The organism is Xanthomonas sp. D-109, from assembly GCF_017746095.1.
Classification (GTDB): domain Bacteria; phylum Pseudomonadota; class Gammaproteobacteria; order Xanthomonadales; family Xanthomonadaceae; genus Xanthomonas_A; species Xanthomonas_A sacchari.
In genome coordinates, this window is record NZ_JAGHWV010000003.1 from 239,150 (window position 1) to 296,123 (window position 56,974).

At 67.7% G+C, this 56,974-nt stretch carries 46 protein-coding genes, 1 pseudogene and 2 CRISPR repeat arrays (1 of these 49 only partly in view); of the genes and pseudogenes, 22 read left to right on the forward strand and 25 right to left on the reverse strand.

Translation table 11 applies throughout. From position 1 onward, the window contains the following. Positions 1–30: 30 nt before the first annotated feature. A complete protein-coding gene (lepB, locus tag J7357_RS05525) occupies positions 31–660 on the reverse strand; it encodes a signal peptidase I (protein ID WP_209245299.1) in 630 nt (209 codons plus the stop codon). A gap of 297 nt (positions 661–957) precedes the next feature. Between lepB and cas1f the strand changes: the two genes are divergently transcribed. The 10 genes from cas1f to J7357_RS05575 all read left to right on the forward strand — a co-directional run bounded on the left by cas1f (position 958) and on the right by J7357_RS05575 (position 18,475). Then, on the forward strand, positions 958–1,944 hold the full coding sequence (cas1f, locus tag J7357_RS05530) for a type I-F CRISPR-associated endonuclease Cas1f (RefSeq protein ID WP_209245300.1): 987 nt from the start codon (positions 958–960) through the stop codon (positions 1,942–1,944). Then, positions 1,941–5,357 (forward strand): type I-F CRISPR-associated helicase Cas3f, encoded by a 3,417-nt coding sequence (gene cas3f, locus J7357_RS05535; RefSeq protein WP_209245301.1) that lies wholly within the window; start codon positions 1,941–1,943, stop codon positions 5,355–5,357. The genes cas1f and cas3f overlap by 4 nt, the downstream gene beginning before the upstream one ends. A gap of 91 nt (positions 5,358–5,448) precedes the next feature. After that, positions 5,449–6,813 (forward strand): type I-F CRISPR-associated protein Csy1, encoded by a 1,365-nt coding sequence (gene csy1, locus J7357_RS05540; protein WP_209245302.1) that lies wholly within the window; start codon positions 5,449–5,451, stop codon positions 6,811–6,813. Continuing rightward, positions 6,810–7,799 carry a type I-F CRISPR-associated protein Csy2 gene (gene csy2, locus J7357_RS05545; protein WP_209245303.1) on the forward strand — a complete coding sequence of 330 codons (990 nt, stop codon included), beginning with the start codon at positions 6,810–6,812 and terminating at the stop codon, positions 7,797–7,799. The genes csy1 and csy2 overlap by 4 nt, the downstream gene beginning before the upstream one ends. Positions 7,800–7,826: 27 nt before the next feature. Next, positions 7,827–8,876 (forward strand): type I-F CRISPR-associated protein Csy3, encoded by a 1,050-nt coding sequence (gene csy3 / locus J7357_RS05550; RefSeq protein ID WP_209245304.1) that lies wholly within the window; start codon positions 7,827–7,829, stop codon positions 8,874–8,876. A gap of 9 nt (positions 8,877–8,885) precedes the next feature. Then, positions 8,886–9,452, forward strand: a complete 567-nt coding sequence (gene cas6f / locus J7357_RS05555) for a type I-F CRISPR-associated endoribonuclease Cas6/Csy4 (RefSeq protein ID WP_209245305.1) — start codon at positions 8,886–8,888, stop codon at positions 9,450–9,452. A 129-nt stretch (positions 9,453–9,581) separates the two neighbouring features. Continuing rightward, positions 9,582–12,488: a CRISPR direct-repeat array (repeat unit 28 nt; unit sequence GTTCACTGCCGTGTAGGCAGCTCAGAAA). Positions 12,489–12,712: 224 nt separating this feature from the next. Next, the gene (locus J7357_RS05560; protein WP_209245306.1) at positions 12,713–13,642 is read left to right on the forward strand and encodes a hypothetical protein; all 930 of its coding nucleotides are present in this window, start codon (positions 12,713–12,715) and stop codon (positions 13,640–13,642) included. An 8-nt stretch (positions 13,643–13,650) separates the two neighbouring features. Further along, positions 13,651–14,076, forward strand: coding sequence for a hypothetical protein (locus tag J7357_RS05565; protein WP_209245307.1), 426 nt, complete (start codon positions 13,651–13,653; stop codon positions 14,074–14,076). Beyond that, positions 14,039–14,332 carry a type I-F CRISPR-associated endoribonuclease Cas6/Csy4 gene (cas6f, locus tag J7357_RS05570; protein WP_209245384.1) on the forward strand — a complete coding sequence of 98 codons (294 nt, stop codon included), beginning with the start codon at positions 14,039–14,041 and terminating at the stop codon, positions 14,330–14,332. The genes J7357_RS05565 and cas6f (J7357_RS05570) overlap by 38 nt, the downstream gene beginning before the upstream one ends. Before the next feature lie 130 nt (positions 14,333–14,462). After that, a CRISPR array of direct repeats spans positions 14,463–17,546; the repeat unit is 28 nt; unit sequence GTTCACTGCCGTGTAGGCAGCTCAGAAA. Between the two features lie 329 nt (positions 17,547–17,875). After that, positions 17,876–18,475, forward strand: coding sequence for a hypothetical protein (locus J7357_RS05575; RefSeq protein WP_209245308.1), 600 nt, complete (start codon positions 17,876–17,878; stop codon positions 18,473–18,475). Between the two features lie 85 nt (positions 18,476–18,560). Here the strand turns inward: J7357_RS05575 and dcp are convergent, their stop codons facing one another. The 3 genes and pseudogenes from dcp to J7357_RS21530 all read right to left on the reverse strand — a co-directional run. Continuing rightward, entirely contained in the window at positions 18,561–20,720 is a 2,160-nt protein-coding gene (gene dcp, locus J7357_RS05580) for a peptidyl-dipeptidase Dcp (protein WP_209245309.1), read from the reverse strand. 217 nt (positions 20,721–20,937) lie between these two features. Then, positions 20,938–21,903 carry an isoaspartyl peptidase/L-asparaginase gene (locus J7357_RS21315; RefSeq protein WP_244667312.1) on the reverse strand — a complete coding sequence of 322 codons (966 nt, stop codon included), beginning with the start codon at positions 21,901–21,903 and terminating at the stop codon, positions 20,938–20,940. Between the two features lie 216 nt (positions 21,904–22,119). Further along, a pseudogene (locus J7357_RS21530) lies at positions 22,120–23,130 on the reverse strand (cyanophycinase); the annotation flags it as partial. Between J7357_RS21530 and J7357_RS05590 the strand changes: the two are divergent. The 3 genes from J7357_RS05590 (at position 23,041) to J7357_RS05600 (ending at position 27,789) form a co-directional block, all read left to right on the forward strand. Then, on the forward strand, positions 23,041–23,613 hold the full coding sequence (locus tag J7357_RS05590; protein ID WP_209245311.1) for a sigma-70 family RNA polymerase sigma factor: 573 nt from the start codon (positions 23,041–23,043) through the stop codon (positions 23,611–23,613). The pseudogene J7357_RS21530 and the gene J7357_RS05590 overlap by 90 nt on opposite strands. After that, positions 23,594–24,640 carry a FecR domain-containing protein gene (locus J7357_RS05595; protein WP_209245312.1) on the forward strand — a complete coding sequence of 349 codons (1,047 nt, stop codon included), beginning with the start codon at positions 23,594–23,596 and terminating at the stop codon, positions 24,638–24,640. The genes J7357_RS05590 and J7357_RS05595 overlap by 20 nt, the downstream gene beginning before the upstream one ends. Before the next feature lie 113 nt (positions 24,641–24,753). Further along, complete coding sequence (locus J7357_RS05600) at positions 24,754–27,789, forward strand: TonB-dependent receptor (RefSeq protein WP_244667292.1); 3,036 nt, start codon at positions 24,754–24,756, stop codon at positions 27,787–27,789. 266 nt (positions 27,790–28,055) lie between these two features. Here J7357_RS05600 and J7357_RS05605 read toward each other — a convergent pair whose 3' ends face one another. Both J7357_RS05605 and arfB read right to left on the reverse strand, forming a co-directional pair. Further along, on the reverse strand, positions 28,056–28,610 hold the full coding sequence (locus J7357_RS05605; protein WP_244667313.1) for a lysophospholipid acyltransferase family protein: 555 nt from the start codon (positions 28,608–28,610) through the stop codon (positions 28,056–28,058). Between the two features lie 51 nt (positions 28,611–28,661). Beyond that, positions 28,662–29,093, reverse strand: coding sequence for an alternative ribosome rescue aminoacyl-tRNA hydrolase ArfB (gene arfB / locus J7357_RS05610; protein ID WP_017907723.1), 432 nt, complete (start codon positions 29,091–29,093; stop codon positions 28,662–28,664). Between the two features lie 161 nt (positions 29,094–29,254). Between arfB and J7357_RS05615 the strand changes: the two genes are divergently transcribed. Beyond that, a complete protein-coding gene (locus J7357_RS05615) occupies positions 29,255–29,779 on the forward strand; it encodes a DUF2059 domain-containing protein (RefSeq protein ID WP_209245315.1) in 525 nt (174 codons plus the stop codon). 98 nt (positions 29,780–29,877) lie between these two features. Here J7357_RS05615 and J7357_RS05620 read toward each other — a convergent pair whose 3' ends face one another. The 7 genes from J7357_RS05620 to oleD all read right to left on the reverse strand — a co-directional run bounded on the left by J7357_RS05620 (position 29,878) and on the right by oleD (position 37,176). After that, a complete protein-coding gene (locus J7357_RS05620; protein WP_343237392.1) occupies positions 29,878–30,669 on the reverse strand; it encodes a pseudouridine synthase in 792 nt (263 codons plus the stop codon). A 159-nt stretch (positions 30,670–30,828) separates the two neighbouring features. Beyond that, entirely contained in the window at positions 30,829–31,446 is a 618-nt protein-coding gene (locus J7357_RS05625) for an O-methyltransferase (RefSeq protein ID WP_209245317.1), read from the reverse strand. Next, on the reverse strand, positions 31,431–33,089 hold the full coding sequence (gene ubiB / locus J7357_RS05630; protein WP_010340081.1) for a ubiquinone biosynthesis regulatory protein kinase UbiB: 1,659 nt from the start codon (positions 33,087–33,089) through the stop codon (positions 31,431–31,433). Before ubiB ends, J7357_RS05625 begins: the two co-directional genes overlap by 16 nt. Continuing rightward, positions 33,086–33,727: an SCP2 sterol-binding domain-containing protein gene (locus tag J7357_RS05635; RefSeq protein ID WP_209245318.1), complete on the reverse strand. Its 642-nt coding sequence runs from the start codon at positions 33,725–33,727 to the stop codon at positions 33,086–33,088. The genes ubiB and J7357_RS05635 overlap by 4 nt, the downstream gene beginning before the upstream one ends. 79 nt (positions 33,728–33,806) lie before the next feature. After that, entirely contained in the window at positions 33,807–35,762 is a 1,956-nt protein-coding gene (locus J7357_RS05640) for a S9 family peptidase (protein ID WP_209245319.1), read from the reverse strand. 181 nt (positions 35,763–35,943) lie between these two features. Beyond that, positions 35,944–36,102: a DUF1328 domain-containing protein gene (locus J7357_RS05645; protein WP_003468167.1), complete on the reverse strand. Its 159-nt coding sequence runs from the start codon at positions 36,100–36,102 to the stop codon at positions 35,944–35,946. 63 nt (positions 36,103–36,165) lie between these two features. After that, positions 36,166–37,176 (reverse strand): 2-alkyl-3-oxoalkanoate reductase, encoded by a 1,011-nt coding sequence (oleD, locus tag J7357_RS05650; RefSeq protein ID WP_209245320.1) that lies wholly within the window; start codon positions 37,174–37,176, stop codon positions 36,166–36,168. A gap of 195 nt (positions 37,177–37,371) precedes the next feature. Between oleD and J7357_RS05655 the strand changes: the two genes are divergently transcribed. Further along, positions 37,372–38,496 (forward strand): serine hydrolase, encoded by a 1,125-nt coding sequence (locus J7357_RS05655; protein WP_209245321.1) that lies wholly within the window; start codon positions 37,372–37,374, stop codon positions 38,494–38,496. Here the strand turns inward: J7357_RS05655 and J7357_RS05660 are convergent. Together J7357_RS05660 and oleC are read right to left on the reverse strand one after the other, a co-directional pair. Next, on the reverse strand, positions 38,480–40,042 hold the full coding sequence (locus J7357_RS05660) for a winged helix-turn-helix domain-containing protein (protein WP_209245322.1): 1,563 nt from the start codon (positions 40,040–40,042) through the stop codon (positions 38,480–38,482). The genes J7357_RS05655 and J7357_RS05660 overlap by 17 nt on opposite strands. Positions 40,043–40,051: 9 nt before the next feature. Further along, positions 40,052–41,713: an olefin beta-lactone synthetase gene (gene oleC, locus J7357_RS05665; RefSeq protein WP_209245323.1), complete on the reverse strand. Its 1,662-nt coding sequence runs from the start codon at positions 41,711–41,713 to the stop codon at positions 40,052–40,054. 149 nt (positions 41,714–41,862) lie between these two features. Between oleC and J7357_RS05670 the strand changes: the two genes are divergently transcribed. Continuing rightward, positions 41,863–42,237, forward strand: a complete 375-nt coding sequence (locus J7357_RS05670; RefSeq protein WP_010340074.1) for a YkgJ family cysteine cluster protein — start codon at positions 41,863–41,865, stop codon at positions 42,235–42,237. A gap of 117 nt (positions 42,238–42,354) precedes the next feature. Here J7357_RS05670 and J7357_RS05675 read toward each other — a convergent pair whose 3' ends face one another. The 6 genes from J7357_RS05675 to J7357_RS05700 all read right to left on the reverse strand — a co-directional run bounded on the left by J7357_RS05675 (position 42,355) and on the right by J7357_RS05700 (position 49,814). After that, positions 42,355–42,834 carry a hypothetical protein gene (locus J7357_RS05675; protein WP_209245324.1) on the reverse strand — a complete coding sequence of 160 codons (480 nt, stop codon included), beginning with the start codon at positions 42,832–42,834 and terminating at the stop codon, positions 42,355–42,357. 255 nt (positions 42,835–43,089) lie between these two features. After that, entirely contained in the window at positions 43,090–43,995 is a 906-nt protein-coding gene (locus tag J7357_RS05680; protein WP_209245325.1) for an alpha/beta fold hydrolase, read from the reverse strand. Positions 43,996–44,083: 88 nt separating this feature from the next. Next, a complete protein-coding gene (locus J7357_RS05685; RefSeq protein ID WP_209245326.1) occupies positions 44,084–45,256 on the reverse strand; it encodes a Fic family protein in 1,173 nt (390 codons plus the stop codon). Between the two features lie 122 nt (positions 45,257–45,378). Beyond that, positions 45,379–46,395, reverse strand: coding sequence for a 3-oxoacyl-ACP synthase III (locus J7357_RS05690; protein WP_209245385.1), 1,017 nt, complete (start codon positions 46,393–46,395; stop codon positions 45,379–45,381). A gap of 102 nt (positions 46,396–46,497) precedes the next feature. Then, positions 46,498–46,815 (reverse strand): DUF4156 domain-containing protein, encoded by a 318-nt coding sequence (locus tag J7357_RS05695; RefSeq protein WP_019800624.1) that lies wholly within the window; start codon positions 46,813–46,815, stop codon positions 46,498–46,500. Positions 46,816–46,940: 125 nt separating this feature from the next. Further along, positions 46,941–49,814, reverse strand: coding sequence for a pitrilysin family protein (locus J7357_RS05700; protein WP_209245327.1), 2,874 nt, complete (start codon positions 49,812–49,814; stop codon positions 46,941–46,943). A 413-nt stretch (positions 49,815–50,227) separates the two neighbouring features. Here J7357_RS05700 and J7357_RS05705 point away from each other — a divergent pair, with 413 nt between their 5' ends. The 4 genes from J7357_RS05705 to J7357_RS05720 are packed head-to-tail and all read left to right on the forward strand — an operon-like array spanning position 50,228 to position 52,730. Beyond that, on the forward strand, positions 50,228–50,704 hold the full coding sequence (locus tag J7357_RS05705; protein ID WP_209245328.1) for a hypothetical protein: 477 nt from the start codon (positions 50,228–50,230) through the stop codon (positions 50,702–50,704). A gap of 41 nt (positions 50,705–50,745) precedes the next feature. Then, positions 50,746–51,225 carry a tRNA (uridine(34)/cytosine(34)/5-carboxymethylaminomethyluridine(34)-2'-O)-methyltransferase TrmL gene (gene trmL, locus J7357_RS05710; RefSeq protein ID WP_209245329.1) on the forward strand — a complete coding sequence of 160 codons (480 nt, stop codon included), beginning with the start codon at positions 50,746–50,748 and terminating at the stop codon, positions 51,223–51,225. Between the two features lie 4 nt (positions 51,226–51,229). Beyond that, complete coding sequence (locus tag J7357_RS05715) at positions 51,230–52,267, forward strand: AraC family transcriptional regulator (protein WP_209245330.1); 1,038 nt, start codon at positions 51,230–51,232, stop codon at positions 52,265–52,267. 55 nt (positions 52,268–52,322) lie between these two features. Continuing rightward, positions 52,323–52,730: a DUF2000 family protein gene (locus J7357_RS05720; RefSeq protein ID WP_209245331.1), complete on the forward strand. Its 408-nt coding sequence runs from the start codon at positions 52,323–52,325 to the stop codon at positions 52,728–52,730. 5 nt (positions 52,731–52,735) lie between these two features. Here J7357_RS05720 and J7357_RS05725 read toward each other — a convergent pair whose 3' ends face one another. Then, positions 52,736–53,425: a DUF1349 domain-containing protein gene (locus J7357_RS05725; RefSeq protein WP_209245332.1), complete on the reverse strand. Its 690-nt coding sequence runs from the start codon at positions 53,423–53,425 to the stop codon at positions 52,736–52,738. Positions 53,426–53,571: 146 nt separating this feature from the next. On the opposite strand from J7357_RS05725, the gene J7357_RS05730 reads away from it, so the two are divergent. After that, positions 53,572–54,114 carry a TetR family transcriptional regulator gene (locus tag J7357_RS05730; RefSeq protein ID WP_209245333.1) on the forward strand — a complete coding sequence of 181 codons (543 nt, stop codon included), beginning with the start codon at positions 53,572–53,574 and terminating at the stop codon, positions 54,112–54,114. A gap of 241 nt (positions 54,115–54,355) precedes the next feature. After that, positions 54,356–54,928, forward strand: coding sequence for an Ax21 family protein (locus J7357_RS05735; protein WP_209245334.1), 573 nt, complete (start codon positions 54,356–54,358; stop codon positions 54,926–54,928). A 176-nt stretch (positions 54,929–55,104) separates the two neighbouring features. Here the strand turns inward: J7357_RS05735 and J7357_RS05740 are convergent, their stop codons facing one another. The 3 genes from J7357_RS05740 to J7357_RS05750 form a co-directional block, all read right to left on the reverse strand. Beyond that, entirely contained in the window at positions 55,105–56,130 is a 1,026-nt protein-coding gene (locus tag J7357_RS05740) for an NAD(P)H-dependent glycerol-3-phosphate dehydrogenase (protein WP_017912148.1), read from the reverse strand. An 18-nt stretch (positions 56,131–56,148) separates the two neighbouring features. Further along, positions 56,149–56,667 carry a protein-export chaperone SecB gene (gene secB, locus J7357_RS05745; RefSeq protein WP_010340061.1) on the reverse strand — a complete coding sequence of 173 codons (519 nt, stop codon included), beginning with the start codon at positions 56,665–56,667 and terminating at the stop codon, positions 56,149–56,151. Positions 56,668–56,755: 88 nt separating this feature from the next. Next, positions 56,756–56,974: the 3' portion of a rhodanese-like domain-containing protein gene (locus J7357_RS05750; protein WP_017907746.1), read on the reverse strand. 216 nt of this gene lie beyond the right edge of the window; the window shows 219 of its 435 coding nt (coding positions 217–435); the start codon falls outside the window, past its right edge; it ends in the stop codon at positions 56,756–56,758.

Consider the following 56,974-nt stretch of genomic DNA (forward strand, 5'->3'; position numbering starts at 1 on the left):
GGAGCACGCTCCCTCGTCGTTAGCCGCGCCCTACAGCCGCGCCCACTCGAATCCCTCGCCGTGGCGGTAGAACACCGCCAGCGCCTTGCCGTAGACGCTGTCGGCATCGACGAAGCCGAAGTAGCGGCCATCGAAACTGTCGCCGCGATGGTCGCCCATGACCAGCAGTTTGCCGGGCGGTACGCGCACGCCGTGCAGGTCCGGGCCGCCGCCTGCGTCCAGGTCGAGCCGCGCGATGCGCGCACCGAACCGTTCCTCATCGCCTGCTGCGCCCACCTGCAGCGGCTGGCCGTTGATGGAGAGATGGCCATCGCGCACATCCACACGGTCGCCCGCCACCGCCACCACGCGCTTGATCAAGCGCGTGCCGTCGTGCGGCGAATCGAACACCGCCACGTCGCCGCGCTGCGGCCGACCGCGTTCGAACACGCGGTACTCGGTGAACGGCACGCGCAGCCCGTAGGCGCTCATGTCGACGGCAACGCGATCGCCGGGCTGCAGCGTCGGCTGCATCGAGCCGGAGGGCACCACGTAGTGATTGGCGAAGGACGACCGCGCGGCGGTGAGCAGCAACAGCATCACCGCCATCGGCACCAGTTCCTTGCGGGTCCAGCGCGCGGCGCGCTGCAGGCGGGTGGCATGTGGATCGGCGTGGGTCATGGGGGCACCTGGGATGAGCGCGGGCGGCACGGGATGTGTCATCGCGACAGTGCGCGCTCGGCGGCTCGGGGGGCCAGTGACGAAAGGCATGGCATTGCCGCCTTGGTGGCGTCACGTACTGAGAGGCCATCGCGGGCGAAGAGCATCCGGGAACGCCATGACGAATTCCAGCTGTGGCGTCGGACTTTGATTTGTCCACCGGAAGGAGCGCCGGACAACCGCATTCGCCGCTAGTATGCGGAGGACGGGCCTGCTTATCGGACATACCAATCCGCTCCAGGACCCGCAGGGGACGACATGGACGATCTCTCGCCGTCGGATTTGAAAACGATCCTGCATTCAAAGCGCGCCAATCTCTACTACCTGCAGCACTGCCGTGTGCTGGTGAATGGCGGCCGCGTCGAGTACGTCACCGATGCCGGCAAGCGTTCGCTGTACTGGAACATCCCGATCGCCAACACCACCACAGTGTTGTTAGGAACCGGCACATCAATCACCCAGGCGGCGATGCGTGAACTGGCCAAGGCCGGGGTGTTGGTGGGGTTCTGCGGCGGTGGCGGCACTCCCTTGTTTTCTGCCAACGAAATGGACGTCGAGGTCGTCTGGTTCTCGCCGCAGAGCGAGTACCGCCCGACGGAGTATCTGCAGGCGTGGGTCGGATTCTGGTTCGACGATGATCTACGCCTCAGCGCAGCCAAGGCGTTCCAGCGTGCACGTGCACAGCGGATCGGCGAACAATGGCAGCAGCGTGCGTTGAAAGACGCCGGATTTGCCCCCGAGCCGGCGCGGTTGCAGGCACTGTTGGCGCGCTCGATCAGTGCCATCGACCTGGCACAGGACAACACGGCCCTGCTCACCGAGGAAGCGCGGTTGACCAAAGCCTTGTTCAAGCTGGCCGTCGATACCGTCGGCTACGGCGATTTCACCCGCGCCAAGCGCGGAACCGGCACCGATGCGGCCAATCGCTTCCTCGATCACGGCAACTACCTGGCGTATGGACTGGCGGCGAGCGCGACCTGGGTCCTGGGTCTGCCGCACGGTCTCGCCGTGCTCCACGGCAAGACACGACGCGGCGGCTTGGTGTTCGATGCTGCCGATCTGGTCAAGGATGCCAGCATCTTGCCGCAGGCCTTCCTCTCTGCCATGCGCGGCGACGACGAGCAGGCATTCCGGCAACACTGCATCGAAGCGCTCGCGCGCAGCGAGTCGCTGGACTTCATGATCGACACACTGAAGAACGTGGCACTGGCAACCCAGGCGCTGCAACGCGGGCAGGCGCAATGAACGTCCTGCTGGTCTCCCAGTGCGACAAGCGCGCCCTCAAGGAAAGCCGCCGCATCCTGGACCAGTTCGCCGAACGGCGCGGCGACCGCACCTGGCAGACGCCGATCACCCGCGCCGGCCTGGATACCTTGCGCAAGCTGCTGCGCCGCACCGCGCGCAAGAACACCGCGGTGGCCTGCCACTGGATTCGCGGCCTGGACCATAGCGAACTGCTGTGGGTGGTCGGCGACGCCAGCCGTTTCAATCTCTACGGCGCAGTGCCCACCAACCGTACCGAGCGCAACATCCTGCGCCGCGAAGACGAAAACGACTGGCACTGCGCCGAGGACATCCGTTTACTGGCGCAACTGGCGGCGCTGTTGCACGACCTGGGCAAGGCCAGCATCGCGTTCCAGGCGCGGCTGCGCGGCGCACTGCAAGAGCGCAACCTGTATCGCCACGAATGGGTGTCGCTGCGGCTGTTCCAGGCCTTCGTCGGCGAGGACGACGATGCCGGCTGGTTGCGGCGCCTGGCCGATGCCGAAGTCGACCACGCGCCTATCTGGACAGCCGAAGGACGCTACCGGCGCGACGGGCTGGATGAGGCTCCTGGCTACCCGTTCCGCGAGCTGCCGCCCCTGGCTGCCGCCGTCGCTTGGCTGATCCTGACCCATCACCGCCTGCCGCTTGAGCCCTACGAGGAGGATGGTATCCAGAGCTGGCTTGGCAGACGCGTGCGCCATGCCACACCAAGCTGGCTGGACGAGCCGCTGTCGCTGGTCGAGCATCACTGGAACGAGGTCCGCGGCCACGCCGATCGCGACCATGTGGCAACGTACTGGACGCTGGCCGGTCCGCTGCCGGTCGCCACACCGGCGTGGCGCGCGCAGGCGGCGCGCCTGGCCGGGCGCCTGGATGCTCTGCGCTTGCGGCGTCCCGACGGCTGGCTCGACAACCCCTACGTCATGCACCTGGCGCGACTCAGCCTGATGCTCGCCGACCACAGTTATTCCCGCCTGGGCTTGGACCGCAATGACCAGCCCGTTTCCGAACGGACGCGACATCTGCAGCAAGACGCCATGCTGGCTGCCAACACCACCCGCAACCGGGCCGGCACCATCGTGTGCAATCAGTCCCTGGACGAGCATCTGCTGGGCGTCGCCCATACGGCGGGGTTGATCGCGCATGCATTGCCCGGCGTAGAACGGCATCTGCCGCGGCTGGCGCAGCATCGCGGCCTGCGCAAGCGAAGCGCCGATCCCCGCTTCGCCTGGCAGGACAAGGCGGCCGATCATGCAACGGCGCTGCGCGAGCCTGCACGCGCGCATGGCGCCTTCATCGTCAACATGGCCTCCACCGGTTGCGGCAAGACCCTGGCCAACGCGCGCATTCTCTATGCACTGGCAGACCCGCAACTGGGCTTGCGGCTGACCTACGCGCTCGGCCTGCGTACGCTCACCCGGCAGACCGCCGACAGCTATCGCACCGACCTGCATCTGAGCGACGACGAATTGGCGATGCTGATCGGCGGCACCGCCAGCACGCCGTTGTTCGATCATCACGCACGGCAGGCCGCGGCCACCGGCTCTGCCTCGGCGCAGTCGTTGCTGGAGGAAGACAGCCACCTCGTCTACGAAGGCGCGGTAACCCAGCACCCGCTGCTGTCCCGGGCACTGCACGACCCGAAGATGCGCAAGCTGCTGTCCGCGCCGATGCTGGTCTGCACCGTCGACCACATGGTGCCGGCCACCGAATCGCTGCGTGGTGGCCGCCAGATCGCGCCGATGCTGCGATTGATGAGCGCCGACCTGATCCTCGACGAACTGGACGACTACGACATCGACGACCTGCCTGCGCTCGGGCGGCTCGTGCACTGGGCCGGCATGCTCGGCAGCCGCGTGCTGCTGTCGTCGGCCACGCTACCGCCGGCCCTGGTCGAAGGCATGTACGCCGCCTACCGCGCCGGGCGTGCGCACTTCCGGCGCAACCGCGGCGCGGATGGGGGCAGCGCCAATGCGCCGATCGAGGTCCATTGCCTGTGGGCCGACGAGTTCGGCACACACGGTGGCGCCTGCGCCGATGCGGCCGCCTTTGCCGCCCAGCATGCCCAGTTCGTCGCCAAGCGCGCGGGCAAGTTGCGCCAAGCGGCGCCGTTGCGCCGCGGCGAACTGATCGCACTGCGGATCCAGGGCCGGCAACCCGAGCAGATCGCCGCCGAGTTCGCCCAGCACGTGCGCGAGGCGATCCTGCAACTGCACGGCGCGCATGCGCAGTCCGACCCGGTCAGCGGCAAGCGCGTCAGCTTCGGTTTGGTGCGAATGGCCAACATCGACCCGCTGATCGACGTGGCGCGTGCGCTGTCCCGGCTCGGCGCTCCGCCTGGTGTCAGGCTGCATCTGTGCATCTACCACGCGCGCTTTCCGCTGCTGCAGCGCTCGGCGATCGAGCACCTGCTCGATACCGCGTTCGACCGGCGTCAGCCGGACGCGGCGTATCGCGCACCCGCGATACGCAGGGCGATCGACGCACACCCGGAGCCGGAGCAGGTGTTCGTGGTCCTCGCCTCGCCGGTGTGCGAGGTAGGCCGCGACTGGGATGCGGACTGGGCCGTGACCGAGCCATCCTCGCTGCGCTCGCTGATCCAGTTGGGCGGTCGCGTGCAACGCCATCGGCGCATGCCCGGCACGGTGCCGAACCTGCTGATCTTCGATACCAACCTGCGCCACTTCCGCGGCAACGGCAGCGACACCTTGGCCTACGTGCACCCCGGGTTCGAGCAGCAGGACGCCAGCGGCCATCCGAGCGACCGCTTCCGCCTGCAGACCCACCGGCTCGGCAAGCTGCTGCGCGAGGACGAGTACCGCGTGCTGACCGCGCTGCCGCGCATCCAGGTGCCGGAGCCCCCCTTGCTTCCGCGCGAACGCCTTTGCGATCTGGAGCATGCGCGGCTACTCGAGGCGATGCAGTGCAAACCGCACTCCCCGACGCAGAAGTCGCGGCGCAGTGCGGCGCCGTTCGCGCTCAATGCCGCCTCCGCCTGGCAGACCCCGCAAGCCATGCTCACCGGCGTCCTGCCGCAACAGCAGCCGTTCCGCCACGACACCATGGGGACGGTCACCCTGGTGCTGCTGCCGGACGAGGACGAGGAACATCTGGTTCTGCACCGCATCGAGCGCGACGAAGTGCGGCGCGGCGCCCCGCTGTACACGGCCGTGGAACAGAGCGAGTACGTGCGCATCTCATTCGAACAGGGGCCAGGCGTCAGCCCGTGGGGCGCGTTCGATCTGATGGCTCTGCTCGCCGAGCAGGCCGGGCAACTCGACCTGGCGCTGCGGGACTGCGCGGAGCGGTTGATGACGGTGAATGTGCGGGAGCGGCAAAAGGGGAAGCAATGGGGATGGCACCCATTGCTGGGCTTCAAGTCTGTGGAATGAGCTTCGCTCTTTGGAGGTGCCTTCAGAACAGCAACAGCATGTTGTCTTGAGCAGTTGTAGAAAACCACCCAAGCAACTGAAAGGACTCGCAATGACAGAAGAATCGGAACATGCAAGACGCTCCGAACGCTTCCGCTCGGCCATCGCCGCCTTCATCGACGGGCGGCGCGAGGCCAAGCTGAAGGGCAAGGAGGACGGTGCCGCAACGGCATCCAAGTACGACTACGAAACCTGGCTGGCGGACGCGGCACGGCGGGTCGGCCAGATCCAGGCGGTGACCCATGTGCTCAAGGCCACCCACCCCGACGCGCGTGGCAGCAGCCTGCATGTCGATCCCACGGCCTTACCGGCGCACTCCGAGGTCGGCAGCCACCTGCTCGGCCCCAGCTTTGCCGAGGACGTGGTCGGTAACGCCGCGGCGCTGGACGTATTCAAGCTACTCAAACTGGAGGTCGATGGCCGGCGCCTGCGCGACTGGATGCAGGACGGCGACGACGACCTGCGCGCAGCGCTGCATGCCGATGCCGAGGTCGCCAGCCGCTGGATGGGCGCCTTCCGCAATCTGGTCCGCCACGACGCGCAGCCGTCCTCGCACGAAGCCGCCAAGCAGGTCTACTGGCTGGTCGGCGAGGAACCGGAGGACGACAGCCACTACCAGTTGTTGCAGCCGTTGTTCTCCAGCAGCCTGGCCCACGCCGTGCATGACGACATCCGCGAGGCGCGCTTCGGCGAGCGCAACACGCAGGCACGGCAGGCCTTCCGCGCCAAACAAGCATTCGACGGCGACTATCGGGACTACCGCAACCTCGTGGCCCGCAAGCTGGGCGGCACCAAACCGCAGAACATCAGCCAGCTCAACAGCGAGCGCGGCGGCATCAACTACCTGCTGGCCTCGTTGCCGCCGCGGTGGAACCGCGAGCGCCCGCGCACCTTGCTGCGGCTGGACTCGGCGATGGAACGGTTCGCCTATTTCGAGGACGTACCGAAGTTGATCAAGGCGCTGGCCGCTTTCCTGGCTACCGAACCTCCCCAGACCATGGCGACCCGGAAGATCCGCGAGGAAATGGAATATGCCCTGGTCGACAAGCTGGTGTTGTTCGCCGCCGAGACCACGGTGCGGTTCGAACCGGGCTGGAGCCGCCATCCGGACTGCGTGCTGCCGCAGTGCCAACAACTCTGGCTGGATCCGGAGCGCGTGGCGCTGCCAGTCCGGGTGGACCCCGAACATCCCGAATGGGAACAGCAGGATCTCGCCTTCATCAAGGCCTATGACGTTGCCGATTGGCCGAACGAAGTCGCCGGGCAGTTCGCCGCCTGGATCAAGGACCGCCTGCGCGACGCCGGCATCGTCGGCCTGGGCGACGACCAATGGCGACATTGGGTAGGGGTGGCCATCGTCGACGCCGCCTGGCCGGTGCCGATGCAACGGCGCGCGCCGGCGGGAGGCACGGCATGAGCGGCTGCCCTCCCTTCGACCACCTGCTGGTGGTCCCACACCTGCACGTGCAGAACGCCAATGCCGTGTCCAGCCCGCTCACCCACGGCTTCCCGTCGATCACCGCCTTCCTCGGGCTGATGTGGGCGCTGGAACGCAAGGCACGCAAAGCCGGATTGGATCTGGCCTTCAACGCCGTCGGCGTGATCTGCCACGACCACCAGGAACAGGTCACCGAGGGCGGCTTCGTCAAGGCGTTCCGGCTGACCCGCAACCCGGTGGACAAGGACGGCAAGACCGCGGCCATCGTCGAGGAAGGCCGTATCCACCTGGAGCTGAGCCTGGTCTTCGCGGTGCATAGCGACCGCTGGTTGCGCGACCCCGCGAGCCACGCGGCGGATCTGGCCGTGGTGACCGACCTGCTCGCCGGCATGCGCATCGCCGGCGGTAGCCTGCTGCCGATGCAGCAACGTGCACGCCCCCGCCACCAGCCGCAGGTGATCCCCTTCACCGGTACGGCCGCCGACCAGCAGGCGCTGTTCCGCAACCTGCAGCTGCGGCTGCTGCCGGGCTTTGCCCTGGTGGCACGCGACGACCTGCTCGATGCCCGACGGGCCGAGCTGCAGCAGCACGCAGCCGATGCGACCAACCTGGATGCGTGGCTCTCGCTGTCGCGCATCAACTGGCGCTACGTGGATGCGGCCGATGGCAAGGGCGAGTGGCAAAACGACCGCAGCGGCCGCGGCTGGATCGTGCCGATCCCGGTCGGCTACGGCGCGCTCGGCGAGGTGCACGCGCCCGGCAGCGTCGCCAATGCCCGCGACGCCCAGACGCCGTTCCGCTTCGTCGAAAGCCTGTACTCGGTGGGCGAGTGGATCAGCCCGCACCGGCTGCCGACGCCGCAACACCTGCTCTGGTATGCCGACAGCCAACCCGACGCCGGACTGTACCGCTGCCGCAACGACTACCGCCCCGCCGTCGTCCCGACGGCCGACGATTTCGATTGATCGCCCATCACGACAAGGAATTCCACCATGACCAACGACACCCTCAAGACCGCCTCCGTCCTCGCCTTCGAGCGCAAGCTGGACCCCTCCGATGCCTTGTTCTTTGCCGGTGCCTGGTCCGCACGCGATGCGGCCGGCGACTGGCAACCGGTCCGCGTCCGCGAGAAATCGGTGCGCGGCACCATCTCCAATCGGCTCAAGGATAAGAGCAAGGAACAATCCGACCCCACCAAGCTGGATGCCGCCATCCAGAACCCCAACCTGCAGACCGTGGACGTGGCCGCGCTGCCGCTGGACGCCGATACCCTGAAAGTCCAGTTCACCTTGCGCGTGCTCGGCGGTACCGGCGCGCCGTCCGCCTGCAACGATGCCGATTACCGCGCCAAACTCCGCGCCACCGTCGAGGCTTACCGCCACCAGCACGGTTTCGGCGAACTGGCGCGCCGTTACGCGGCCAATCTCGCCAACGGCCGCTTCCTGTGGCGCAACCGCGTCGGCGCCGAGCAGGTGGAGATCCACGTCGCCCACCTGCGCAACGGCGCGCCAAGCGCACAGTGGACCTTCCAGGCGCACGACCATGGCCTGCGCGACCTGGCCGCGCCGGCCGACGCGGCCGGCGATCTCGATGCCCTCGCCTCCACCATCGCCGATGGCCTGGCCGGCACCGCGCATGTGCTGCTGCAGGTCACCGCCTTCGTTCGGATCGGCGCCGGCCAGGAAGTGTTTCCCTCGCAGGAACTGATCCTGGAGCGCGGCCGCGGCGACAAGAGCAAGACCCTCTACGCCGTCGGCGAAGGCGACAAGGCCGTGGCCGCCATCCACTCGCAAAAGATCGGCAATGCCCTGCGCACCATCGACACCTGGTACCCCGGCGTCGAGGAGAACGGCGCGATCGCCGTTGAGCCGTATGGCTCGGTCACCACTCAGGGCAAGGCCTACCGGCAGCCCAAGGACAAGCAGGATTTCTACACCCTGCTCGATGCCTGGGTAATCAAGGACAAGGTCCCGAGCGTGGAGCAACAGCACTTCGTCGTCGCCACGCTGATCCGCGGCGGCGTGTTCGGCGACTCGAACTGAGGCGCGGCCATGCAGCACTATCTCGACCTCCGCCTACGGCCCGATCCGGATCTGGCGCCGCACCAACTGCTGGGCGCGCTGTATGCACGCCTGCACCGCGGCCTGGTGGACCTGGGCAGCAACGGCATCGGCGTCAGCTTCCCGGGCTATGACGACGCGCTGCCAACCCTGGGGACGCAACTGCGCCTGCACGGCAACGACAGCGCCCTACACAGCCTGATGGCGGCCGCCTGGCTGCGGGGCATGCACGATCATTTGCACATTGCCGACATTGCCGAGGTGCCCGCCACTGCACAGCATCGGCAGGTGACGCGCGTCCAGGCCAAGAGCAGCCCCGAACGCCTGCGCCGTCGCGCCATGCGCCGGCACGGCTTGAGCGCCGATGCGGCAGCCGAACGTATCCCGGACACCGCGGCCGAACGATTGCGGCTGCCGTTCGTGGTGCTGGGCAGCCGCAGCACCGGCCAGGCCGCGTTCCCTTTGTTCGTGCGGCATGGGCCCCTGCTGCAGGAACCGGTGGCTGGTACGTTCAACAGCTATGGGCTCAGCCATGGGGCCACCATTCCCTGGTTCTGACCCTTTTTCCAAGGCACGTCGAGTGCCCTATTAAATCAAGCACTTGGCAGTCGGCTCCAGCAAAGGGGCCGGCTGCTTTTCTTTGCAGATTTCCTTCTTCTGTCAAAGACTTGGAGAATGGCGAGGCTAGTTCACTGCCGTATAGGCAGCTCAGAAATTGTCGGTGTGAATGTAACCTCGCATCTTGCAGTTCACTGCCGTATAGGCAGCTCAGAAAACCCTGTCTTGCCCATGGTCGTTCCGCACTGTGTTCACTGCCGTATAGGCAGCTCAGAAATGCAACTGCTGGAAGTGCTCATGCAGTACACGGTTCACTGCCGTATAGGCAGCTCAGAAAGGGGGGTGCCGGGGGCTGGGGTGTCGGTAAATGTTCACTGCCGTATAGGCAGCTCAGAAATTGGCACCAAGACCAACGCTGTGTTGTTCGGTGTTCACTGCCGTATAGGCAGCTCAGAAAACACCATGTCCTCGGGGTAGAGGCTGTAGCCCGTTCACTGCCGTATAGGCAGCTCAGAAATGGATCGATGCCAGCGCCGACAACGCCCGCGTGTTCACTGCCGTATAGGCAGCTCAGAAAGCTGGAGCGATTCGCGAGAGGCGATGCGTGTCGTTCACTGCCGTATAGGCAGCTCAGAAACAAGACGCGTTTCATGGACGACCACGGCAACGGTTCACTGCCGTATAGGTAGCTCAGAAATGGACCGCCCCCATCTACGACGGTGGTGCGCCGTTCACTGCCGTATAGGCAGCTCAGAAAATGCGCGACGATAGAGACCCTGGCACCCTCGAGTTCACTGCCGTATAGGCAGCTCAGAAATAGCCAGTACCACGCGCGCCGTGAAGCAGCGCGTTCACTGCCGTATAGGCAGCTCAGAAAACTATGAAAGTCCAAATCATGAGCAGCATCGTGTTCACTGCCGTATAGGCAGCTCAGAAAACTTCAGCAAGAAGCTGCGCGCCGCGCTGTACGTTCACTGCCGTATAGGCAGCTCAGAAAATAGGATAGGGAGACCGCAGGCCTAGCGACTCGTTCACTGCCGTATAGGCAGCTCAGAAATACCACAACGCCGGCGCTCGGGACGTGGTGGAGTTCACTGCCGTATAGGCAGCTCAGAAAAGCGGCCATTGCGTGAAGCTGAAGCCGCCCTGGTTCACTGCCGTATAGGCAGCTCAGAAAACTGCGCAACGGCGGCCTTGCCAACGGGCGGCGTTCACTGCCGTATAGGCAGCTCAGAAATGCAGCAGCCCGCGGAGGCGCGTGCCGCGTGAGTTCACTGCCGTATAGGCAGCTCAGAAATCGACGGGCGCAAGACGCAGACGCGGCGCGCGGTTCACTGCCGTATAGGCAGCTCAGAAATGATGTTCAACCCGCCGCACAGCGCCGTGCGAGTTCACTGCCGTATAGGCAGCTCAGAAATCGCAAAGGTGGAAGCCGAGTACGCCACGGCCGTTCACTGCCGTGTAGGCAGCTCAGAAAAGTATCGAGGACAGCGAACACGCGGCGGCGCCGTTCACTGCCGTGTAGGCAGCTCAGAAAGAATGCGGCCATGAGTTCTTGGAGGTCGCACAGTTCACTGCCGTGTAGGCAGCTCAGAAATCAAGCCCAATGCTAGCGTCATCCTGATTCAGGTTCACTGCCGTGTAGGCAGCTCAGAAATCCCCCCGTCCGCTACCTGGGCACTGCTGCTCGTTCACTGCCGTGTAGGCAGCTCAGAAAAGCGTCGTGACGTTGGGCGCGGTCTGTCTTCGGTTCACTGCCGTGTAGGCAGCTCAGAAAGAAACCCCTCTGCAGCAAGCGATTCGCGCCGCGTTCACTGCCGTGTAGGCAGCTCAGAAATTGGTGATGTCGATCTGAGACGCCACGCAGTGGTTCACTGCCGTGTAGGCAGCTCAGAAATTGGGATCACGGGCAGACGTGCACTAGTCGCAGTTCACTGCCGTGTAGGCAGCTCAGAAATAACATGCCCATGATCATCGGCGCGCTCGTCAGTTCACTGCCGTGTAGGCAGCTCAGAAAAAGGATCGGCCGGAGTCGCGCTGGCGCCAGGAGTTCACTGCCGTGTAGGCAGCTCAGAAATTGGTGGGCGAATGCAACAGGAATCAGCGGTGGTTCACTGCCGTGTAGGCAGCTCAGAAAATGGCGTGGCGCTCAGGCCGATGTGCAGGCAGGTTCACTGCCGTGTAGGCAGCTCAGAAAATCACGAGGGCAGCATGAACGCACCGCAGATCGTTCACTGCCGTGTAGGCAGCTCAGAAATGGCGCCATTCCTCACTGTAGTTCGACACCTCGGTTCACTGCCGTGTAGGCAGCTCAGAAACACAAGACCGTGCACGCCTACCCAGGCGGCAGGTTCACTGCCGTGTAGGCAGCTCAGAAATGCAGGAGAATCTGCGGGCGGCCGACGCCGCCGTTCACTGCCGTGTAGGCAGCTCAGAAAACGCCGCAGCACCCAAACAACAAGCCTCTCGCGTTCACTGCCGTGTAGGCAGCTCAGAAATACGCGTAACGCATAGTTGACCATGACCCATAGTTCACTGCCGTGTAGGCAGCTCAGAAAAGCCTGTTAGGCACTGACTTCAGTCTGCCCATGTTCACTGCCGTGTAGGCAGCTCAGAAAAAACAGCAGCGCGCAGAGATGGCAGAGCAAGCGTTCACTGCCGTGTAGGCAGCTCAGAAATTCACCCGGCGCGGCCGTTCCTGCTCGGACCAGTTCACTGCCGTGTAGGCAGCTCAGAAAATCATGGCGCCGACGCCGTCGAGCGACTTGTTGTTCACTGCCGTGTAGGCAGCTCAGAAATGGCCGCGCTCTACGGGATTTTCGACGACAAGGTTCACTGCCGTGTAGGCAGCTCAGAAATTACCTTTAAAGGGCTGTAAAGGGCCTTTAGGTTCACTGCCGTGTAGGCAGCTCAAAAAACGCACGTGATCGAGCAGTTGGTCGACCGGACGTTCACTGCCGCGTAGGCAGCTCATAGTTGATCCACAACATCGACCGACTAAAGATCATGTTCACTGCCGTACAGGCGACTCGAAATCGGCCAGTCCGCAAGGCCTGAGACCGTTAATGGCGTTGGCCGCAGCGAAGCGTCGTTTGAAGTCTTTTTTTCGCTTTCGCAGCAGGCGCCCTTCTCCCAGGCAATAACGTTCCAAGCCACGTGCGCGACAACAGAGATTGCTCGCCTATCGGCACCATGCTACGGTCCGTCGGCCCCACTCAGGAAGTGGAGTTCGTCGTACGCAAGTCAACATGGAGAGTGACATGAAGCATTGGACGTCGGTTTTCCTGGTTGCAGTTGCCTGGCTGGGAATCAGCAACCCGGCACCAGCGTCGGACCTGGTGAGTCTCTGCATCACGTGCAACACACCCGCCTCGTTCCAGAACGCCGCCAAAGCCGAAATCGGTCGCGTTGGAGGCACCTACGATGTTCTGGTGGTCAATCCCGACACCAAGACCACGATGCTTTTCTCGATCCTGTTCAACCCGAACGCCGGCGGCGGAAGTCCACAGGCCCAGACGGGGCCGAAGGCCGTTGCCCCAGGCAAGGCGATGTCGCTCTCCAACCAAGCCTATACGGGCGTCACCGCACGTCAGGCGGAAGTCGACGCAATCGCAGCAGCCGGGCCAGGAGACAAATGGCAGATCGACCAGTGGAACGCAAGTAGCCAAGAAGCGGCAGAAGTTGGAGCCATCATCGACCTGACGAAGACAGATCAGGTGATCGTGATGCCCAACAGTGATTACTACGGTTCTTTCGTTGGGCGCAACGCGGAAGCCACATCGCTGGAGATCTTCAAAGCATTGACCGAGAAGAATCCCGCATGGGCTGGCAGGGGCCTCAAGGCCGCATTCCGGCAGCTGCTGTCGAACAAAATGAAGCAGTTCTTCGGCAAGGATCCGCGTGTATGTGCGGTCTTCAACAATGGGGACAGTGCATGCTTCGAGATCAATTTTGCGGCACCAAGCGCGGATAAGTACATTGCCGGCACGGCTCGGGCCGTGAATGGCAGCCCGCTTCCCGATGCGGGTTCGGGGAGTGCCGGAGGCGGTGGCGATCCGATGGTGGTCGACTGGAACCCGCCAAACGTCGCCTATGGTGCCCGTGGCTCCACCGGCCGCGCCGGTGAGGTCTGGCTGTTCTGTGCCACCTCGGCGGGTGTGGTGCTCAAGTGCTGGCTCCAGGTCCTATGAGGAAATCGATGAAGCTCTCGACAATTGGCTTGGCCTTGGCCGCAAGCGCAGTTGGCGCGGTCGTCGGAGGCGCGGTGGGTGGTAGTTATGCGCTTTCCCGTGCCGACGCATCGGCCGCCGCCTGGCATTGGCTGGATACATCGATGGTGCTCGCCAGCACCGACGGATCGCCCAAGAACGCCGAGCAACAACGCGATTCGCTCAATGCGAACTTCGTAGCGCAAACCCGCCTGCTCGCGCGCGCCCTCGGCAACGTGAAAGACGACGCGTTGAAAGCCCGCGTGATCGAGCGGGCCAAGTCGCTCTCTGCCCACCCCGAATCGATTGCCGAGACGCCGCTGACCCTGGGCCAACGGAAGGAAGCCCTCGCCGCGCTTTCCTGCCTGGCTAACGCTTCTGGCCGAGACGCCTTGCGACGTTGCGAAGACGGCTGATGTAACGGCGAGTAAAGAAGGAGTCCGGACACGCGCCTTGCGTCGGCACGGCTTGAGCGCCGACGCGGCAGCCGAACGCATCCCGGACACCGCGGCCGAACGATTGCGGCTGCCGTTCGTGGTGCTGGGCAGCCGCAGCACCGGCCAGGCCGCGTTCCCCCTGTTCGTGCGGCATGGACCCCTGCTGCAGGAACCGGTGCCTGGCACGTTCAACAGCTACGGACTCAGCAGCGGGGCCACCATTCCCTGGTTTTGACCCTTTCTCCCAAGCACGTCGAGTGCCCTATTGAAATCAAGCACTTGGCAGCCGGCTCCAGCAAAGGGGGCGGCTGCTTTTCTTTGCAGGTTTCCTTTCTCCGTCAAAGACTTGGAGAATGGTGGGGCTAGTTCACTGCCGTGTAGGCAGCTCAGAAAAGCGAGAAGCAGGCGTACGAGGTCTATCGGCCGTTCACTGCCGTGTAGGCAGCTCAGAAACTATCGCGGTGGAGCCGCACCCTACCAAACCCGTTCACTGCCGTGTAGGCAGCTCAGAAATTGACCTCGGGGAGGCTTGCCGGGACGCAAGAGTTCACTGCCGTGTAGGCAGCTCAGAAATGTTCAACCGCGAGTTCACGCTCGAAGACCTCGTTCACTGCCGTGTAGGCAGCTCAGAAATTGATCGTGATGCCGGTCACGGCACCATTCTCGTTCACTGCCGTGTAGGCAGCTCAGAAATCTTGATCCAACTCAAGGCCCAGCCCGGCGAAGTTCACTGCCGTGTAGGCAGCTCAGAAAAGCACTGATCGCCACATCGCCTTTTCCGCTGGGTTCACTGCCGTGTAGGCAGCTCAGAAAAACATAACCGGAGCATGCCGCCATGGCACACCGTTCACTGCCGTGTAGGCAGCTCAGAAAGACATGCAGGCCGCCGAAGGCCGGAAAAACAAGTTCACTGCCGTGTAGGCAGCTCAGAAAAGTACGCACGGCGAAAGAGGCATTGGCCGACCGTTCACTGCCGTGTAGGCAGCTCAGAAATTTTTCGTTATGACCGGAACAGTTCTGCTCGTGTTCACTGCCGTGTAGGCAGCTCAGAAAATCGCCCGACGTTGCGACGTTCGACATCCGTAGTTCACTGCCGTGTAGGCAGCTCAGAAATAATCGGAAATTGAGCATCACCACGCCGAACCGTTCACTGCCGTGTAGGCAGCTCAGAAAACAGGACGCCCCTAAGCGATACGGGCGCATGGGTTCACTGCCGTGTAGGCAGCTCAGAAAATGACTCAGGCCGCGGCCTTGGCGCGCGCGCCGTTCACTGCCGTGTAGGCAGCTCAGAAAGTCTGCGCAACGCTGGCCGGGCTGACCGGAGAGTTCACTGCCGTGTAGGCAGCTCAGAAAAATGGGCGCGCGGCCAAGAGTTCCACCGAGACGTTCACTGCCGTGTAGGCAGCTCAGAAATGCTCGCCATCGCCATGTGCTGGGCACGCGTTGTTCACTGCCGTGTAGGCAGCTCAGAAATCTTCCAGCGACAGTTCGCCGGTTTCCCCATGGTTCACTGCCGTGTAGGCAGCTCAGAAAGCATACGTTCTGCCGGCAAGCAGCGCGGTGTAGTTCACTGCCGTGTAGGCAGCTCAGAAATGCATGTTAAGCACCACCCGCGGCACCTCCATGTTCACTGCCGCGTAGGCAGTTCAGAAACGCGGGCGCCTGAGCAGCGCCGCGCCGGCTCAGTTCACTGCCGCGTAGGCAGCTCAGAAATTGATGATGTCGCCACGCACGGCGGCCTGCAAGTTCACTGCCGGGTAGGCAGCTCAGAAAAGGAGATGGAAGCGACGACAAACGCGCTCCAGGTTCACTGCCGCGTAGGCAGCTAAGAAAGGTCGCGACTTCGACCCCCAGGGGCGGGGCTATTCACTGCCGCGTAGGCAGCTCAGAAACTAGTTCCCCGAACGCGGCAGTGAGGGCCGGAGTTCACTGCCGCGTAGGCTGCTCAGAAACGATGCCAGTTTGCGTGCCTGCAGCTGGCCACGTTCACTGCCGCGTAGGCAGCTCAGAAAACGCCCGCGTCCTGCGCGGGCGCATGGACGCCGTTCACTGCCGTGTAGGCAGCTCAGAAAAAGACCTTGAATCCTTCGGGGGTCTCCTTGATGTTCACTGCCGTGTAGGCAGCTCAGAAACAGATCTTCGCCACCTCGGCGCGCGCCTCGTCGTTCACTGCCGTGTAGGCAGCTCAGAAAGGGCATCACGACAGGCCTGCGCGAGCTGGACGGTTCACTGCCGTGTAGGCAGCTCAGAAATCCTTGCCGAACCCGTGCGCCGGCATCAAGGGGTTCACTGCCGTGTAGGCAGCTCAGAAAATGCGCTGGGTGGCGAAGCTCGGGCCGACTGTGTTCACTGCCGTGTAGGCAGCTCAGAAAACCAAGCCGAAGGACTGAGACGTGCCCATCTAGTTCACTGCCGTGTAGACAGCTCAGAAAAAACGGGCAGACCTTAGCGCCGCGTTGATCCTGTTCACTGCCGTGTAGGCAGCTCAGAAATACCGCAACCGGTGCCGGCTCGCATCGGACCGGTTCACTGCCGTGTAGGCAGTTCAGAAATACTGCCGGGACGGCGACGGCGGCTAACGGACGTTCACTGCCGTGTAGGCAGCTCAGAAAAGCGCCTCGGGGGTGATGGTTGGGGTCATGCGGTTCACTGCCGTGTAGGCAGCTCAGAAAGTCGCAGGTCGTCTGGCGTCACCGACAGGTGAGGTCACTGCCGCGTAGGCAGCTCAGAAATGCAGCCAGTGGCCGCGAGGGTAGTTGCCATAGTTCACTGCCGCGTAGGCAGCTCAGAAATCAATGCGCGAGAGATAGGCAACGTCGGGCGCGTTCACTGCCGCGTAGGCAGCTCAGAAATCGCTCTCCGAGTCCAGCGCGCAAGCGCTGGGGTTCACTGCCGTGTAGGCAGCTCAGCAAATCAGCACCGGCGGCGCCGTGTCCGCCCGCGGGTCACTGCCGCGTAGGCAGCTCAAAAAATCGACTTCGCAACGTAGGCGTCGGATTCTGGGTTCACTGCCGCGTAGGTAGCTCAGAAACGTATAGCTCACACAGTCGCATGAACGCCTGCGTTCACTGCCGCGTAGGCAGCTCAGAAAAACGACTGCAGGCGCTGAAGCATGGAAATCTGGTTCACTGCCGGGTAGGCAGCTCAGAAATGTAGCGCGTCCAGCGCAAAGCCGGCGGCCGCGTTCACTGCCGCGTAGTCGGCTCAGCAAAGAGGCCGCCTTGCCGCCCTCCGTAAGAACTAGGTTGACTGCCGTGTAGGTAGCTCAGAAACACAAGACCGTGCACGCCAACCCAGGCGGCAGGTTCACTGCCGTGTAGGCAGCTCAAAAACAGGTGAAGTGCTGCGACACTCCGGCGGGGGTTGTTCGCTACCTTGTAGGCAGCTCAGAAAGTCGAGCACTTGCAATGTTCTTTCGCAAGCTGGCTCATTGCCAGGCAGCTCAAAGACGATAGCAACCAACACACAGCGAAATGGCCAATGTCACTGGCGAAAATCTCTAACTTGCGCTATTGACACGCTCACCAGTCAGTCGCACTCTTGACTCAAGGAGCGTCGAAACTCCTCTAGTAGCGGTACCCACCTCCGACAAACCGGTGGGTTTTTTGTGCCTGCATGCTTTGCAAGCGCAAGCCGACGCGATGCCTGCGTCGGGAGGGCGGCTAATACAACACCCTTCGGGGAAATACGCCCGCCGGCTACTAGCGGTTTCGAACCTCCCGACTTCCCGTCCGCCGTTCTTGGCGGGCGCACCCCTTGATGGAACGAGGAGGCAACGATGTCGCACGACCGTTTGGACGACGAAGACATGCCCGGCTATTTCCTGCCGGAGGATAGCCAGTTCCGTCTGGTGAAGCTGCGCGATCACGTGCGGTTCCTGGCCCGGCTGGCGCAGCCGCGCACGCAGGCCGAGGAGCGGGCCGCAGAGCCGAAAGTGCGCATGGGCGAGTTGGCGTTGTGCCTGGAATTGCTGGCCGATCAGGTGGATGTGGTACTGGACGTGTTGTCTTATCCAGCACAGCGGATCGACACGATGTACAGCGCCGGGCGCCCTGCCACCACCAAGGCCGAGCTGGATGCAGACGACAGCGGGTTTCGGATCACGCAAGAGCAGATCGACCGTCTCACCCTGTTGGCCGAGACGATATCGGCCCACGCGCAGATGGTGGCGGTCGGCGATGCGACCGAACGCGCTGGGCAGACATTGCCGAAGATGGACGGCACGCTGTGCGATGCAGCGAATGCGATGCGGGCGCTACTTCTGAAGATCGCCTGCCAGCCACTGCGCGCACCGACGCCCAGCAGCGTGCGCGAGGCGCGTGCGGTCTATGCACTGGAGCCAGTCGCGCCGCCTGCGGAAAGCGAACGGCTGCATTAGCAAGCGCACGCTCAACTCCCCAACAAAAAACGGGATGAACACAAGGCCATCCCGTTCTCCACACACCCGATCGGCGCAGCGCCGATCAGTTCTTCAGACCGCGGTTTTCCAGCAGCGGCTCGACGCTGGGGTCCTTGCCGCGGAAATCGCGGTACAGGGTGGCCAGGTCGACGGTGTTGCCGCGCGAGAGGATCTTGGCGCGGAAGATGTCGCCGTTGGCGCGGGTCAGGCCGCCGTGTTCCTTGAACCACTGGAACGCGTCGTCGTCGAGCACTTCCGACCAGAAGTAGGCGTAGTAGCCGGCCGAGTAACCGCCGCCCCAGATGTGGTCGAAATAGGTGGTGCGGTAGCGCGGCGGTACTTCGGCCAGGTCCACCTTGTACTTCTTCAGCGAGTCGGCCTCGTACTTGTCCACGTCCTGCAGCGGCGCGTCGGCCGGCAGGGTGTGCCAGGACAGGTCGAGCAGCGCGGCCGACAGGTACTCGGTAGTGGCGTAGCCCTGGTTGAAGGTGCGCGACTTCTTGATCTTCTCCACCAGGTCGGCCGGCATCGCTTCGCCGGTCTGGTAGTGCTTGGCGTAGTGCGCGAACACCTTCGGATCCGACGCCCAGTGCTCGTTGAACTGGGAGGGGAATTCGACGAAGTCGCGCGAGGTGGAGGTGCCGGCCAGGGTCGGGTACTTCACGTTGGAGAACATGCCGTGCAGCGCATGGCCGAACTCGTGGAACATGGTGGTGACGTCGTCGAAGCTCAGCAGCGCCGGCTGGCCCGGGGCGGGCTTGGTGAAATTGCAGACGTTGTAGACCACCGGCTTGGTACCGGTCAGGCCGTTCTGGCCGACGAACTCGTCCATCCAAGCGCCGCCGGACTTGCTGTCGCGCTTGAAGTAGTCGGTGTAGAACAGCGCCAGCGACTTGCCGTCCTTGTCGAACACTTCATAGACCTTCATCCCGTCGTGGTAGGTGGGGATGTCGGTGCGTTCCTTGAAGGTGAGGCCGTACAGCTGGTTGGCGGCGTAGAAGACGCCGTTCTGCAGCACGTTGTCCAGTTCGAAGTACGGCTTGATCTGCGCTTCGTCGAGGTCGTACTTGGCCTTGCGCACCTGCTCGGCGTAGAAGTCCCAGTCGGCGGCGGTGAGCTTGAAGCCGCCCTTCTGCGCGTCGATCACCTTCTGCATCTCGGCCGCTTCGCTGCGCGCCTTGGCGGTGGCGGCGGGCACGGTGTCGGTGAGCAGCTTCAGCGCCGCGGCCGGGGTCTTGGCCATCTGGTCGCTGAGGCTGTAGGCGGCGTAGCTGTCGAAGCCGAGCAGCTTGGCCTTCTGCGCGCGCAGCTGCGCCAGGCGCTGCACGGTCTGGCGGGTGTCGTTGGCGTCGCCCTTCTCGGCGCGCGACTGCGAGGCGGCCATCACCTGCTGGCGCAGGTCGCGGTCCTTCAGCGAGGCCAGCACCGGCTGCTGGGTGGTGTTCTGCAGGGCCAGCAGGTACTTGCCGTCGAGCTTGCGCGCGGTGGCGTCCTGCGCGGCCGAGGCGATGTCGCCGTCGGACATGCCGTCGAGCTTGGCCTTGTCGTCCACCACCACCGCACCGGCGGCGGTGGCCGCGACCAGCTTGGTGTGGAACTGCGTGGCCAGGGTGGTCTCTTCGACGTTGAGCTTGCGCAGGGTGGCCTTGTCGGCGTCGGACAGCTGCGCGCCGGCACGCACGAACTCCTGATATTCGTACTCGACCAGGCGCTTCTGCTCCGGGTCGAGGGTCAGCGTGTCGCGCTGGTCGTACAGGCTCTTGATGCGCGCGAACAGCTTCGGATCCAGGCTGATCTCGTCCTGGTGCGCGGCCAGCTTGGGCGCGATCTCTTCCTGGATCTTCTGGCGGGCATCGTTGGTGTCGGCCTGGACCAGGCCGAAGAAGATGCGCGACACGCGGGTCAGGGTCTCGCCGCTGCGCTCCATCGCTTCAAGCGTGTTGGCGAAGGTGGCCGGCTCCGGGTTGTCGGCGATCTTGCGGATCTCGGCCAGGTGCTGCTTCATGCCTTCTTCGAACGCCGGCAGGTAGTCGCTGTCCTTGATCTTGTCGAACGGCGGCGCCTGGAACGGCAGCGTGCTGGGGGTCAGCAGCGGGTTGGCGGCGGCGGCGGGCTGCGCGGCGGCCGGGGCAGCGGGGGCGGCGGGCACGGGGGTGGACTCCTTACCGGAACAGGCGGCCAGCGCCAGGCTGATGGCAGCGGCCAGAACGACGTTACGCGACATGAGGTGGAACTCCTGGGAGGACCTTGGGGCCAAGACAGCCGCCCACGTTACCGGGTTTGCATGGCAGCGGCATGTGCCATTGGCTCGGCCCGGCACGGCAGCCAGCCGGCGTACAGATCGCCGGGCGCGGGCCTGGCGCCGGCGCCACCAGCACGGGGCCCGCAGCGCGATTCCCAGGCCGGCCGGCGCACCGCGCAGGCGCGCCGGCGCGCAGGGCTCACTGCCCGCCGGGCAGCGGCAACGCCTCGTCCTTGAAGATGGCCACGTGCGGCACGCCGTCGGCGCCGATCCAGCCGCGGTACATGCCCTCGGTGTTGAACGGGAAGGCCACGCTGCCGTCGGCGCCCAGCGCGATCGCGCCGCCGTCGCCGCCGGCCTTGGGGATCTGCTGGTCGATCACCGCGTCGGCGGCCTGGGCCAGGCTCTGCCCGGCGTACTTCACCCGCGCGCAGATGTCGTAGGCGGCCACCGCGCGGATGTAGAACTCGCCCCAGCCGGTGCCGGACACCGCGCAACGGCTGTCGGCGAAGGTGCCGGCGCCGATGATCGGCGAGTCGCCGACGCGGCCGTAGCGCTTGTTGGTCATGCCGCCGGTGGAGGTGCCGGCGGCCAGGTTGCCCTGCAGGTCCAGCGCCAGCGCACCGACCGTGCCGAAGTGCTTGGCGGTTTCCAGATCGGCGTGCGCCTGCTTGTTGGCCTCTTCCTTCAGCGCCTGCTGCAGTTGCTGCCAGCGCTTCTCGGTGCGGAAGTAGGACGGCGCGACCAGCGTGATCCCGTGCTGCTTTGCGAAGACCTCGGCGCCATCACCGACCAGCATCACGTGCTCGGACTGGTCCATCACCGCGCGCGCCAGTTCGATCGGATTCTTGACCCGGTGCACGCCGGCCACCGCGCCGGCCTTGCCGGTGCGCCCGTCCATGATCGCCGCGTCCAGTTCGTTGCGGCCGTCGTGGGTGAACACCGCGCCCTTGCCGGCGTTGAACTGCGGTGAGTCCTCCAGCACCGCGATCGCCGCGGCGACCGCATCCACTGCCGGCTTGCCCTGCGCCAGCAGCGCCTGCCCGGTGCGCAGCGCCTGCTCCATCGCTGCGCGCGCCTCGGCCAGGTCGGCGGCGCTGCTGCTGGCGCGCTCGACGCCGGCGCCGCCGTGGATCACCAGGGTGGTGGCGGGAATCTCGCGCATGTGCCCGTCCTGCACCGCGTAGTAGCGGTGGAACACCGGCGCCTCGACGCGGCCGTCGGGCAGGTGCAGGGTGGAGCCGGGGCCGACGCCGACCGTCTCGATGCGCGCGGCCTGCAGCGGCTGCCCGGCCGGGGTGGGCGGTTGCAACGGCCCGGCGACCACGGTGGCCACGGCCTGCGGATCGGTGGCATAGACGCGCGCGGTGCCGTCGCCCTCCACCGCCACCGCGGCGCTCTCGTCCACGCCCAGGCCGATCAGCGGTTCCCCCTTCGGCGCCAGCGTGGCGGCCTTGGCGCGGAACGCGAACAGGCGGCCGAGGCGGTCGCGCTCGCGGAAGTGGGTGTCGGTGATGACCCGCTTGAGCAGATCCAGGTGCAGGAAGTCGGTCTCGATGGTGACCGCCGGCCCCAGCGGATCGGCCAACGCCGCCGGGCTGGTGATGCTGCCGCCGTCCATGGAGCCGTACAGGTACTCGCCCAGCATCGCCAGGCCGGCGCTGGTGCCGCCCAGCGGCTTGCCGGCGCGCACGTGCGCGTCCAGCGCGTCGGCCACCGGGGTGTTCTTCCAGTAGCGCACGTAGCGCGACTGGTCGCCGCCGGCGATGAAGATGCCATCGGCGCGGGCCAGCGCGCGCAGCAGCGCCGGATCGCTGGAAGCCCCGCGGCCGCTGAACACGAAGGTCTCCACCGAGGCCACGCCGCCGACCTTGCGGTAGAACTCCTCGCCCACCTCGCCCGCCTGCGAAGCGCGCAGCACCACCACGTGGCCGTGCCCGGCCTTGGCCATGAACCAGCGCAGCGCGTCGTAGTTGCGATCGCCGCCGCCCATCAGCAGCAGGCCGGGCGACACCGGGCCGGGCGTGGGCGCGGCCGGATCGCCGACCAGGTACTGGCGGTAATCGCGCGCGACGGCGGGCGTGGCCAGGCACAGGCCCAGCAGCAGCGACATCCAGGGCCGGAACATGCCGACGGAACGGGTCATGCGGATCTCCTCGGGAACGGGGCGGGCAGGCGAGCGTGCGGCTCGTTGCTGAGAGGGGACGAACGGCGGCACGGTTTCCCCCCGCTGTTTCACCCTCCCACGTTCGACCGCGCGGCACGTGCCCGCAGCTGCCGGCGATCGGCTAATGTGGGATCCATGTCCGCTTCCCTCGACGATTGGTTCGTCCAAGAAATCCTGGTCCACGAGCAGGCGCTCAGCGGCTACCTGCGGCGCTGCTGGCCGCATCGCGAGGAGTGGCACGACCTGCGCCAGGAGATCTACGTGCGCGTCTACGAGGCCGCCAGCAAGGCGCGGCCGAGCCTGCCGAAGTCGTTCCTGTTCGCCACTGCGCGGCACCTGATGACCGATCGCCTGCGCCGCAACCGGGTGGTGTCGATCGAGGCGGTGGGGGATCTGGAGTCGATGCACGTCCTGATAGACGAGCTGTCGCCGGAACGCTGGTGCGGCGGACGGCAGGTGCTGGGTCGGCTGGCGGCGGCCTTCGACCGGTTGCCGGACCGCTGCCGCAGCGTGGTCTGGCTGCGGCGGGTCGAGGAACTGCCGCAGAAGGAGGTGGCCGTGCGCCTGGGAATCAGCGAGAAGAGCGTGGAGAAGCACGTGGCCCGGGGCATGCGCCTGCTGGCCGATCATTTCCATGGCGACGAGGGCGCGGCGGCGCCAGCGAGGCCGTTGCAGGCGCGGGCACGCGATGGACAGCAGGTGGATTGAGGCGCGTGCGGCGGCCTGGCTGGCGCGGCGCGACCGCGGCGATTGGGACGACGCACGGCAGGCGCGCCTGGATGCGTGGCTGGCCGCGGCCACTGCGCACCGGGTGGCGTTCCTGCGCCTGCAGGCCGCCTGGCAGGAGAGCGGACGCCTGCAGGCGCTGGGCGCAGGCCAACGCGATGGGCAGGTGCCCGAACGCGGGCGCTGGCAGGGCCTGGGCGGCCGCGTGGTCGCGCCGGCGACCTCGACCGCACCGGATCTGCGCGGCCTGCGCTTCGCCCCACGCCCGCGCGTACGGCCGCGACGGCGCTGGCCGGCCGCGCTGGCCGCGGCAGCGCTGGGAGTCGCGGTGCTGTCCCTGCTCTGGCGCCATGCCGTCGAACCGGTCCCCACCGCCTACGCCAGCGTCACCGGCCAGCTGCGCCCGGTGGCCCTGGCCGATGGTTCGCAGGCCACGCTGAGCAGCGACAGCCGCATCGCGGTGGCGTTGTCGCGCGCGCAGCGGCGCATCGACCTGCAGCGCGGCGAGGCGTTCTTCGCAGTGAGCAAGGACCCGGGCCGGCCGTTCGTGGTCGACAGCGGCGCGCGCCGGGTGGTGGCAGTGGGCACGCGCTTCGCGGTGCGGCGCGAGGCCGATGCGCTGCGCGTGGTGGTCACCGAAGGCACGGTGCGGCTGGAATCGGCCGGCGCACCGCAGGCGCCACCGCTGCTGCTGCACGCCGGCAGCATCGCCCAGGCCGGCCCGCAGGGGGTACTGGTGCGCCGGGTGGCGCTGGCCGAGGCCGAGCGCGTGCTGGACTGGCGCAGCGGCTACCTGAGTTTCGACGACACCCCGCTGCAGGCGGCGGTGGCCGAGTTCAACCGCTACAACACGGTCAAGCTGCAGGTCGCCGATGCCGGCGCCGCGGCGTTGCGGGTCGGCGGCAACGTGCGCTGGTCCAATGTCGACGCCTTCGTGCGCCTGCTCGAACAGGGCTTCCCGATCCGCGCCGAACGCCGCGGCGACACGGTGCTGTTGCACAGCCGGTGAGCCGCCGCGCGCCGGCGTGCGCGATGGCGGGGGGATTTGCCGGTCTCGTTCGTCCTGGAGCTACGAAGGCGCGCTCCGCGCCCGTTTGGGGAGAAAACTCGATGCGGTATCCGATGCGTGCCCTGCTGCTGAGCATGGCCTGTGCGAGCGCCTGTGCGGCGCAGGCGCAACCCGCTGCCGTGGCCGCCACCGGCACGGTGGACATCCCCGCCGGCCCGCTGCGTGCGGCGCTGGACACGCTGGCGCGGCAATCCGGCGCGCAGCTCCTCTACCGCGCCGACCAGCTCGGACAGGCCCGCAGCGGTGGCGCGCACGGCCAACTGGATACCGCGCAGGCGTTGCAGCAGGTGCTGCGCGGTAGCGGTTTCGTCGCCCAGCGCGACCCCTCCGGCGCGTGGCTGGTGCGGCGCCAGGAGCCGGCCCCGGCCCGCGCGCAGCCGGCCCGTGCCGCCGCGCCGGCGCCGGCCACCACGGCCGACGCCCCGGTAGCGCAACTGGAGACCCTGCGCGTCACCGGTTCGCGCATCCCGCGCACGCAGGTGGAAGGCCCGGCGCCGATCAGCGTGATCAGCGCCGAGCAGATCAAGGCCAACGGCTTCACCTCGGTGCCGGACGTGCTGCGCGCCATGACCCAGAACGGCGGCGAGACGCAGAGCCCGCAGTCGGCCAGCGGCGCCGACTTCTCGCCTGGCGCGCAGCAGGTGGACCTGCGCGGGCTCGGCCCCAACCACACCCTGGTGCTGGTCAACGGCCGCCGCATCGCCGACTTCCCGATGCCGTTCAAGGGCCGCAGCAACTTCACCGACATCTCCAACATCCCGCTGGGCATGATCGACCGCATCGAGATCCTGACCGGCAGCGCCTCGGCGATCTACGGTTCGGACGCGATCTCCGGCGTGGTCAACTTCATCCTCAAGAAGCACGCCGACGGCACCACGCTGGACTACCGTTTCGGCGACACCACCCGCGGCGGCGGCGAGAGCTTCAACCTCAGCCTCAGCAGCGGCTGGTCGCGCGGCAACTTCGATGCGGTGTTCGGCGCCGAGCTGGTGTCGCAGACGCCGCTGTGGGCCTACCAGCGCAGCCGCCAGGACAGCACCCTGGACGGTCCCACCGCACGCTCGCAGGTGCCGCGGCGCACCTTCCTGCGCACCGACTATGACGACAACTATCTCGACCCGGGCGCGGACACCTGCGCGGCGGTGTCCGCGCTCAACGGCGGCAGCACCGGCTACGCCACGCGTCCGGGCTACGGCGCGTTCTGCGGCAGCAGCGCCTCGATCGGCTACGGCACCATCACCAACAAGCGCCGCGGCCTCAACGGCTACGCCTCGCTGCGCTACGCCTTCGACAACGGCAGCGAGTGGTTCGCCGACGTGCAGCTGGGCTACCACGAGCTGTCGCTGTTCCGCGACGTGACCCAGTGGGGCTACATGGCCCCGGACGGCAACGAGGAAGGCTATTTCTACAACCAGGCCACCGGCCAGGTGGAAGCCTGGGGCCGCCAGTTCAGCCCGGAGGAGATGGGCGGCCTCAATGCCGGCACCATCCGCACCCGGCAGAAGACCTTCAGCATCACCACCGGCTTCAAGGGCCACCTGGGCGCGGACTGGGACTACGAGACCAGCCTCAGCCACTCGCAGTACCAGGCCACCATCAGCTGGCCGCAGATCGTCGCCGCGCGCGCCAACGCGCTGTTCCTCGGCCAGCAGCTGGGCGTGGACGACGACTCCGGGCTGCCGATCTTCGACGCCGACCCGCAGCGCCTGTACACGCCGCTGAGCCGCGCCGAGTACGACAGCATCGCCCAGCGCACGGTGTACCAGCCGCGCTCGCGCACCGACACCCTCGCCTTCACCGCCACCAACACCGCGCTGTTCGCGCTGCCCGGCGGCGATGCCGGCATGTCCGCGACCGCCGAGTTCGGCAACCAGAGCTACAACCTGCGCCCGGATCCGCTGGCCACGCAGTACTACTACTACAGCTGGAAGGACTCCGACGGCCACGGCAGCCGCAACCGCTGGGCGCTGGCCAGCGAACTGCGCCTGCCGGTGCTGTCGACGGTGTCGCTGAGCCTGGCCGGGCGCTACGACCAGTACCGCTTCGCCGGGCGCTCGCTGGGCAAGTTCACCTACAGCGGCGGGCTGGAGTGGCGGCCGGTGCAGTCGCTGCTGGTGCGCGGCTCCTACGGCACCGCATTCCGCGCGCCGGACCTGCACTATGTGTACGCCGGCCCCGGCAACGACGAGACCACCGGCGTGGACTACTACCGCTGCGCCAGCGAGGAACCGGGCGTGGCGATCCAGGACTGCAGCTACAACGAGGAAGCGCTGATCCGCGGCCGCAGCGGCAACCGCGCGCTGAACCCGGAGAACAGCACCTCGTGGACCGCCGGCCTGGTGTGGTCGCCGCTGGCGGACCTGGACCTGTCGCTGGACTACTTCGACATCGACATGCGCGACCAGGTGCAGGACCTGCGCGTGGACCAGGTACTGCGCGACGAGGCCGACTGTCGGCTCGGCGTACTGCAGGCCACCTCCACCACCTGCCAGCAGGCGCTGGCGCGGGTCACCCGCAGCGCCGACGGGCGCCTGTACGGGGTCTACGTCAACCCGATCAACATCGCTCGCGAACGCACCAACGGCATCGACCTGAGCGCGCAGTACCGCCTGGACACCGGCATCGGCACCTTCCGCCTGAGCGGCAACTACACCTGGGTGCGCCGCCACGACATCCAGGTGTACGCGGGCGAAGCGATGGTGGACGAGTTCGCGGTCAACAGCGGCTACGACATCCCGCGCACCAAGGCCAGCGCCAGCGTGTCGTGGGAGCGCAATGCCTGGACCGCTACGCTGCACGGCGAACGCCTGGGGCGCCTGCCGAGTTCCGATTCCTACGACCAGGTCTACGACCCGGACAGCGGCGACAGCCCGTGGATCGGCGCCACCTACCGCTACAACGCCTCGCTGCAGTATCGCTTCACCGACCACGCGCAGCTGTCGCTGACGGTGACCAACCTGTTCGACAAAATGCCGCCGCACGACCGCACCTATACGTCGTATCCGTACTACGACGTGTCCTGGTTCGACACCGTGGGCCGCAGCGTGTACCTGCAATACACCCAGAAGTTCGGCGGCAGCACGTTGTAGCGCCGGGAGCGAAGCCTGCATGTGGGAGCGGCGTCAGCCGCGACGAGCGAAAGCGAATGGTCGGCTGATACCGTCCGTCGTCGGGACTGAAGTCCCTCCCACAGTGCAGTCCTCCCGCGATACTGGCACCGCACTTGTGGGAGCGGCTTCAGCCGCGACCGGCGCTTTCCCGATGTCCCGGTCGCGGCTGAAGCCGCTCCTACGGCATCGGTTGGTGCCGTTGGATAAAACGGCGGATGCGCGCCGCCGTCAGCCGCCGCGGCCCGTCACAACGTATCGCGATGCTTGCCGCGCCACGGCCGGTACCATTCGCGGATCGCGGCGATGTCGGCCTGCATGTCCTCGCTGGTCCACACCACCTCGCCGAGGCCGACGGTGCGGCTGGGATAGTCGAAATACACCGGGAAAATCGGCACCTGCGCGCCGTGGGCGATCTTCCAGAAGCCGGTCTTCCACTTCTCCACGCGCTTGCGCGTGCCCTCCGGCGTGATCACGTACCACATGCGCTCGGCGCCGCGGATCAGCGCCACCGCCTGTTCCACCACCCCACGGGGCGACTTGCGGTCCAGCGGGATGCCGCCGAGCTTGCGCAGCAGCGGTCCCAGCGGCCACCAGAACAACTGCGTCTTGCCCAGCACCCGCACCTCGAAGCCAACCGCGAACTTGACCGCGAAGCCCAGGAACCCGTCCCAATTGGACGAATGCGGGGCCACGATCATCACCAGCTTGGGCACGTCGGGAAATTCGCCCACCACCCGCCAGCCGGTCATCCGCAAGGCGGTGCGGCCGAGCCAGCGCATGAAGCGGCTGGGCTTGACCATCGGGATGTTCGGGGGCGCGGCGGGCAGGCGGTAATCGCGTTCGGTCAAAAGTCACTCCCAGCGGCCGGGCGAGCGGCCGCGTTTGATCTGGCTGCGCTCGCGCTTGGCGTCCAGGCGTCGCAGCTTGGCGCCGTGCGAGGGTTTGGTGGCGATGCGCCGCTTCGGCACAGACAGCCCGGCGGCGATGAACTCGGCCAGGCGCTGGCGCGCATCGTCGCGGTTGCGGTCCTGGGTACGGAAGCGCTGTGCATCGATCACCAGCACGCCGTCGGCGGTGATGCGGCGGTCGCGCCGCGCCAGCAGGCGCGCGCGCAGCGGCTCCGGCAACGACGGCGAGCCGGCCAGGTCGAAGCGCAACTCGACCGCGGTGGCGACCTTGTTGACGTTCTGCCCGCCGGCACCGCTGGCGCGCACGAAGCGCTCGACGATTTCGTCCTCCGGAATCGTCAGGCTGCTCGAGATGTGGATGGCCCCGTTACCCATGGCGCGGATTGTAGGGTATTCGCCGGACCGCCCGGTTTCCGCCTCGGCACCGCCTGAACCAGCCAGGGAGCGGACGCCGGCCGGTCGCGCGTCCCCGCACCCGGCGGCGGCGCGGCGATTGCCGTATTCTGGCCGCCGGTCATCGTTCTGCAGGATGCTCCATGTCCCCGACTCCGCGCTTCTTCCGTTGGCCGCAGCGCCTGCTGCTGGCCCTGCTGCTGGCCCTGGCCGCCCTCCCGGCGCTGGCCGAACCACCCACCGATGCCGACGTCAACCGCCTGCTGTCGGCCTCGCGCGCACAGAACATGCTCGACACCATGCTGCCGCAGATCGAGGCGATGCAGCGCCAGCAGTTCGCCCAGCTCACCGCGCAGCACCCGCTCGACACCGCCCAGCAGCAGAAGCTGCAGCAGATCCAGGAGCGCACCCAGGCCACCGTGCGCAAGGCGCTGTCCTGGCAGGAGATGCGTCCGCTCTACGTCAACCTGTACAAGCAGACCTTCTCCAAGCAGGAGGTGCTGGCGATGGCCGAGTTCTACGAGAGCCCGGCCGGGCAGAGCCTGCTCGACAAGACCCCGCAGTTGATGCAGAACCTGATGGGCGCGATCCAGCAGAAGATGACCCCGCTGTTCGCCGACCTGCAGAAGGACCTGGAACAGACGGTCAACGCGCCGCCGGCCAAGTAACGCAGCGCTGGCCTTGCGCGTCGCAGGAGCGGCTTCAGCCGCGACCGGGCGTTACCGAGGATGCCTGGTCGCGGCTGAAGCCGCTCCTACGAGAGCCGCTAGGCTTTCAGCTTCCCAGCTGACATCGCATCCACCTGCCACGGCGCAGGATCCCACCCGAACAACCCGAACGCGCGCACGAACTCCGCATCCAGCGGCGCGGTCACCGCGATCCGGTGTCCGTCCGGATGCGGAAACGCCAGGCGTTCGGCGTGCAACAGCATGCGGTGCACGCCCCGCATGCGGAAGATGCGGTTGTGGCGGCCATCGCCGTGGCTGGTGTCGCCGATCAGGTGATGCGAAAGATGCTTCAGGTGGCGGCGGATCTGGCGGAAGCGTCCGGTCACCGGGCTGCAGCGCAACAGCGCATAACGCGAGGTGGCGAACTCGCCCGATGGTACCTGCAGTTCGCCGCAGGCCAGGCGCGCGAAACGGGTCTGCGCCGGTTTCTTCAGCGGCTTGCCAGGGCCGCCGTCGAGGTCGTGGTCGACGTCGAAACGGTCTTCGGCCGGCCAGCCGCGGCAGATCGCCAGGTAGTCCTTGTCCACGCTGCCCCCCATCAGCGCCTTGCCCAGCGCACTGGCGGTGTCGCGGTCGAAGGCGAGCAGCAGGCAGCCGCTGGTGGCGCGGTCGAGCCGGTGCACCAGGAAGATCGGCCGGCCCAACTGCGCACGCAGCCGGTCGGCGAGGAAATCGTCCTCGCCGCGGGCGAGCTTGCTGTCGTGGACCATCAGCCCGGCGGGCTTGTCGACCACGGCGAGCAGCGCGTCCTGGTAGAGGATCTGCAAAGGGGCTTCGGCGGTATTCACCTGCGGATTATCCGTGCCGCATCGGCGCGCCACAATGCGCACCGCGTGGCCGCGTCCAGACGCGCGATGCGTCGGCACGATCCGGCCCGGAAACGCCCGCATCGCGTTGGATGCGCGACCGGGATGCCGCGCCTGGATGGCGTGTCGCTGTGGCGCGACGGTCCCCCGCTACCTGGGAAGACGCGCCTTTCGACGCCGACGCTACGCGTCCTTGACCGCCAGCAGTTCGCCGTTGCCGACCGGCAGCGTGGTGCAGGTGAACGCGGCATCGACCTGCAGCAATGCGGCGAACGGCGCCATCTCCGCCGCATGCGACAGCGCGTTGTCCACCACCAGCAGCCCACCCGGCCGCAGCACCTGGCGCAGTTGCGGCCACCAATCGCAATACAGCGTGCGCTCGGCGTCCAGGAACACCAGGTCGAACGTGGCCGACGCCGCATCGGCCAGCCAGGCGCCGGCATCGGCGTGGACCAGGTCGACACGGCCCTCCACGCCGGCGTGGGCGAAGTTGCGCTGCGCCAGCGCGATCTTGTGCGCGGCGTACTCCAGCGTGGTCACGCGGCCACCCAGCGCCGCCGTGGCCTCGGCCAGCCACAGGGTGGAATAGCCATTGGACGTGCCGATCTCCAGCACCCGCTGCGCACCCGTGGCGCGCACCAGGACCGCCAGCAGTTCGCCGGTTTCCGGGGTGATGTTGAGCAGGCGCTGCGCACGCTCGGCCTGGCCTGCATCGTGGCGCGGACCTTCCGCGCCGAGCGCATCGCGCACCGCCTGCAGGCGCGCGCGGTCGAGCACGGTCGTGCTCAGCGCCGCCACCATGCCGACAGCAGGGCCGCCGTGCCGGCGCCACCGCTGATCCACGCCCACAGCGACACCCCGCCCAGTTGCGGGCCGCCGGCGTCGAGCGCGTACAACAGCGTGGCCACGGTGAGCAGGCCGACGCCGGCGATCGCCGCCACCACCCGCCGCTGCATGCGCCGCACCAGCAGGTTGAGTTCGAACAGGTCGCGCGAGCGCATCGACAGCTCGTGCCGGCCCTCGACCTGCTGGCGCAGCCAGCCGTGGATCAGCCGCGGCATGTCCGGCGCGTGGGTCATGATCTCCGGCAGGCGCTTGCGCAGTTCGTGCAGCGCGCGTTGCGGGCTGTAGCGCTCGATCAGGATGCGTTCGAGCACCGGCCGCGCCACCGCCCAGATGTCCAGTTCCGGGTCGAGCTGGCGGCCGACGCCTTCGATGTTGAGCAGGGTCTTCTGCAGCAGGATCAGCTGCGGCTGCAGGGTCAGCTGGTAGCGCTGGGCCACGCGGAACAGCTTGATCAGCACCTCGGCCAGCGAGATCTGCGACAGCGGCCGGGTGAAGTATGGCTCGCACACCGAGCGCGCCGCCGCTTCCAGTTCGTCGATGCGCACGTTGGCGGGCATCCAGCCCGCCTCCACGTGCAGCTCGGCCATGCGCCGGTAGTCCTTGTTGAAGATGGCCATGAAGTTCTCGGCCAGGTAGTACTGATCTTCCTGCGAGAGCTGGCCCATGATGCCGAAGTCCAGCGCGATGAAACGCGGGTTGTCGCGGCGCGCCGGGTCGCTGTCGACCCAGATGTTGCCGGCGTGCGCATCGGCGTGGAAGAAGTTGTCGCGGAACACCTGGGTGTAGAACACCCGCACGCCCTTGGCCGCCAGCGCGCGGCGGTCGATGCCGGCGGCGTCCAGCGAGGCGATGTCGTCGGAAGGGATGCCGCGCACCCGCTCCAGGGTCAGCGCACGCTCGGCGGTGTGGGTCCAGATCACCTCCGGCACGTACAGATCGTCCGAGTGCAGCCAGAAGCGGCGCAGCACGCTGGCGTTGGCGCCCTCGCGCTGCAGGTCCAGTTCCGCGGCCAGGGTGGTCTCGATCTCGGCCACCACCTCGCGCGGGCGGATCTTGTCGGCGCGCGGATGGGTGCGTTCGACCAGCGCGGCGGCCGATTTCAGCAAGGCGATGTCGGCATCGATCTGCCGCTCGATGTCCGGGCGAAGCACCTTGACCACCACTTCGCGGCCGTCGTGCAGCGTCGCCGCGTGCACCTGCGCGATCGAGGCCGAGGCCAGCGGTTCGGTATCGAAGCTGGCGAAGGCCACCGCGATCGGCCGCCCCAACGCCTGTTCCACGATGCGCCGCGCGGCTTCGCCGTCGAACGGGCGCACCCGGTCCTGCAGCAGGGTCAGTTCCTCGGCCACGTCCGGCGGCATCAGGTCGCGGCGGGTGGACAGGATCTGCCCGAACTTGACGAAGATCGGCCCCAGGTCCTGCAGCGCCAGGCGCAGGCGCGCCCCGCGCGACTGCGCGGCGATGTCGGGGCTGGCGCGCGGCACGAACGGTTTGGCCAGGCGCAACCAGCGCTCGGCCGGGGTGCCGTCGAGCAGGTCGTCCAGGCGATAGCGCAGGATCACCCGACCGATGCGGCTGGCGCGGAACATCGCCTTCATGCGCCGCGCTCCGGCTGCAGCCGCGCCACGCGCGCGGCCAGGCGTTCGATGTCGTCGCGCAGAACGTCGACGTCGTCGTAGAAGGCCTCCAGTTCGGCGCGCGCGACCACGTCGCGCGACTCCTCGGTCACGTACTCGGCCGCGCTCTGCGCCAGGTCCTGCGCACTGCGCCGGGCCTGCTGCAGGGCCGAGCGCGCGGTGTTGGCCACCTGCACGCCGAGTACCTCGCCGAACACCTGCACGAACGGTCGCTGCCAGTCCGGGTCGAAGCGCGTCGCCAACTGCTGCAGGCGCCGCGCCAGTTCGGCATCGCCGGAGACCCGCACCCGCCCGCCGGGGCCGCCGGTGCGCCGCGCCTGCGCCAGGAACGGCAACTGCGCGAGCAGGCCGCCGAGGGTGCTGCGCACCGCCAGCTCCGGCTCTTGCGCCGGATCCACCGGACCAACCCGCAGCTGGGTGCCGTCGACGCGGATCTGCAGGGCCAGCGCCGGCGCCTCCAGGGTCAGCGCCACGCGCTGGCCATCGAGGTCGCGCAGGGCCTCGCCGGTTTCCGGGTCCAGCGCCAGCGCGCGATTGAGCGCCGCTTCCAGCGCGCGGCCGGCCAGGGGCTTGAGAGCATCGAGGGGGGATCCAGGCATCCCCGCATTCTAGCGGCAGACACGTCGCAAGGCCGTGCGCGGGGCGAGACAGATGTCCCGCCCGCTGCGCCGCGCGCCGCTACTGCGCCTGCGCGCCGCCCAGGTTCTTGCTCAGGAACGCCAGCAACTGCGTGTAATAGGCGCGCCGGTGCAGCTCGGTATAAAAGCCGTGGCCCTCGGTGGGGAAATACAACGACTCCACCGGCACCCCGGCCTTCTTCAACGCCTTCTCCATGCGCTCGGTGTGTTCGATCGGCGCACGCTCGTCCTTGCCGCCGGCCGCCAGGAACACCGGCACGCGGATGCGCGCGGCCAGATTGACCGGCGAGCGCGCCGCCAGGCTGTCGCGTTCGCCCAGCCAGTCGCCGGCCCAGGCCTTGGTCCAGCGCGCGTACCTGGCCTGGTCGCGGTACATCGTTTCCAGGTCGTAGACGCCGACGTAGCCGGCCGCGCAACGGTACAGTTCCGGCTCCTTCGCCGCGCCCATCAGCGCGGCATAGGCGCCGTAGCTGGCACCGTAGATGCAGATGCGCGCGCCGTCGGCGATGCCCTGGTCGATCGCCCAACGGGTGGCATCGGTGAGATCGTCCTGCATGCGTCCGCCCCACTCCCGCGCGCCGGCCTGGGTATAGGCGCGGCCGTAGTTGCCGGAGCCGCGGTAATTGACCCGCAACACGGCGTAGCCGGCCGCGGCCAGCACCTGCGCATCGTCGTCGAACTCCCAGCCATCGAAGAGGCCGAACGGCCCGCCATGCGGCAGCAGCACCATCGGCAGCGGCTTGCCGGCCGGCGCCTGCAGCGGCAGGGTGAGATAGCCATGCAGGGCCATGCCGTCCCGAGCCTTGAACGCCACCTCGCGGGTCGACGGCATCCGCTCCGGCACGAACCATTCGCGTCGGCTGAAGACCCGCTTGGCCGATTTGTCGGCGGTATTGAACAGAAAATAATCGCCGTTGTTGCGATCGCTCCACACATAGAGCATCAGCAGGCGCCGATCGGCGGTGGCGGAAGTGATGAACACCGCATCGCCGTTGAAGGCCTGCTCCAGCGCGCGGTACAGCCGCGCCGTCGGCGCGGTCTCGTCGAAGAAGCGATTGCGCACGCGGTCGCTCATGAACGACACGCCGATCGGGGTGCGACCGTCCAGGTCGCGCAGCACCTGGTAGGGATCGACCTTCGCATCGCGCAGCAGCGGCGTGGTGCGATCGCTCTGAGGATCCCATGCCACCACCGTATCGGGCCCCTCGGCCTGCTCCACCTGCAGGTAGGCGATCCTGTCGTCCGCGGAAAAGCCGAGCGGGAAGCTGCGATGCCCGCTGCTGGCCTCGTCGTTGATCAGCTTCCAGGGACTGGCGTCATCGTTGCGGTAGAAGAGCTTGTTGGTGTTGCTGCCGGTCTCGGCACCCTGCGCGAAGCGCACGTGGCCGCCATGGTCGGTGACGAAGTCCGCACGCGCCACCGGGGCGCGTGCCACCGGCGTGCGCCGGTGGTTGTAGATGTCGAGCCTGTCCACATGCACGGTGGGGTCCTTGGTCTGCTCCACCACCGACACCAGCACCGCGCGCGGGTCGTCCGGCAAGGTGTCGAGCATGAACACCGACGGGTCCAGGCCGGCCTTGTAGGTGACGCCGTTGACGCTGTCGTTGAGCCCGTAGGGGCTGGCCAGCAAGCGCGCATTCTTGCCGTCGGCGTCGATGGCATGCAGCTGGCCGATCGCCACCGGGCGGTCCAGTGCGCCCAGGCGCTCGGCCATCGACACTACGATGCGCTCGTCGCTGGCCCACCAGTAGTCGTGCACCACCGAATCGGCCTGGCCCATGATCTTGGCCGAGACCTGCTTGTCGCTACGCCGGATCACCGCCAGCACGGTGCGGTCCTCGAGCGGTGCGATTACCGTGTAATAGGCGCCGGTCGGGGAGATCTTGACCCGGTCGAACTGGTCGCGCTGCAGATACGGCGCCAGGTCCACCGGCGCCACCTGCGCGCACGCGCTCCCCGCAAGCGCAAGGCCTGCCCACACGATCCACGCTCGCATTCGATCCGCCCCTGTCCCCCGAGCGGAAGATGGTGACAAGCGCCGGGCGAAACGTCCAGCCCGGCCCCGTCGCGCTGCCTGCGGACACCAGGCGCCATTGCGGCCGGGAGTCCAGAAACGACTTGCCCGCGACGCAGGGCGCCGCGGGCAGGCATCGACGTTCGATTGTCGCGGCTGCTAACTACACCTTGCCGCGGCGGAACATCGAGATCACCGCCAGGATCAGGAACACCACGAACAGGATCCAGGCGATGTTGGTCGCCGCGCCGGCGATGCCGCTGAAACCGAGCACGGCGGCGATGATGGCGATCACGAAGAAGATGATGGCGTAATGCAGCATGGCAATGTCCAGAAGGTTGTCGTGCCGAATCGGCGCGGCATCATCTTCGGAAACCGCGGGTCGTCAAGGAGTGACGGGCATGTCGTGGCGCCATGAGGACGCCAGCCGCTGCAGTCCCTGCTCGATGCTTACCTGCGGCACGTAGCCGAAGTCGCGCCGCGCCGGCTCCATGCTGTACCAATGCGGGGTGCAAAGCTGCTCGGCGAGGAACCGCGTCAGCGGCGGCTCGCCGCGCAGGCGCAGCAGCGGCCACAGGGTTTCGCAGGCAGCGCCGATGCGGTACGCGGCCTTGAACGAGAGCGTCTTGGTCACCGCCGGCGCGCCGACGGCGGCCAGCAGCTTGTTGAGCAGCTCGCGCATCGGCAACGGCTCGCCGTTGGAGATGAAGTAGGCCTTGCCGGCGCAGGGCGCGCCCACCGCCAGGTGCTCGAAGGCATCGAAGTGCGCCTGCGCGGCGTTGTCGATGTAGGTGGAATCGACCTTGTTGTCGCCGCCGCCGACCAGGCGCACGCGCCCGGCCTGCGCACGCGCCACCAGCTTGGGCAGGATCTGGTTGTCGCCCGGCCCCCAGATCAGCCGCGGGCGCAGCGCCACCACCGCCAGTTGCGCGTCGTTGGCGGCCAGCACCATGCGTTCGGCGATCGCCTTGGTCGCCGCGTACGGCGCCTGGAAATCCTCGCCGTAGGGCACCTGGTCGGCGCCCAGGCCCTCGACCGGATGCGTGGCGCGGTGGGTCACGCTCGGCGTGGAGGTGTAGACCAGGCGTCCGACGCCTTGCGCGCGGCAGGCGGCCAGCACGTTCTCGGTGCCGACCACGTTGGGCTGGTAGTAGCTGTCGTAGCTGCCCCAGGCGCCGGCCTTGGCGGCGTTGTGGAACACCGCATCGGCGCCGGCCAGCGCATGCTGCAGCGCCTGCGCGTCGACCAGGTCGCCCCGCACCTGGGCCACGCCCAGCGCCTGCAGTTCCGGGTAGTGGCCACGGTTGTAGCTGACCACCTGGTGCCCGCGCGCGACCAGCCCGCGGCACAGCGCCTGGCCCAGGAACCCACCACCGCCCGTCACCACAATCTTCATCGCGTCGTACCGATCGAACCAGGGCGCACACGATAGCCGGGGGCGCAGGCGAAGGCGATCCGCGATGACGACGCCGGCGATGCAAGCCGCGCAAACCCTTGATCCGACTGACCTTCAGAATTCTTCAGTCTGGCATCAGGCACTTCAGCGATGCCACGGGCGTAAGTGCGCTGGCCTTTCCACCGGAGTTCCGCCATGTCGCCCCTGCCGCTGCTGCTGTGCCTCACCCTCTCCCTCATCTTTCCGTGTGCTTCCGCCGCCGTAGCAGCGGCCGCGACCGCACCGCCGGCGCAGGACGACGGCTGGCCCGTCGCCGATGCCGCCGCCGGCGGCTGGAAGCTGGAGCGGCTGGCCGCCATGGAACGCGCCATCGCCGACGGCGCGGCGCCGGACACCACCAGCGTGCTGATCGTGCGCGACGGCGCCCTGGTCTACGAGCACTACTTCGGCGGTGCCGACCGGCAGACCTTGCACGACACCCGCTCGGCGACCAAGAGCGTGACCGCGCTGCTGGTCGGCGCGGCGATCGCCCGCGGCCGCCTGTCCGGCGTGCAGGCTCGCGTCTACGACTTCTTCGGCGACCGCCACTGGCAGCACGATGCGCCACGCAAGCGCGCGATCACCGTCGAAGATCTGCTGACGATGAGTTCGCAATGGGAGTGCGACGACGACAACGCCTTCTCCAGCGGCCACGAGGAACGCATGTACGTCAGCGCCGACTGGACGCAGTTCGCGCTGGATCTGCCACTCAAGGGCTATGCGCCATGGATGCGCCGTCCCGAGGAGAGTCCGCATGGGCGCGCCTTCTCCTACTGCACCGCCGGCAGCTTCCTGCTCGGTGCGCTGCTCGAGAAGGCCACCGGGCAGCGCCTGGAGGACTTCGCCGGCCAGGTCCTGGAGCGGCCGCTGGGCATCGTCGGTGCACGCTGGCTGCACGCCGCCGAAGGCGTGGGCATGGGCGGTGGCGGCACCCGCTATCGCAGCCGCGACCTGGCCAAGTTCGGCCAGCTCCTGCTCGACGAGGGCCGCTGGCGCGGCACACAGGTGTTGCCGGTGGCATGGATCCGGGCAATGACCCATGTGCATGCGCAGGCCCGCGACGATGCCGACTACGGCTACCTGCTGTGGCGCTTCCGCTTCCAGGCGCACGGCGTCGAACGCGGGGTCTGGGCGATGTCTGGCAACGGCGGCAACTATGTGTTCGTGCTGCCGGAGGAACGCCTGGTGGTGGTGATCACCCGGCGTGCCTACAACCGGCCGCAGATGCACCCGCAATCGCAGGCGCTGCTCGCCGACTACGTGCTCACGGCACTGCCGTAGGCACCAGTCCGGCACGCTGTGCCTGCACCCGTTGCGCGGCGACATCGGCCTCGTTGCGCGCCAGCAGCGCCGCGAAACCCGGCTCGGCGCGCAATGGCGCCAGCAGCGGCGACACCCGCAGGTAGGCATCGTCGCGATAGCCCGCGGCCTGCGCCCGGCGCAGTGCGGCCAGGGCCGCCGGCCGGTCGCCGGCCAACTGCAGCAGCAATGCCGCATCCACCCCATCCAGCGGGTCGGTGCCGCGCGTCACGCCGTCCAGCAAGGCCTGCGCCCGCGCGCGCAACTGCGGCACCGGCGGCAGCGGTTGCGCCTGCAGCGTCCAGGCCACGGTCTGGGCGAAACTGCCCTGTGGCCGCAGACGCATCGCCTGCAGGCTGGCCTGGCGTGCGTGCGCGGTGTCGCCACGCGCCAGCGCCAGCTCCGCCTGCAGCAGGAACAGCCCGGCGTAGTCGGTGCCGCGCCCCAGCGCCTGGTCCAATGCGGCCTGCGCTTCGGCCGTGCGGCCATGCACGAACAGGAAGCGCGGCCACGCCAGATTGGAATACGCGCTGTCGGGATAGAGCTGGAAGCTGTCGCGGTAGCGGACCTCGGCGGCGCTCACGTAGCCCAGCAGGTCGAGGTTGCTGGCGATCTGCAGCGTCAGGAAGCGCACCCGCGCCGGATCGCGCACCTGCATGTTCGCCGCCAGCGCCTGCGCCAGGCGGCCCTGGCGCTCGTACAGATAGGCTGCCGAGCCGCGCACGGCATCGGCCTGCGGGTCCAGTTGCAACGCGCGCCCGTAGGCGGCCAGCGCCGCGGCGTTGTCGCCGCGGCAATCGTATGCATAGCCAAGCGCGGCATGCGCGGCGGCCAGACGCGGGTGCGCCGCGAGCACCTGCGTCGCCAACCGCTGCGCGCGCAATGCGACCTGCTGGTCGCCGTCGTATTGGCAGACGCGCGCACTGTAGGCGCGGCTCAGGCCAATCAAGGCTGCCGCCTCGTCCGGTGCCTGCTGCAGGCGCTGCTGGTACAGCGCGATCGCACGCGCGTTGTCGTCGCGCTGGCCGATACCGGCGTAGTACTCGGCGCGCTGCAACAACGGCGACGCGGCCGGCGTCGGCGCGGGCGCCTGCCAGCGCCATGCCGCCACTGCCGAGACGATCACCACCGCACCGGCCGCGATCACCCAGGCGCCACGCCTGCGCCAGATCGGCCGCGGCGCAGGGGCGGCGTCGGCAGGATCGGGGTCGGCGTCGGGCTGTACCGGCAGGCACAGTTGATATCCCTGGCCGCGCACCGAGCGCAGATAGCGCGGTTGCCGGGATGCGTCGCCCAGCGCCTGGCGCAGCAAGCGCACGCGCTGGGTGACGGTCTCCTCGTTGACCAGCGCCGGCGCCCACACCTGCGCGATCAGTTCATCGAACCCCACCACGCGCTGCCCCTGCTGCAGCAGGTAATGCAGCAGGCGAAAACTCAGCCCGCCCACCTCCAGCACCGCACCGTCGCGCTCGACCCGCTGCCGCGCCGCGTCGATGCGCAGGTCGCCCAGCCGGTAGCGCTCGGCCATCGGCGTGCCTCAGTGCAGCTTTTCCGCGGCCCACAGCGCCAGCTTCTCGCGGCCGATCTTGGCGTTGTGGCGGATGTCGACCGGGAACCCCGGATGGCCGAGGAAGTCGACGATGCAGGCGGTATGCGGATGCGCGGCGGCGGTGGCGCGCAATTGCGCGAGCAGATCGTCCAGTTCCATTTGGCTCGCCATCCAGGCCTTGTCGTCCAGCTCGTAGCACAGCACCGGGCGCTGCTGCCCCGGCTCGCCGATGCCGACCAGGGCGGTGCGGCCGATGCCCGGCAGTGCGTTGAAGATCGGCTCCACCTGTTCGGTGTACAGCGGCCCCTGCGCCGTTTCCACGCGCTGGGTCTTGCGCCCGCAGAACCACAGCCGGCCCTGCGCATCGAAATAGCCGACGTCGCCCATGCGGTGCACGATGCGTTCGCTGCCGTCGTCCAGGCGTTCGCGGATCTTGGCCAGGCGCGTGGCCGCGTCACGGTTGAAATAGGTGTCGGTGGCGGTCGGGCCAGCCACGGTGATCTCGCCGACCGTGCCAGTCGCGACTTCGCGCACGCCGCTCCACTCGGGAATCGCCGCGTCGTCGATGGCGATGATGCGCACCTGGTTGGGCGGCACCACCGTGCCGACGCAGGTACCGGCGCCGCGCTCGGTCGCCTCGCGCGTGTCCTGCAGTTCGCGGCCCTCGATCACCGCCACCGGCAGACATTCGGTGGCGCCGTAGGGCGTCCAGAAGCGTCCGTCCTCCGGCAGCAGACTGCGGATCCGCGCCACCACGTCCGGCGGTACCGGCGCGCCGGCCGAGGTGGCGCAGCGCACGTTGGGCAACGGCTTGCCGTAGTCGGCCAGTACCCGCATCAGCGCTGGCGATCCGAACAGCTGGGTCACGCCGAAGCGCTGCATCGCATCGTGCAGCTTGCGCGGATCGACCTTGGCCGGACGCGTCGGATCCATGTCCGGGATCACCGAGGTCAGCCCCAGCGCCGGGTCGAACAGCGCGAACGGCGGGAAGGTCGGCAGGTCGATCCCGCCGGGCAGCATGTCGAAGGCATTGCGCATCAGCTCGATCTGACCGACGAAATGCCGGTGCCGGTAGACCACGCCCTTGGGCACGCCGGTGGAGCCGCTGGTGAACAGGATCGCGGCGACGTCGTCCGCGTCCGTGTCGGCCAGCTGGCTGCCGGCGCCCTGGCCGGCGCGCTCGATCCGCGCCAGCGTGGTCCCGCCCCAGGCCCAGCGCCGGCCGACGGTAACGATCCGTTTCGCCGAGCGCGCCCAGCCGAGCAGGCGCCGCGCCAGTTGTGCCAGCGGAATACCGATGAACGCCTCCGGCTGCGCCTCGTCCAGGCATTGCTTGAGCGCCCGGCGGTCGATGCCCGGATCGACCAGCACCGGCACCGCGCCGGCCTTGAACAGCGCGAACATCAGCAGGAAGAACTCCGGCGACGGCCGCACCATCACCACCGTGCGGGTGCCGCGGCCGATGCCGTAGCCGCCCAGGCCGGCGGCGATGGCATCGCTGCGCGCGTCCAGTTGCGCGTAGCTCAGGGTCACGTCGTAGGCGGCCATGCCGCCGGCACCGGGCCGGCCGGGGCAGCGCATGGCGATCTGGTCCGGGCGCTCGCGCGCCAGCCGCGGCAGCGTGGCCGCGATGTTGCAGGTCGTGGTCATGGGCCGATTATCGCCGATGCGCCGGGCCATGGCCGACGACGTCCCGTCGCCCGCGGCCGCGGCTGAATGCCGGCGTGCTTGCAGCGTGCCGCGGTTCGGTCAGAATGCCGCGCCCCCCACCGCTGTTCGCCGCGCAAGGCCCGGCCGCCATGTCCCATCCCTGCCTCACCTGCGGCGCCTGCTGCGCCTACTTCCGCGTCAGTTTCCACTGGAGCGAAGCCGATCCCGCGCTGGGCGGCAGGGTCCCGTTCGAGCTGACCGAGCCGCTGCGCACCCATGAGCGGGTGATGCGCGGCACCTCGCAGGCACAGCCGCGCTGCATCGCCCTGGACGCGGACATCGGCCGCTACAGCCGCTGCAGCATTCACGAGCGGCGGCCGTCGGTGTGCGCGGCGGTACCGGCCTCGCTGGAATTCGGCGAACGCAGCGCGCAATGCGACAAGTCGCGCCTGGCGCATGGGCTGCCGCTGTTGACCGCGGCCGACTGGGACGGGGTGGTCGAACGCAATCTGCCGGACGCCTGAGCGGCGGCGCTACCCGCATGGCCGGGATGCCGTAGGAGCGAGAAGCTGTGCAAATGCCTAGCCTGGTGGCATTCGGCGAGCGGCGTGACGCACGCCGCGTCCGCGCGCCGCATCGGCTCAGCGATGCTTCCAGGCAGTCGGCACCGGATTGATCACGGTGTTCTTTTCCAGGGTGTAGGTGCCGTTCTGTTGGGCGATGGCCTCGCCGGTGTCGACGATCGCGTTCTGGATGAAGACGTTCTGGTCCTCGCCGCGAATGAAGGTCAACTGGTGGAAGGCGGTCTTGTTGCCCCAGTCCTCGGACGGCAACGAGATGAAGCGGATCGTATAGGTCTGGTCGTCGAAGCTGCCCTGCAGCACGTACACGCCGTAGTGGTTTTCGCCCTGCGAGATGATCTTGTACATGCCGTTGCTGTAGTAATAGATCTCCGCATCGGGGAACGGCTTCTTGTCGTACAGCTTGCGGTAGTGCAGCACCTGCTTCCAGGTGGGCTGGCCGAATCCGACCGTCAGCGTCTTGCCATCCGCGGACGTGGTCAGATCCTCCGCATGCGCGCCGGGCACGCTCATCGCTGTCAACAGCATTGCCATCGCCATCGTTTTCACTCTCTGTCTCCGCTCGGATTGCGCACAGCGTCCGCTCGGTGCGCCGCGTATGTCGGCGGCGACTGTACCTAGCCAACAATGTTGCATCACGGCAATCGGTAGCAGTTTGCGTGCGCCGGTGTAGACGATCCACGGCGCAGCGGCGACGCCCCTCCCACATCACCGCACGGCCATGCCCTGCTCCTGGCATGCGTGCCGATGCAGCGAAAACTGCACGCCGCATCGCGTGCGCGCGTGCGTGCGTGCTCAGGACAGCGGATGCGCGTCCAGGAAGCGGCGGATCGCCGGCACCAGCACCTCGTGCTTGTCTTCCAGCACGTAGTGGTTGGCGTCCTCGAAGGCCATCACCTCGGCCTGCGGCAGCGCGCGACGGAAGCCCTCCAGGAAATGATGGTCGAAGCAGATGTCGCGCAGGCCCCAGCCGATGAAGGCCGGGCGATCGGCGAACGACGGCAGCGCCTGCTCGGCCCGCGCCAGCAGCGACCAGGCCTTGTCCGCCGGCGACAGCGGGATGTCCTGCATGAAGCGGATGGTGGAAATGCGGTTGGCCCAGCTGTCGTACGGCGCCACGTAGGCGCGGCGCACGTCGGCGGGCATGCGCCGCGACACGCCCAGCCACGACGCGCCCGAGGAGAACGCGTTGAAGGTGCGGATGAACCACTCGCCCAGGCGCCAATGCCGGCCCATCGCGATCTGCCACGGCATCGGCTTGGCCGCCGGCAGCGGGAACGCCGCGGTGTTGGTGATGACCAGCCGCCGCACCTGCGCGTGGTGCGACAGCGCCCAGCCGAAGCCGATCATGCCGCCCCAGTCGTGCACCGCCAGCGTCACCGGCCCATCGATGCGCAGATGCCGCAGCAGCGCATCCAGATCGTCCACGCGCGATTGCAGGGTGTAGTCGTAACCGGGCTGCGCGCCCGGCGCATCGTCCGGCTTGTCCGACAGGCCCATGCCGATGTGGTCTGGCACGATGCAGCGGTAGCGGTCCGACAACCCGCTCACCAGCGTGCGCCACAGATAGCTCCACGACGGGTTGCCGTGCAGCATCACCACCACCTCGCCCTCGCGCGGGCCCTCGTCGAGATAGGACATGTGCAGCCCCGGGCGGACCTGGAAGCGCTGCGGGGTGAAGGGGTAGCCGGGGTAGTTCATGCGAGGGACCGATGCGATGTGGAGAAGGAAGAAGACGGCGCCGCCGCCGCGCATGGTGCCTTGCCGTCGGCGTCGGGCACCAGGGGACTCATAGCGGCTGCGCGCCCTCGCTGAGGATGTCCAGATAGGCTTGATAGGCGAACACGCGGTGCCGCTGCTGCCCGGTGAGTTCGTTGACGATGGCCAGCTCCTGCAAGGTGCGGATGGCGGCACGGATCGTTGGCGCGCTGAGCGGCAAATACGGCTGGACCTGCGGCACGCCCAGCAGCACACGACGGGCGAACTGCTCGAACACCAGGCCGACATTGCCCGCACGCGTTCCCAACCCGGCAATGCGTGCGCGATCGGCCGCCAGCAGCGCCAGCAGGCGCTGCGCGGTGGACACCGCCTGTTGCGCCGTGTCCGCCACGCCCTCGAGAAAGAAGTCCAACCAGCCCTCCCAGTCGCCCTCGGTGCGTACCGCGTTGAGGCGCTCGTAGTAGCGTGCGCGATGGCGCTTGAAGAACAGACTCAGATACAGACTGGGCGCGCGCAGCACCCCTTCGTTGCACAGGATCAGTGCGATCAGCAGCCGCCCCAGCCTGCCGTTGTCGTCGCTGAAGGGATGGATGGTTTCGAACTGCACATGTGCCAGGGCCGCCTTGACCAGCGGCGAGACGTCGTGGCCCGGCGCATGCAGAAAGCGCTCAAAGGCGCCCAGCGCCGCACCCAGCGCTTCCGGCGGCGGCGGCACGAAACGCGCCAACGCCGGCGAGGCACCGCCGATCCAGACTTGGCCAGAACGGAATTCGCCCGGACGTTTGCCGGCGCCACGCCCGCCTTGCAGCAGCAGCGCGTGCATTTCGCGGATGAGCCGCAGCGACAGCGGGAAGTCGTCATGGCGCAAGCGCCGCAGCCCGTGGTTCAACGCGGCGACGTAGTTGGAGACTTCCTCCACGTCGTCCAGAGGAACGCCCGGCGCCTCGTCCAGCTCGAACAGCAGCAGATCGGACAGCGACGACTGCGTGCCCTCGATCTGCGAGGACAGGACCGCTTCCTTGCGCACGTAGTGATAGAGGAACAGCTCAGGGTCCGGCAGCATCAGGGTGATGCCATCCAGGCGACCCAGCGCCTGGTCGGCCTGTTCCTTGCGCGCGATCAGCGCCGGCGCCGCCAACTGCAGCGGCGGCTCGGGCGGCAGCGGGTCAGGGACGAATGCCTGATAGCGGCTACCGGCCAGCGACCCGGGGACGTAGTGTCCGGTACAGCGTCGAAGCGACATCAGGCAATCCTTGCCGTGGCCGGAGACGGCTCTTAGGAAAGAAATCTAACAAATTTCTTTCTAAACGCCTAGCTTGAGGCGCGCAAGGAAAGAAAGTTTGCGCGCCTGACCTGCGCCTCCCGTTACCAGACCACCTCGGCCATCGAGCAGTTCAGGCCCGAGCCGATGCCCATCAGGGCGATGCGGTCGCCCTTCTTCAGGCGTCCCAGCTCGCGCAGCTTGCTCAGCACGATCGGCACGCTGGCCGGGCCGATGTTGCCGTGTTCGCCGAAGATGGTCATCACCTTCTTCGGGTCGATGCCGAAGTTCTTGATGAAGGCCTGGGTGTGCGGCTGGCTGACCTGGTGGATGACGTATTGGTCCAGTTCGTCCACCGCCCAGCCCAGCGCCTGGCGCGCGGCGGCGAAAGTCTTCTGCGCCAGCTTGATGCCTTCGATCAGCAACATGCGGGTATCGGTGACCATCCGGTCCAGGTTGCCCCGGCACAGGGTGTTCCACTGCGTCGCCGAGCGGGTCACGCCGCCGCGGTAGCGCGGCGCGTCCGGCACCAGTTCGGCGCGGGCCATCACCATGGCTGCGGCGCCGCAGCCCAGGGTCAGCGCGGCCAGCTCGTCGCGGAACTCGTCGGCGGTCACGTCCGGCGAGGTCATCCGCTCCAGGGTCTTCTCGTACACCAGGTTGGCGGTTTCGCCGTCGACCACCAGCGCGTAGTCGATCTCGCCGCGCTCGATCATCCGCGCCGCGATGTCCATGCCGTTGATGAAGGCCAGGCAGGCGTTGGCGACGTCGAAGGTCATGCACTGCTCGCTCACGCCCAGGTTGCCCGAGACGATGCTGGCGGTGGACGGCTCCAGGTAGTCGCGGCTGACCGAGGTGTTGACCAGCAGCCCGACCTGCCCGGCCTCGATGCCGGCATCGCTCATCGCCTTGCGCGCCGCCAGCGTCGCCGCGTCGGAGGCCTGCATGTCCTGATCCCACATGCGCCGCGCGTGGATGCCGGCGATGTCGCCGAGCACGTCGGCGCGAATCCCGAGCCGGTCGTAGGTCGGCTGCAGGCGCTCGTTGATCTGCTTGGAGGTGAGCGTGTGCGGCGCATCGATGTGCGCCAGTCCCGCGATGGAGACGTTGTTGAAGAGCATCGAGGTGTACGCCAGGGTCAGGCGAGGGGGCGCCAATTCTAGCGGTTGCGGGGGTTTACCGCATCTTTAACAAATCCGCGGAAAGCGTATGGTCTGAGCGGTTCAGCGGCCGCCGCACTGGTAGGCGGTGAAGCGCTGGTCGCCGTCGACCGGGTCGCCCATCGCCTGCACGGTGTTGGCGCCCACCCCAGGGGCCTCGTTGCGAGCCAGGGTTTCCAGTTCCTCGCGCACCCGCAGCGGGTTGCGCTGGTAGAAGCCGACGCTGCTCTTCACCGACACCACCACCTCGCCGCGCTTCTCGCAGCCGCTGGCGGCCTGCCCCGGGGGCAGCACCCGTACCCCCTTGCCCTCCGGCGCCATCGGCACCCAGGTGCAGCCGGCGAGCGTGGCGAGCAAGGCGAGGGCGATCGGTAGACGCATGGAGTGGGCCATTGGCGGGTGAATCCGGATTGTGCCGCAAAACGCTGAATCGGCCATGACACGGCCGGCACCCCGGCGGCCGCGAGCAGCGCGCGCCGGCCGTGGCCGACGCGCGCCCACCCGGATCAGCGCCCGGCCGGCTTCGCCGCCCCGCCCTGCGGCACCCCATCGGCATCGATCACCGTGACCTCGCCCAGCTTCAGCGCGCGCACCGGCGCCTCGATCTGCTTCAGGTCGCCCACCACCACCCAGGTCAGGCTGCTGGGGTCGAGCATCGACGCCGCCTCGCGCACCTGCGCCGGGGTCATCGCCTCGATCTCGGCCTTGCGCTTGAACACGTAGTCGTCCGGGCGGCCGTAGCGGACGATGCCGCCGATCGCGCCCATCACCGAGCTGGCGGTCTCGTAGGCGCCGGGCAGGCTCAGGGTCTGGATGTTGCGGATCCGCGCCACCTCGTCTGCCGTCGGCGGCGCCTTGCCGTTGGCGAAGGCGCTGATCTCCCTGGACATCTCCTGCAGCGCCGGGGCGGTCTTGTCGATCTGCACCGGCGCCGAGGCGGTCCACGGCCGCTGGCCGAGCGCGCTGGCCGCGCCGCTGCGCGCGCCGTAGGACCAATGCTTGTTCTCGCGCAGGTTCATGTTCAGCCGCGAAGTGAAATCGCCACCGATCACGCCGTTGGCCATGTCGAAGCGGACCGCGGCCGGGTCGGTGGTCGGCGGCACCAGCTCCGAGGCGAACAGGTTGGCCTGCACCGCGCCGGGCTGGTCGATCAGGTACACGCGCGGCTTGCCCGGCCGTGCCACCGTGGCCGGGGCCGGCACCGACGGCGTGGCCCCCTCGCCCTTCCAGTCGCCGAACTGCGCGTCGAGCAACGGCACGATCTCGCCCAGGGTGGTGTCGCCGACCACGATCAGGGTGGCGTTCTCCGGCCGTACCCAGTCGCGGTGGAAGTCGACCAGATCCTCGCGCTGCAGCGCCGCGATCGCCGGCTCGGTGCCGGTGCCGCTGAACGGGATCGCGTACGGATGGCCGGCGCCGTACAGCAGCGGCGGCAGCACCCGCATCGCCACGCCGTTGGGCTGGGCCTTCTCCTGGCGGATGCCGGCGATCCAGCTGGCGCGGATCCGCTCGATCTCGTTCGGCGCGAAGCGCGGCCGCCGCAGCATGTCCGCATACAGCGCCAGCGACGGCGCCAGGTTCTCCTTCAGCGCCGACAGATAGGCATTGCTGCCGTCCAGCGAGGCGCCGGCGGACAGCGACGCGCCCAGGGCCTCGGCCGCATCGGCGAACGCCAGCGCATCGCGGTCGCCGGCACCCTCGTCGAGCATGCCCATGGCGAAACTGGCCGTGCCCGGCTTGCGCCCCTGGTCGGCGCTGTAGCCGCCCTTGAATTCGTAGCTGAACTGCACCACCGGCACGTCGTGGCGCTCGGCCAGGATCACCGTGCTGCCGTTCTTCAGCGTGGCGCGCTGCAGCGCCGGGAACTTCAGCTGCGGGAACTGGGTGGTCCTGGGCGGGCCGGCACTGCGGTCAACCACGCTGGGCAGCGCACTGTATTTGGGATCGACCGGCGGCGGATTCAGCGGCGCCGGCTGCACGGTCGGCTCCTCGGCCATCGCCACGCGCTCGCCCGGCTGGACCAGCAAGGTGTAGTCGCCCTTGCCCAGCCATTTGCGGCCGACCGCGGTGAGATCGCGCGGGCGGGTGGAGGCGATGGTCGCCAGGGAGGTGCGGAAGCAGCCGGGGTCGCCGGTGTACACCGCGCACTCGGCCAGCACGTCGGCCTTGCCGCCGAAGCCACCGATGCGTTCGACACCGCGGATGAAGCCGGCGCGGAAGGCGGTCTTGGCGCGCGCCAATTCGGCCTTGTCCGGCCCCTTGTCCAGCAGCCGGCGCACTTCCTCGTCGATCGCCGCCTCGACCTTGGCCGGGTCCACGCCCTGCTTGACCATGGCGATGATGCCGAAGCCGGAGCCGAGCTGCGACGCCCACACCGAGGCGCTGATCTGGTCGACCAGCTTGTCCTGGTGGACCAGGCGCCGGTCCAGCCGCGAGGACTTGGCGCCACCCAGCACCTGCGCGAGCAGTTGCAGGCGATCGACATCCTCGGTGCCGGTCTGCGCCACGTTCCAGACGCGGTAGATCCGCGTCTGCGGCACCTTGTCGGTCATGGTCTCGCGGCTGGACTGGCTGCGCTGGGCCACGTCGACCTTGGGCTGGGCCATGGTCGGGCCGGCCGGGATGTCGCCGAAGTAGCGCGTCACCTTCTCCTTGGCCGTGGCCAGGTCGATGTCGCCGGCCAGCACCAGTACCGCGTTGTTGGGCCCGTACCAGGTGCGGAACCACTGCTTCACGTCGGCCAGCGAGGCCGCGTTGAGGTCGTTCATCGAGCCGATGACGGTGTGGTGGTACGGGTGGCCGGACGGGTACAGCGCGCGGCTCAGCCGGCTCCAGGCCTGGCCGTACGGCTGGTTCTCGCCCTGGCGCTTCTCGTTCTGCACCACCCCGCGCTGTTCGTCCAGCGCGGCCTGGTCGATGGCGCCGAGCAGGTGGCCCATGCGGTCCGACTCCATCCACAGCGCCATGTCCAGCGCGGTGGTCGGCACGGTCTCGAAGTAGTTGGTGCGGTCGCTGTTGGTGGTGCCGTTCTGGTCGGTGACGCCGACCTGCTTGAAGGGCTCGAAGAACTCGCCGTGGTGGTTCTCGCTGCCCTGGAACATCAGGTGCTCGAACAGATGCGCGAACCCGGTGCGCCCGGCCGGCTCGTCCTTGGCGCCGACGTGGTACCAGAGGTTGACCGCCACGATCGGTGCCTTGCGATCGGTGTGCACCACCACCCGCAGCCCATTGGGCAGGGTGAATTGTTCGTAGGCGATATCCACCGACGTGGCGGCGGCGGGCCTGGCCGCCGTCGAAGGCGGCGCGTAGCCCAGTGCGCCGAGCGCGACGGACAGGGCAACGGCCAGCAGGGCGCCACGCGGGCGTGTCGAGACAGTCATGCGGATCCTTCTTCCTTGGGGCCAGTGAAACAGCCGGTGAACGCCGATCGTACCGGGCGTACTGCACGGCGCGCATTCCGCCGTTGTCGCTGACGTCCTTCTTCTAAGGCGCCGCAACCGCCCCAGCAGTGGATCGGTTACCGCCACGGACTGTGCGGCGGTGTCCGCGTCCGACGTACGCGAGCGCCCGGGTGTCCGCCCCCGGACACTTTCCACGACTTAATTTTCCTTTAAATACAGAAACTTGTAGTTGGCACGCGGCCTGCTTACATATCCTCGAACGCAGAAGTTCGCCCGATTTAGTGAATGCAAGCTTAATGAAACTGCCGAGCGCGAAAAAGTTCTTGCATCCCCTGATTAGGTGTACTACCTTACTACCACACCACTGATCAACAACACCAACGAGGCCCGCCATGAAAACCACCACGCTGCTCCTGACCGCCGCCATCGCCGCCCTGTTCGCCGCGCCGTCCTTCGCCGCCGCGCAGATCACCACCCTGGAGACCGTGCAGGTGCGCCCGTCGGCCGACCAGATCGCCCAGCGCAACGTCGAACAGGCCAGCGGCATCGCCACCCTGGCGGCGGTACAGGTGCGCCCCTCCGCCGAGCAGATCGCCCAGCGCGATGCCGCACTGTCCAGCGGCATCACCACCCTGGCCGCGGTGCAGGTGCGCCCGTCGGCCGAGCAGGTCGCCGAACGCGACCTCGCGCAGGCCGCCGGCCAGCACGTGGTCACCCTGGCCACCGTGCAGGTGCGTCCGGACGCGGACATGGGCAGCATGCTGGCGATCGGCGACGTGGTCGGCGAGACGCTGGATAGCGCGATGCTGCAGTTGCAGCCGAGCCTGCAGAAGCTGGGCCAGGACATGGCGGTCGGCCTGATCCGCTGAATCGGCAGCAAGGCCTCCGCGCCGGCGCGTACACTGCGCCGATGATCGCGACCCCAACGCTGCACGTTCTGCTGTACCAGCCCGAGATTCCGCCCAACACGGGCAACGTCATCCGCCTCTGCGCCAATACCGGCGCGCAACTGCACCTGATCGAGCCGCTGGGCTTCGAGCTCGGCGACCGTCAACTCAAGCGCGCCGGCCTGGACTATCACGAGTACGCACGACTGCAGGTCCACGCGTCGCTGGAAGCGGCCCTGCAGGCCATCGCGCCGCGTCGCCTGTTCGCCCTCAGCACCCGCAGCAGCACCCGCTACGACACGCCCACCTTCGCCGACGGCGACGCCTTCCTGTTCGGCCCGGAAACCCGCGGCCTGCCGGACACCGTGCTGGAACAGGTGCCCGACGCGCAGCGCCTGCGCCTGCCGATGCAGCCGCACAACCGCAGCCTCAACCTGTCCAACGCGGTCGCGGTGGTGGTGTTCGAGGCGTGGCGGCAACTGGGTTTTCCCGGCGCCGAGTGAGCGCGTGGCGCGCAGCGCCCGGAAGCGAAGCGCTTCGATACGGGGGACGAAAAGATCCGCAGCCTGTCCTTCCCGATCGCGTCTGACCCCGCTGGAAGCGGCCGACGCTTCTACACTGGGCCTGGGCGGCGTGTCCCTGCATCCAGTGACACGCCGCCTGTCGTGCTCCCACGAGGCTCCGCCAATGACATCGCACACCCAACCCAACGCCAGTGACTGGGTCAGGATCCAGCGCGACCGCGAGACCGGTATCGAAAGCGTGCATGCGCATTTCCGCGGGCATGCCTACGATCCGCACGATCACGACGAGGTGCTGGTCGGCGTGACCCTGCAGGGCGTGCAGCGCTTCCGTTGCCAGCGTGCGCTGCACACCAGCACGCCCGGGCGTGCCATGCTCATCGAACCGGGCGCGGTCCACGACGGGCATGCGCCGGCCGAGGACGGTTTCACCTACGCGATGCTCTACCTGCCACAGCGCTGGCTGGCGGAAGCACTGCAACGCCGCGGCCAGCAGGATGGTTCCGCGCTGCATCCGGCGTTCCGCACGACCCTGGCCGACGACGCCGCACTGAGCGCGGCGATACGCCAGGCGTTCCTGGCGATCCATCAGCGCGAAGGCCGGCTGGCGCGGGACCAGAGCCTGGACCGCATGATGCGCCTGCTCTCCCCGCACCTGTCGGCCGAGGCGCAGCGCCCTTGCGCGTCGACCCCAACCGTGGCGCGTGCCAGGGATTTTCTGCACGCGGAGATGGCGCGCGACGTCAGTCTCGATGAGCTTGCCGACCACGCTGACCTGGATCGGTTCCGCCTCACCCGGCAATTCCAGCGCACGTTCGGCCTGTCGCCGCATGCCTACCTGGTCCAACTGCGCCTGCGCGTTGCCCGTGCCCTGCTGGCGGATGGCCAGGAGCCGGCGGACGTGGCGCTCAAGGTCGGATTCGCCGATCAGAGCCATCTGGGCCGCTGGTTCAAGCGCGCCTATCGGCTCACGCCGGCCGCGTACCGGCGGCAATGTGCGGGCGGTGCTGCACAGGCGTTCTAGAACGCAGCGGCGGCGACGCCGACCATGGCGCCTCATCCAGACCGCGGAGTTGCGCATGTTCGATACCAAAGTGGCCCTGATCGTCCGCAACGACCTGGCGACCTGGCAGCGCCTGAACGTGGCCGCCTTCCTGGCGACGGGCATCGCCGCGGCCGCCCCCGACGCGATGGGCGACCCGTACATCGATGCCAACGGCCAGCGCTACGGCCGCCTGCTCGGGCAACCGATGCTGGTGTTCGAAGCCGATCTCGATGGGCTTCAGGCCGCGCACCGCGTGGGGCTGGCGCGCGAGATCACCGTGCTGCCGTATGTATTTGCCATGTTCTCGACCGGCCACGATGCGGCCAATCGCCAGGCGTTCGCTGCGGAAGATCCTGGGAACCTCAACCTGGTGGGTCTAGGCCTGCGCGGACCGAAGAAGGCCATCGAAAAAGCCACCAAGGGCCTGGCGCTGCATCGGTAGACGCGTCAGGACAGATCGTGCAGGTCCTTGCCCAGCGGCGGCCCCAGCCGCCAATCGGAGAAGCGGACGTTCAAGCCCTCGCGCTCCGGCGTGCACGTCATCGGGCCGACGAGGTAAGAGGACGCAACCGGGAACGGGCACAGCCGCACCAGCGGCCAGTACTTGCCGTCGCGCGAGACCTGCAGGCGCAGCACGCCCTTGTCCACGGTGGCACGCATCCAGAAATCCGACGCGTCCGCTTCGTACGGGCCGGTGGCCCAGTCCGAACGGCCATCGGTCAACACGCTGCTGAGCATCGGCCGCCCGTCGCTCAGCTCGATGCCGGCCTTGACCCAGCGACGCGCATCCACGCGGACCATGAGGCCGGCCTGATCGTAGAGCTGCTCGAACTTGCCGCGCACGCGCAATTGGCAGGTGAAGCGCGCGGGTGCGGCGATGCCGAGGAAATGCCCGCTGTCGCGGGTGAACCCGTAATGGGTTTCGCGCCAGAAATCGCTGCCCTTGTCGGTGACCACGTCGAGCACGCCGCCCGGCAGGATCCGATGCACCTTGGGCGCATTGAGCCAGGTGCCGGCCTCCCAACCGGCGGGCGCGGCGGCGTGCACCCCGGTGGCCAGCACCACGCCACCGGCGGCGAGCCCGCCCACGGTCGCCCGGCGCCCGATATCCACGTCCCGCTCTCCGCCATTGGCCATCGCGCCGCTCCTCGTCGTTGGTTGCGAGGCGCCATCGCGGCGATGGCCTTCGTCGACCTCAGCGGCGAATTTGTACATCCGTACCAATTGAGGCGTCAACCGCGACCTGCGATCATCGGCCTTGGTCGAGACAGCGTTGGACAGGCATGAGCGGCAGGACCTGGCGCCAGGATCCGCATCGGAAGGAAGCGATCGAGCAGGCCGCGCTGCGGGTGATCCTGGACCACGGCGTCGCCGGCACCACCTTCCGCAAGGTCGCCGCGGAGGCCGGTGTTCCGCTGAGCGCCACCACCTATTACTTCGGTTCGATGCACGACCTGCTGGTGGCCGCGTTCACCCGGTTTTCCCAGGAGGTGTCCACCGACTTCGCCGCCGAAATCCGCGCCGCGCAGAACCACGCACAGGCCCTGGACGCGGTGGTGAACATCATCTTCGCCGAGGGAACGGCGTCGCCGCGGGTGCTGCTGCTGAGCTACGAACTGTATGCCTTCGCCCGCCGGCACCCGGCGCTGACCGCGATCATGCAGCAGTGGATGGCCAGGAGCCGGGCCGCGCTGGAAACGCATTTCTCCGTCGCCGCATCCGCCGCCATCGACGCCTTCATCGAAGGCGCGACGATCCACCGCTCGGTGGTACCCATGGACAGGCAGCGCGTGCGCGCGGCGATCGAGACGCTTGCCGCGCTGTAGCGTGCCGACCGCGCGGTGGGTGTCGCCACCTGCGCTGAAGCCCTGAAATTCGCGGTTGCCTGAAATGCAACGGCGCGCATCACAACAATGCGTCGCGAACGCCTGAACAGGGCGTTTAATTTATGGACTAGTCGGTTTGGGATTCAGGGCGAGTTCGGGTCGCTAACGGATAATTTACATATCGGCAGCGAACGGCCCCACGCCTCAGCGCCGACAAACCAATAACGAAGGTACCCCGATTATGAAGACCTCTCTGCTTGCTCTCGGCCTCCTGGCCACCCTGCCGTTCGCCGCTTCGGCTGCCGAAGGCCTTTCCTACAACTACGCCGAAGCCGGCTACGTCAAGACCGACGCCAACGGCGGCGACGCCGACGGTTGGGCGGTGAAGGGTTCCTACGCGTTCCACCCGAACTTCAGCGTGTTCGGCGACTTCAACCGCCAGAAGACCGACTTCGGCGACGTGCGCGTCGACCAGTGGCGCGTCGGCGCCGGCTACAACCACGAGATCGCGGCCAGCACCGACCTGGTGACCCGCGTGGCCTACAACCGTTTCGCCCCGGAGTACGGCACCAAGTTCAACGGCTGGAGCGCCGAAGCGGGCATCCGCACCGCGTTCAACCCGTACCTGGAAGTCTATGTCCTGGGCGGTTACGAGGACTACCTGAAGAAGGACGGCATCAATCCGGAAGGCGAGTTCTACGGTCGTCTGGGCGCCCAGGCCAAGCTGAACCAGAACTGGGGCCTGAGCGCCGACCTGAAGATGGACCGCAACGGCGACAAGGAATGGTTCGTCGGCCCGCGCTTCAGCTGGTAAGCGTTACCTAGCACTGCGCGCGTCGTTCTCTCCCGCCGCGCGCGGTTCGGAAAGCCCGGTCTCACGACCGGGCTTTTTTTTGCCTGTCGATCAGGCCGTCGTGGCTGGCGCGCTGGAGAGCGGATACGAAAACGCCCGGCCAGGCCGGGCGTTTTCGTATCCGGCGGATGGCCGGATCAACTGAACAGGGTGGTCGGATACTCGGGCTTCTGCTCGCGCGCCAGCAACTGCTGCAGGCCCACCGCCGGGGTCAGCTCGCCGTGCAGGACCGCGCGCACCGCATTGGAGATCGGCAGGTCGATGCCGTGGCGCTCGGCCTGGCGCATCACCTCGTCGGCGGTCTGCACCGACTCGACCACCTGGCCGATCGCGCGCACCGCTTCCTGCAGCGGCTGCCCACGACCCAGCGCCAGACCCAGCCGGCGGTTGCGCGACAGGTCGCCGGTACAGGTGAGCACCAGGTCGCCGAGCCCGGCCAGGCCCATCAGGGTCTCCGGCTTGGCGCCGATCGCCGCGGCCAGCCGCAGCATCTCGTTGAGGCCGCGGGTGATCAGGCCGGCGCGGGCGTTGAGGCCCAACTCCATGCCGTCGGCCACGCCGGTGGCCACCGCCAGCACGTTCTTCATCGCCCCGCCCAGCTCGGCGCCGACCATGTCGTCGCCGGTATAGGCGCGGAAGGTCGGGCCGTGCATGGCGTCGGCGACCTGCTGCGCGAACGCAGCATCGCCGTGCACGGTCACCGCGGTCGGCAGGTCCAGGGCCACTTCCTTGGCGAAGGACGGGCCGGTGACCACCGCCAGCGGGACGTCCTCGCCGAGGATCTCCTGCGCCACCTCGTGCAGGAACCGCCCGGACCCGGGCTCGAAGCCCTTGGTCGCCCAGGCCACACCGGCCTGCGCCGGGCGCAGCGGCGCCAGTTGCTGCAGGGTGTCGGTGAACGCATGCGACGGCACCACCACCAGGATCCAGTCGGCGCCATCGATGGCCGCCGCCAGGTCGGTGGTGGCCTGCAGGCCCTCCGGCAGCGCGATTCCCGGCAAATAGCGCGGGTTTTCGTGGCGCTGCCCGATGGCCTCGGCGACCACGGCGTCGCGACCCCACAGCACGGTCGGATACCCGTGCCGTGCGGTCAGCGACGCCAGCGCCGTGCCCCAGGAGCCGGCGCCGAGGACGGCGATCTTCTTCTTGGCGTTATCGCGCATGCGCAACGGCGAACGCGCTCAGGCGTTGCCGGCCGGCTCCGAATCGGCCAGCGACTGGCCCTCGCCCTGCTGCGCGCGCTGGCGCAGGGTCTCGGCGTACAGGGCCTCGAAGTTGATCGGCTGCAGGAAGAACGGCGGGAAGCCGCCGGCCTGGATCAGGTCGCTGACCAGCGAACGCACGTACGGGAACAGGATGCTCGGGCACTGGGTGCCGAGCAGCACGTCCACCGCCTGCGGGTCCAGGCCGACCAGGCCGAACACGCCGGCCTGCTGCACTTCGGCCACGTAGGCGGTCTTGCCGCCGGCGTTGCAGGTCAGGGTCACGGCCAGCACGACTTCGAAGGCCTGCTCGTTCAGCTGCTGCACGCGCTGGTTGAGGTTGAGCTGCAGTTCCGGCTGCGCGTTGTCGTTGAACACCGACGGCGCGTTGGGGGACTCGAAGGACACGTCCTTGACGTAGATCTTCTCGATGGTGAAGGCGGGACCGGCCGCGGCGTCGGCCGGCGCCGCGGCGCCGTTGTTGGTGAGGTCGGACATTGCTTGACTCCGGTGGATTCGGTAACAGAAAGAAACGGGATTATCACACGCCGGCCGCGACCCTCCAGGGCCGGCCGGACAGGGTGTCTCAGCGGCCCTTGACCAGCGGCAGCTCGGCCTGCTGCCAGGCGGCGATGCCGCCCTCCAGCACGTAGACCTGCTCGAAGCCGGCCTTCTTCAACTGCTTGGCGGCGCCGTCGGCGGTGGTGCCGGTGCGGCAGACCAGCACCACCGGCTGCGCCTTGGCGTTGGCCACCAGCTTGTGCTCGGGGCCGAACTGGCTGGCGGTGGCGTTGCGGCTGCCGGC

What these genes read in the sequence shown, in the direction of transcription:
- lepB (WP_209245299.1), bottom strand. Translation starts at nt 660, where the DNA reads ATGACCCACGCCGATCCACATGCCACCCGCCTGCAGCGCGCCGCGCGC.
- cas1f (WP_209245300.1), top strand. Translation starts at nt 958, where the DNA reads ATGGACGATCTCTCGCCGTCGGATTTGAAAACGATCCTGCATTCAAAG.
- cas3f (WP_209245301.1), top strand. Translation starts at nt 1,941, where the DNA reads ATGAACGTCCTGCTGGTCTCCCAGTGCGACAAGCGCGCCCTCAAGGAA.
- csy1 (WP_209245302.1), top strand. Translation starts at nt 5,449, where the DNA reads ATGACAGAAGAATCGGAACATGCAAGACGCTCCGAACGCTTCCGCTCG.
- csy2 (WP_209245303.1), top strand. Translation starts at nt 6,810, where the DNA reads ATGAGCGGCTGCCCTCCCTTCGACCACCTGCTGGTGGTCCCACACCTG.
- csy3 (WP_209245304.1), top strand. Translation starts at nt 7,827, where the DNA reads ATGACCAACGACACCCTCAAGACCGCCTCCGTCCTCGCCTTCGAGCGC.
- cas6f (WP_209245305.1), top strand. Translation starts at nt 8,886, where the DNA reads ATGCAGCACTATCTCGACCTCCGCCTACGGCCCGATCCGGATCTGGCG.
- J7357_RS05560 (WP_209245306.1), top strand. Translation starts at nt 12,713, where the DNA reads ATGAAGCATTGGACGTCGGTTTTCCTGGTTGCAGTTGCCTGGCTGGGA.
- J7357_RS05565 (WP_209245307.1), top strand. Translation starts at nt 13,651, where the DNA reads ATGAAGCTCTCGACAATTGGCTTGGCCTTGGCCGCAAGCGCAGTTGGC.
- J7357_RS05575 (WP_209245308.1), top strand. Translation starts at nt 17,876, where the DNA reads ATGTCGCACGACCGTTTGGACGACGAAGACATGCCCGGCTATTTCCTG.
- dcp (WP_209245309.1), bottom strand. Translation starts at nt 20,720, where the DNA reads ATGTCGCGTAACGTCGTTCTGGCCGCTGCCATCAGCCTGGCGCTGGCC.
- J7357_RS21315 (WP_244667312.1), bottom strand. Translation starts at nt 21,903, where the DNA reads ATGCGCGAGATTCCCGCCACCACCCTGGTGATCCACGGCGGCGCCGGC.
- J7357_RS05590 (WP_209245311.1), top strand. Translation starts at nt 23,041, where the DNA reads ATGTCCGCTTCCCTCGACGATTGGTTCGTCCAAGAAATCCTGGTCCAC.
- J7357_RS05595 (WP_209245312.1), top strand. Translation starts at nt 23,594, where the DNA reads ATGGACAGCAGGTGGATTGAGGCGCGTGCGGCGGCCTGGCTGGCGCGG.
- J7357_RS05600 (WP_244667292.1), top strand. Translation starts at nt 24,754, where the DNA reads ATGCGTGCCCTGCTGCTGAGCATGGCCTGTGCGAGCGCCTGTGCGGCG.
- J7357_RS05605 (WP_244667313.1), bottom strand. Translation starts at nt 28,610, where the DNA reads ATGGTCAAGCCCAGCCGCTTCATGCGCTGGCTCGGCCGCACCGCCTTG.
- arfB (WP_017907723.1), bottom strand. Translation starts at nt 29,093, where the DNA reads ATGGGTAACGGGGCCATCCACATCTCGAGCAGCCTGACGATTCCGGAG.
- J7357_RS05615 (WP_209245315.1), top strand. Translation starts at nt 29,255, where the DNA reads ATGTCCCCGACTCCGCGCTTCTTCCGTTGGCCGCAGCGCCTGCTGCTG.
- J7357_RS05625 (WP_209245317.1), bottom strand. Translation starts at nt 31,446, where the DNA reads ATGGTGGCGGCGCTGAGCACGACCGTGCTCGACCGCGCGCGCCTGCAG.
- ubiB (WP_010340081.1), bottom strand. Translation starts at nt 33,089, where the DNA reads ATGAAGGCGATGTTCCGCGCCAGCCGCATCGGTCGGGTGATCCTGCGC.
- J7357_RS05635 (WP_209245318.1), bottom strand. Translation starts at nt 33,727, where the DNA reads ATGCCTGGATCCCCCCTCGATGCTCTCAAGCCCCTGGCCGGCCGCGCG.
- J7357_RS05640 (WP_209245319.1), bottom strand. Translation starts at nt 35,762, where the DNA reads ATGCGAGCGTGGATCGTGTGGGCAGGCCTTGCGCTTGCGGGGAGCGCG.
- J7357_RS05645 (WP_003468167.1), bottom strand. Translation starts at nt 36,102, where the DNA reads ATGCTGCATTACGCCATCATCTTCTTCGTGATCGCCATCATCGCCGCC.
- oleD (WP_209245320.1), bottom strand. Translation starts at nt 37,176, where the DNA reads ATGAAGATTGTGGTGACGGGCGGTGGTGGGTTCCTGGGCCAGGCGCTG.
- J7357_RS05655 (WP_209245321.1), top strand. Translation starts at nt 37,372, where the DNA reads ATGTCGCCCCTGCCGCTGCTGCTGTGCCTCACCCTCTCCCTCATCTTT.
- J7357_RS05660 (WP_209245322.1), bottom strand. Translation starts at nt 40,042, where the DNA reads ATGGCCGAGCGCTACCGGCTGGGCGACCTGCGCATCGACGCGGCGCGG.
- oleC (WP_209245323.1), bottom strand. Translation starts at nt 41,713, where the DNA reads ATGACCACGACCTGCAACATCGCGGCCACGCTGCCGCGGCTGGCGCGC.
- J7357_RS05670 (WP_010340074.1), top strand. Translation starts at nt 41,863, where the DNA reads ATGTCCCATCCCTGCCTCACCTGCGGCGCCTGCTGCGCCTACTTCCGC.
- J7357_RS05675 (WP_209245324.1), bottom strand. Translation starts at nt 42,834, where the DNA reads ATGGCGATGGCAATGCTGTTGACAGCGATGAGCGTGCCCGGCGCGCAT.
- J7357_RS05680 (WP_209245325.1), bottom strand. Translation starts at nt 43,995, where the DNA reads ATGAACTACCCCGGCTACCCCTTCACCCCGCAGCGCTTCCAGGTCCGC.
- J7357_RS05685 (WP_209245326.1), bottom strand. Translation starts at nt 45,256, where the DNA reads ATGTCGCTTCGACGCTGTACCGGACACTACGTCCCCGGGTCGCTGGCC.
- J7357_RS05690 (WP_209245385.1), bottom strand. Translation starts at nt 46,395, where the DNA reads ATGCTCTTCAACAACGTCTCCATCGCGGGACTGGCGCACATCGATGCG.
- J7357_RS05695 (WP_019800624.1), bottom strand. Translation starts at nt 46,815, where the DNA reads ATGCGTCTACCGATCGCCCTCGCCTTGCTCGCCACGCTCGCCGGCTGC.
- J7357_RS05700 (WP_209245327.1), bottom strand. Translation starts at nt 49,814, where the DNA reads ATGACTGTCTCGACACGCCCGCGTGGCGCCCTGCTGGCCGTTGCCCTG.
- J7357_RS05705 (WP_209245328.1), top strand. Translation starts at nt 50,228, where the DNA reads ATGAAAACCACCACGCTGCTCCTGACCGCCGCCATCGCCGCCCTGTTC.
- trmL (WP_209245329.1), top strand. Translation starts at nt 50,746, where the DNA reads ATGATCGCGACCCCAACGCTGCACGTTCTGCTGTACCAGCCCGAGATT.
- J7357_RS05720 (WP_209245331.1), top strand. Translation starts at nt 52,323, where the DNA reads ATGTTCGATACCAAAGTGGCCCTGATCGTCCGCAACGACCTGGCGACC.
- J7357_RS05725 (WP_209245332.1), bottom strand. Translation starts at nt 53,425, where the DNA reads ATGGCCAATGGCGGAGAGCGGGACGTGGATATCGGGCGCCGGGCGACC.
- J7357_RS05730 (WP_209245333.1), top strand. Translation starts at nt 53,572, where the DNA reads ATGAGCGGCAGGACCTGGCGCCAGGATCCGCATCGGAAGGAAGCGATC.
- J7357_RS05735 (WP_209245334.1), top strand. Translation starts at nt 54,356, where the DNA reads ATGAAGACCTCTCTGCTTGCTCTCGGCCTCCTGGCCACCCTGCCGTTC.
- J7357_RS05740 (WP_017912148.1), bottom strand. Translation starts at nt 56,130, where the DNA reads ATGCGCGATAACGCCAAGAAGAAGATCGCCGTCCTCGGCGCCGGCTCC.
- secB (WP_010340061.1), bottom strand. Translation starts at nt 56,667, where the DNA reads ATGTCCGACCTCACCAACAACGGCGCCGCGGCGCCGGCCGACGCCGCG.